Genomic DNA, 44,102 nt, shown 5'->3' on the forward strand with positions numbered 1-44,102 from the left:
AAAATAACATCTAAGAAATTATTCTATGCTTCAGTTCCAGTTTGCAGCGAATTATATCATCATCAAGTTTTCTCAAAAAAAGATTCAACATACATTCTGGAATTTGAATTCGAATCTTATGACAGTTGGATTAATTTTAAGTTGATAAACGATTCGACAATTACAGCAAACTATACGGGATTCTCTGAAACAGGTAATGAGAAATTTAATTTTAAGCATATATTTCAAAGCAAATAAAAATAAGGAACAACAAAAGTTAAAATGAAAGGGCTATATAGGCCCCGCAACTAGATAATGCAAAAAAAATAAATGCAAGCGGGTTGCTCACTCCGTATCGTAATCTCCTGTTGGTCGGTGGGTAAGACGGTGGTAGTAGTCCCTATAGCTATCGGGAGTCCTCAAATTGTAGCAAGACCATTGCGCAATATGTGTAGAACCGACAAGACTCATTAATACGATATAAGAAAATGCTTATAATTACAATAAGCGTATTGACTGGTTTGAAGATTCTTTGCTAGGGCGGTGCGTTTGAGGGGAATTTATTTTGTCTGCTCCCCTGCGCAAAGATAAATGAACTCCCGCCACCCAAACCAGTAAATTACACACCCTTCGAGTCGCCCCTCAAACCAAGGTTTGCCAAAGAGCTTTTTTTATCCATACAACTTCGTCAACTTTAAATAAATAACTTATTTTGTATTTATGAATCGTTTTATGCGAATATTTATACTTTATAAAACCAATAAGGAAAAAGAGAGCATTGGCTTTATGATGTTAGGCAAAAGCTTAACGAGTTTTTTAAACTTCAAACTAAACCAATATGCCTATTTCGATAGTCGACCATTTTAGAAAATTTGTGACAATTAGTGATGACGATATCGAAATCATTAATAAATACATTAAACGAAATGCGTTCAAGAAGAAGGAAGAATTACTTAGGAATGGACAAATCTGCAAGTCATTATATTTTGTAGAGCAGGGTTGCCTGAGGATGTTTTACATTAATTCTAAATCAACAGAGCAAATAACCCAGTTTGCCATTGATGGATGGTGGTTAGCCGATTTTTTCAGTTTTATGGATAAGAAGGAGTCAGACTATTTCATCCAAACAATTGAGGCTTCAATTGTCGTTTCAATAGATTATCAATCTTTTGAAAGCTTACTTGTCGAAATTCCTCAACTTGAAAGATACTTCAGAATAATCATGCAAAAGAATTTGGCAGCCTCTCAACTACGCACAAAATATTTGTATGAGATGTCAAAAGAAGAATTTTATTACCACTTTACGAACTCATTTCCTGATTTTGTACAACGTGTTCCACAGTATATGATTGCATCCTACCTTGGGTTAAGCCCGGAATATGTTAGTGAATTAAGAAAGAAAAATAAATAATCGATTTTCTTAATCCAGCTTAATTTTTTTCGTTTACTCAGACTATACTTTTGTATTGATGATTTATTAAAACAATTAGTTATCAATACAAATAAAGGGTGGGCGATGAGAATAGAGGAACATATTAAGCGATAGATCTCCTTAAATAATGCAGAATTTATAGTTCTGGAAAAGTTTACTCGTAAGGAATCTTATAAGAAGAATGTTTTTATCTCAAAGAGGGGAGAAATATGCCAATCTCTACTTTTTGTTGAAAAGGATGTTTACGAATGCACTCTACACTCAATAAATCACAAGATATTACGCCCCAATTTGCGATTGAGGGAATGATGGCTTTCAGATTTCTTTAGTAAAGAGAGTACCCCTTAGTATGATACAATCATATTTGGGGATAATTCAGGATGAAGAAACATAAACCATGAACCATACATTGTTATTTGATTTCTTAAACCAGCTTAATTTTTGAGACATTGGTCTACCATAACTTTGTAGCATCGAATTATTAATAAAAAACAAAAATAATGGAAGCAAAAGAACAAGTATTAGAGGCAATGAGAAAAGATGGAACTCCTTTAAATGCAGGGAAAATTGTTGAATTGACAGGATTAGACAGAAAGGTAGTAGATAAAGCCATGGCACAACTTAAAAAGGAAGAGGCCATTGTTTCTCCAAAACGCTGTTATTGGCAGGCAAAATAAGAATTGGTAAAGAAAATTAACAGATAAAGTTTAATTATGAATAAAATGATTTTTTTAGCAGGAGCAACAGGGGCAATTGGTCAAGTACTTTCACGCATATTAGTTGCTGAAGGACACAAAGTTTATGGGACAACCCGTTCCCTGGAAAAGACTCCAATCTTAAAAGAACTGGGCGTTGAGCCTGTTGTTGTTGATGTTTACGAAGCCCAAAAATTAAAAGATATTTTGGCTGAAATAAAACCTGAAATAGTAATTCATCAACTCACCGATTTGCCTTATGCTTTAGATGCTGATAAAATGTCGGAAGCTTTGGTTAGTAATGCTCGATTAAGAAGCGAGGGTACAAAAAATCTTGTTGAGGCAGCGGTAAATGCAGGGTGTAAACGAATTATTGCGCAAAGTATTTCATTTGTTTATGATGATGGACCAGTGCCCCATGTAGAAGAAGATGCATTACTGCCATTATCGCATCCGGTTTATGGCGAAACCGCTGAAGGTGTTCGGATTTTAGAAAAACAGGTTATAGAATCCGGAGTAGAAGGTATTGTATTGCGATACGGACTTCTATACGGTCCTAAAACAGGATTTGATGCACCTATTGCACCTGCTTCGGTTCATGTTGAGGCAGCAGCAAGAGCAGCAGCAGTGCTTGTAAAAGGTGGTGCTCCCGGAATCTATAATGTAGCAGAAGCAGACGAATCCTTGTCGTGTGAAAAGGCTATAAAAGCTTTTGAATGGAATCCGTCGTGGAGAGAAGTAAAGTAACTTTTTAATAGCACTTCTATTTCTGGTTGTAAATCCTAAAAGGCTTTACAACCAGATTATTTTTAAGTGTATTGGCCCGTGAGGCTACTTTCAGCACAGAACTTGCCAAAGAGTTAATACATGTCGTACACTCTTACAATCTGTAATAGCAGTTTGGGGTTTACCAACAGACGAAAATTAAATAAATCCGTACTCGATATCAAGATAATTACTGATTCGACACACATGTACCACAAAGAATAAAAACACTATTAAATATGAATAATAAAGTAATCAAACTCTATTTGCGACTCGCAATTTCATTCGGATTTCTATCAGCAGTAGGAGACAGATTTGGTTTATGGAGCAAAGAAATTTCCACTTGGGGAAATTGGGACAATTTTTTGCAATACACAAAATTAATTAATCCTTGGTTTCCAGATTCTATGCTTACAACAATCGGTATTTTAGCAACTATTGCGGAAATTCTTTTTGCTGTGTTCCTTATCGTTGGATTCAAGACAGAACTTTTTGCCAGGTTAAGTGGAATTTTACTGCTGATTTTTGCCTTATCAATGACTTTTTCAACCGGAATAAAAGGAGCATTCGATTATTCTGTATTCATTGCTTCTGCTGGTGCCTTTGCCTTGAGTATAATGAAAGAAAAACATTGGGAACTGGACAATCTGATTAACAGATCAAAAGCGAAGTGATAATAAAAAACATGATATACAACAATGGTTATTCTTAATACGGTGAGATGCCAATTTAAAAGTCAGTACATTTATAAACTAAGCGGCAGATGGACAGTAAAGAGCTTTGGAATACTGCACTAAATATATCCCAATTAGTTGTTTTTCATGTAATTGAATGATGAAGAAGTTAATTTATGTCCTGTTACTGACAATATTTAAACCTCAGCTAATGCTAACTTGCTGCTCGTGCTTTGCAAAAACAATCCTATGTTGCTGCATGACCAATTTATTGATGATATAGAAAAATGTTCCAGGAAGAATTCTTTTTGGAACATTTTTTTTGAATAGCCTTAATACCAGTACAGGAAAAAAAATAAATAATTCTCTTAAAATTTATTACTGTAAAATGTTTCGATTGAAAATGATTGTTATACATTTAGCGGAGTATTATTTGAAAGGAGTATGATACTGAATTGAGAATTTCTAAGACAGAACTCTGAAATAATAAACTTGAGGAATTGACGGTACCATGTAATACCTTGTAAAATATTCTAACACATTAAAGAAAACCTATGAAACTCTATTTAAAAGTAGCTTTAGTATTATTCGTGATGGTGTCTTGTAAAATAGACCCAAACAAACAAATTGACGAAGGGAAAATTAATGAAAACACCTATTATAGTAAGGAAATAGGTTGGACTATGGAAATACCTAAAGGTTGGAAAATAACTCACAGAAGTGAATTGGAGAGAAGAAGTAAAAAAGGAATTGAAGCATTAAGTGAAACAGCAGGGATTGAGTATGATGCAAGTGGATTAAAACAACTTTTAAATTTACAAAAAGATAGGTTCCACATTTTTCAATCAACTTCAGACCCATTCAAACTTGAATATGAAGGCGAGTGGGAAGAAAATAACAAAGCAGTACAGGAGTTATTATATGAAACCTATTCAAGTCGAGGAATTAAAGTAGACACTTCATCTTCAAAGGAAATTATTGATAATCTGGAGTTTCAGGTTATTCATGTCACACTGTATGGACCAGATGGAAAGATAATCCTTTATCAGGATATGTACGGAAGACATATAAATGGTTGCGACTTTGGAGTTAACCTGAATTATATCAACGACAAAGAGAAGAGTGAAATGCTGAATGCTTGGAAGAACTCAAAGTTTAAATGATAACCTGCCTTAGATTAAATCAAAAGGGAACAAAAGTTTAGCACGCCCCTTACAAATAATAGAAAATTCAGATGGATAACTTCGAACTCAATAGAGAGAGTTGGAATGAGTTGATATCTATTACTTGGTTTTATAAAATAAAAGTATACAATTAAGGAGAGAGGTATGTTTCATACAATGAATGACATAAGAAGAATAAATGCAATTGTGTTCATTTATAAATTAGCTGCAAAGCTGAAAAATCTGAATTAAATAAAGCTTGATTCAAAAATGATATTACTTTTGCAATTGAAAATTTAAAAAAATTCAATGACAATGGACGAAGGCCCTTATCATAGTAAATTAAAGTATTAACATTCTGTAGGGCTTTGTGTTTCCTTACAGAATAAAATTGTTGTAAGGAGACATCATCATGATTAAAATCTTCAAAACTTTTGGCGGGTATGTTGAAATTAACAGCCCACAACATGATTGCTGGATTAATGTTACAAATCCAAGCGCAGATGAACTTAAACGTTTAGATGATGAGTTCCATTTGCCCAATGATTTGATAAATGATATATTAGATCAGGATGAACGACCTCGTATAGAGTTTGATGACAAGTGGACTTTGATAATTCTAAGAATACCTGTAGAAGTAAAAAACAATGGAGTTCCATTTTATACCATCCCGCTAGGTATTTTTATTGCAGAAAATTTTACATTGACCTTGTGTGTGCAAGACAATGAAATATTGCCCATCGGACAACCTTCTCCGTTTCGAGATCAATACAAAGAAATTTCTGATAGTTTTAATTTTATACTTCGACTGTTTCTTCGATCAGGAAATTTGTACCTGAAATACTTGAAGCAAATCAACCAAATGACTTCATTGATTGAACAAGACATTGAAAAATCAATTAAGAATAAGGAGTTGAACAAGTTGTTGAAGATGGAAAAGTGTTTGGTTTATTTTATTACCTCAATAAAAGCTAATGAAATTGTTCTGGCAAAACTTCGTAATTCAAAAAAGATAACGAATTTAATCAACGAAGAATTATTGGAAGATGCCTTTATTGAAAATAAACAAGCCCTTGAGATGGCGCAGATTTATTCAGATATTCAAAGCGGAATGATGGACGCTTTTGCTTCTGTAATTTCCAATAACCTGAATATTGTAATGAAACAGTTGACACTAATCTCAATTGTTTTAATGATTCCTACTTTGGCAGCAAGTATTTTTGGAATGAATGTTCCTAACTTTATGGAGAATTCAGCATGGGCTATGCCATCAATCATTTTTGGTTCGTTAATTTTATCATTTTTTGGCGTAGTTTTATTTCGAAAAAGACAGTGGTTTTAATAAAATCCGATTCGAGCAGGTAATTAACTGTATCTAAACAAATAGGCTTGATCGTTTTAATTTAAATGGCTGTAATTTCCAATCAACTGGTTTGAAAATAATCATGCTTGGTTCGTATGAATAAGCTATAAGCAAACCCAAAAACACAATTTACTATGGATTTATTAGTAAAGGCGAAGGAACAATTGGAACGAAATAATTTTGAAGTATACATTTCAGATAGTTCCGAATCTGCATATCATACATTTATTGAGGAAATATTGCCAACATTAAATGTACAAAGTGTTTCCTATGGTGATTCTAAAACAATGCATGAAACCGGAGTGATTGATTATATCAAAACTTGTACTTCATATCAGTTTATAGATACTTTTAATCCTGAGAATAGTTGGCGCGAACAAATTTTACAAAGGAAAAGGGCCTTAACGGCAGATCTCTTTTTAACTGGAAGTAATGCCATAACAGAAACTGGATGTTTGGTGAATCTGGATATGATTGGTAATCGAATTGCAGCACTCACTTTTGGACCGAGGTATGTGGTTTTGTTTGTTGGGAAAAATAAGATTGTAAAAGATCTGGAATCAGCTATGAAGCGGGTGAAAGAGGTTGCTGCAATAAAGAATGCAAAAAGCCATAAAAACTTAAATATACCATGTCAAAAAACGTGTAAATGTGTGGATTGTAGTAGTCCTCATAGGATTTGTAATTCGTGGACTATTACGGAAAAGTCCTACCCAAAAAATAGAATTAAAATTGTACTGATCAATGAAGATTTGGGATATTAAATCAGTGCACAGTAAAAAGGAAAAGTTTTTGGGTAAAGAATGATTTGGCATAAAATATGTATATTGATTTTGCTGTGTTTTAAAGATCATTAACGAACAAGAATCAAAAAAATATAAAACAATGAAGAGAACAATATTAGGCTTACTATTGATAGGATTAATTTCTCTTGGAGCCTGTAAAGAAAGTAAAAATACAGGGGAGAAGAACATCAAAAAAGAAGGAGTAGCGACTTCTGCTGCACCTATCAATAAACAATTATTAATAGGCTCTTGGTTGGATACATCTGCATCTCAACTTCATTTTTCTTTGCTTGAAGATGGAACGGCACGTTCAGATAATATGGCAACACTTTTGTATCAGAAGTGGAGATTAGAGGGGGGCAAATTAGTTTTAACTGTTAAAAGCATCGGGAATGGCAGTTCATCCATTGATGAAGAAAGCTATGAGATTAAAACATTGACGGAAGAAAAGTTGGTTCTACAAAATGGAGATTATGCCATGGAATATACAAGGGAAAAATAAAGTCAATGACACAAGAAATTTATCAGAGAGCATTGAAGTTTGCTGGTGAAAAGCATAAAAATCAGAAAGTGCCAGGAACCAACTCAAATTATTTATTGCACCTTTCCAATGTAGCAATGGAGATATTGATGGCTTTTGCAGCTGAAAAGAATTTTGATGTAGATTTTGCCATTCAACTTGCCATATTACATGATACCATTGAAGATACGGATACCGAGTTTGCAGAACTAAAGGAAAGATTTGGAGAGAGGGTTGCCCAAGGAGTTTTGGCTTTAACTAAAAATGTAGATCTACCTTCTAAAAAAGAGCAAATGTTGGATAGTTTGTCGCGCATTAATCAATTGGAAAAAGAGGTAGGAATGGTGAAATTGGCCGACAGAATCACGAACCTTCAGGAGCCTCCACATTATTGGGACAATGATAAAATTGAGAAATATCGTAAAGAGGCTGAATTGATTAGTCAAACACTTGTCAATAAAAATGACTACTTAAATATAAGATTGGAAAGTAAGATTGAAGAACACAAACAGTACCTCAATGGATGATCATTTGATTGAAATTGACGTGAATCAATAAACTCTAGCTCAATAATTTTAGAAAGAGGCCTCTCCTGTTTTAAAGGAAGCCTCTTGAATTTTTAAATTTTATATTCTTACAATTTGTAAAATTCGTGGTTTCAGATATTCTAGAAATTCACTTCTTCTGCAATATTCAAGAAGTTCTCCAACAGGGGATTTGTATTCACCGAATTCCATACCAATTTCAGGGTGGTACGTTGTGGAATTTTATCCAATTCGATGAATTTGATTTTCATATCGAATCCCAACTTCAATGAGGTTGGAACAATTGAGACTCCAAAATTATTTTCGATTAACCTGAAAATGGAACTTGCATTTACCGTATTGTGAGAGATGATGGGAGCAAAGCCGGCATCATCGAAAATCTGCATTACCTTTTCGTAATAGGATTGACTATAAGAGGAATCAAACAGAATAAATGGTTCATCTTTAAATTGTGATAAACCTATAAATGTGCTTTCATCCACCTTGTGATCAGCAGGTAAAACCAATGAAAAAGTATCCTCGAAAAGAGGCAGGATATTCAGACCTCTTGGCACACGTTCCATTCTAACAAAACCAACATCTATTTCTTGTTTCAGTAGTGCTGTTATCTGTTTGTTGTTATCCATCTCGTTGATATCGAATAACACATTTTTATGCTCTTCTTTAAATTTCAATAATAAATCAGGAATTACCCTTTGCATGGCCGATCCCACATAACCCAACTTTAAGTTTCCATCTACACCATCGTTCAGCAATTTGGCATGCGAAATGATATCAGCCAAGCGCTGAAAGTTATTGATTAACTCTCTTTGCATGTACTCACCGGCTTTGGTAAGCTTTACTTTTCGGTTGTGTCTTTCAAACAGGTTAACTCCCAAAGCTTCCTCCATTTGCTTAATTTGTCGGCTTAAACCGGGTTGAGAGATGAACAATCTTTCCGAAGCTTTTCTAAAATGCAAGTCCTCGGCCAATGCTAAAAAATACTTGAAATGTCTAAATTCAGTTTGATAACTCATAGTTATGAATCCCTAAATAAAATAGTATTGTTACGTATCAAACTTAGTGATAACTTTACACAATTAGAAATTCTATTACGATTACTCGGGTAAAGTAATGAGAAAATTTAAGCAACAAATTTAGATCTAAATCAATATGAAGCAATTAATCGAATGTGTTCCTAATTTTTCTGAAGGGAACGACATGAATATTATTAAGCAGATTACAAACGAAATTGAATCTGTGGAAGGCGTAAGCCTAATTGACGTTGATCCGGGAAAAGCAACTAACCGTACTGTTGTAACTATGGTTGGAACTCCTGATGAGGTTTGTGAAGCAGCTTTTCGTGCGGTAAAAAAAGCGGCTGAATTAATTGACATGAGCAAGCACACTGGTGCTCACCCACGTTTTGGTGCTACTGATGTTTGTCCATTGGTTCCTGTAGCGAATATTACAATGGAAGAAACTGTTGAGTATGCGCACAAATTGGCTCAACGTATTGGTGAAGAGGCTGGTGTACCAGTTTACTGTTATGAGCATGCAGCTCGTAAGGCAGATCGTAAAAACCTGGCGGTTTGTCGTGAAGGTGAATATGAAGCTGTAAAAGAAAGAATCGGAACAGAAGAGTGGAAGCCAGATTTTGGTCCAGCTGAGTTTACTCCTGCTGTAGCAAAGAGTGGTGTTACTGCTGTTGGTGCTCGTAATTTCCTAATCGCATACAACTTTAACTTGAACACTACTTCTACTCGTCGTGCCAATGCAATTGCTTTCGACGTTCGTGAGCGTGGTCGTACCTTGCGTGAAGGAAACCCTATCACAGGTAAAATTGTAAATGATGAAAACGGTAAGCCAGTTATGATTCCTGGTACTTTGAAAGCTACAAAGGCAATCGGTTGGTTTATTGAAGAATTCGGAGTGGCTCAGATTTCAATGAACATGACTGATATCTCTGTAACTTCTATTCACGAAGCATTTGATGAAGTATGTGCTAAGGCTCAGGCTCGCGGTATTCGTGTAACTGGTTCTGAATTGGTGGGTGTTGTGCCATTGAAAGCAATGTTGGATGCTGGTAAACATTACCTACGCATGCAAGATCGTTCTACTGGTATTTCTGATCGTGAGATTATCAAGATTGCTGTTAAATCTCTAGGATTAGATGAATTGTATCCATTCGATCCAGATAAAAAGATCATTGAGTACATTTTGGAGAACGAAGCGAAGAAAGGTCAAAAGAAATTGGTTGATATGACCCTTACTGCATTCGTTGAAGAAACAGCTTCAGAATCTATGGCTCCGGGTGGAGGATCGATCTCTGCTTATATGGGTGCTATGGGAGCTGCTCTTGGTTCAATGGTGGCTAACCTTTCGGCTCACAAGCCAGGTTGGGACGAGCGTTGGGAAGAGTTCTCTGATTGGGCTGAAAAAGGAAAAGAATATCACACCAAACTAACTTGGTTGGTTGATGAAGATACAAATGCATTCAACAAAATTATGGATGCGGTTCGTATGCCAAAAGGAAGCGAAGAAGAAAAAGCTGCTCGTGCTGAAGCAATGGAAGAGGCTACCAAGTTTGCAACTATGGTTCCTTTCCAAACCATGGAACTTTGTTTAGGTTGTATGGATGTTTGCAAAGCAATGGCTGAAATCGGAAACCCTAATTCGGTTACTGATGCTGGCGTAGGTGCATTGGCTGCTCGTTCAGGTGTAATTGGTGCATTCATGAACGTGAAAATCAATGCTGCTGACCTTACTGATAAGGCTTGGGCAGAAGGTATCATTGCTAAAGGACAAGCGATTGTAGACAAAGCAGTGGCTTACGAAAAAGAAATTGTTGATATAGTGAATGCTAAGATTTAATAATTAGTGAATTACTATGTTGTTGTTGAACCTGCCAGTTTTCTGGCAGGTTTTTTTGTTTCAAAATTACAGACTTTTGATGCTCTCACTTGAGTGAGGGTATCAATTGATAAAATGATATTGAGGGCCTCACTTTGAGTGAAACCCTCAAAACACAAAGGAAATAATCCTTTAGGGATTACATATTTATAGCAGAATGTATTTTTGTAATTGGAGGGTGTCCAAAAAGTAAGTTCAATCGAATACAATGTCATGTTGAATGAAGTGAAACATCTGTTAATCAAAGGGACAGATTCTTCTCCCGAGGCTTCGGGATCAGAATGACAATAATATTGAACTTTTTGGACACCCTCTTTTTTACATCATTGTATCTATAAACATTTGAATCATACAGATTCAAAATCACAAAATATTCGATATTTCTTCAAATCCAGAGGAAAACTTCAATACTACTGCCTTATTTTCTTCCTCCCATGGGCAGCAAGCTAATAACACAGCATTATTTTCTTCCTCCCATGGGGAGGAGAGAAATAACGCTGCTTTATTCTCTAATGTTTGCTCAATTCTTAAGGATATATAGTTGGGCAATACACCGGGCAAATGGAATGGTGAAAACACAGATGAGTTTTTAGCCTTTTCCTTATTGGTAGAATGTCGATAGATGATGAAATTCTAAGCACTTGAGGCACTTTAAGTATTTTAGGCATTGATCATACTTTCCAATTAAAATTTCAACTCTCAATTCACATTTTCTATTACTCATTATTAATTGCTCATTGTTAATTGATAACTCAGGGTTATTATATCTTGATAAAACTAGTCTTGTTGGGTATTAAAATACCATTTACATTTGCAATAAATAAAACTGAGTGGTTTAAAATAAACGATATAAAATACTTAAACAATGTTTAAATACGGGATAGATCGACTAACAGTTGATAAAACAATACAGATTGCTCGTGGAGAGCTGAAAGCTGTCTTAACTGAAGAAGCTATTGCTAAAGTAAATGAGTGCAGAGCCAAGGTGGAGACTATGGCGAATTCTGACAAAGCGGTTTACGGTGTAAACACTGGATTCGGGCCACTTTGTGATACTCAGATTTCACCGGAAGAAACCAGCAAGCTTCAGGAAAACTTACTGATTACTCATGCCGTGGGTGTAGGTAATCCAATTGGCAAGGAGTTATCTAAAATCATGATGATTTGTAAGGTTCAAGCTTTATCTCAAGGATTTTCAGGTGTTCGTTTAGAAGTGATTGAACGTATTTTATTCTTCATTGAAAATGATATTTTGCCAGTTGTTCCTGAGCAGGGATCTGTAGGTGCATCAGGTGACTTGGCGCCATTGTCACACCTATTCTTACCTCTATTGGGTGAAGGTGAATTCTGGGTTGGAAAAGATATTGTTCCTGCGAAAGAAGTATTGGCTCAGCATGGATTGCAGCCTATTACCCTTGCTGCTAAAGAAGGTTTAGGATTGATTAATGGTACTCAGTTTATTTTGGCGCATACCATTAAAGGTCTGCACAGAATGGAATATTTGCTTGACCTGGCAGATGTTGCAGGAGCAATGAGCTTGGAAGGATTCATGGGAAGTGCAGCTCCTTACAAATCAGCATTGCACGAAATTCGTCCATTCCCGGGAAATATGAAAGTAGCAGAACGCATGCGTATGTTGCTTGATGAATCAGAAAACTTGGCATTACACAGCAATTGTGAGCGTGTTCAGGATCCTTATTCATTGCGTTGTATTCCTCAGGTTCACGGAGCATCGAGAAATGCATTTGCTCACGTGAAGGAAATGGCAGAAATCGAAATGAATTCGGTAACTGATAATCCAATCGTATTAAGTGAAACAGAAGCAATCTCTGGAGGTAACTTCCACGGACAACCATTGGCAATGGCAATTGACTATTGTGCTTTGGCAGCATCAGAACTAGGTAATATTTCTGATAGAAGATGTTATTTGTTATTGGAAGGAAAATATGGATTGCCTCGTTTGTTGACTTCAAGCGGAGGATTGAACTCTGGTTTCATGATTCCACAGTATACAACAGCAGCATTGGTAACCGAAAACAAATCATTGTGTTTCCCTCCATCTGCTGATAGTGTTCCAACTTCACTAGGACAGGAAGATCATGTTTCTATGGGAAGTATCTCTGGACGTAAGTTCAACCAGATTTTGGGTAATCTTGAGAAAATTTTTGCAATTGAGTTGATGTATGCTGCTCAGGCAATCGAATTCAGAAGACCAAACAGATTGTCGGATATCATTGAAAAGAACTTTGATATTATCAGATCTAAGGTTGACAAATTGGAAGATGACCGTGTGTTGAAAGATGATATCAACGCAATGGTTGAATTTGTGAAAAACAGAGCCTTCATCGTAAAATAGGAGAAAAAAGATGACATTTCAAGAACTAATATTACAGGGAATTCCATCAGAATTGCCTGCAAAAAGAGAATATCCAAAGGATGCCAACAGAGCTCCTAAAAGAAAAGACATTTTATCGGTAGAAGAAAAGCAATTGGCCATTCGCAATGCACTTCGCTATTTTCCAGTAGAGTGGCATGCTGAATTGGCTCCTGAATTTGCACAGGAACTATTGGATTTCGGTCGCATTTACATGTATCGCTTCAAGCCAGAATACAAAATGTATGCTCGTCCAATCGAAGAGTATCCTGCAAAATCAAAGCAAGCTGCAGGTATCATGTTAATGATGCAAAACAATTTGGACCCAGCTGTAGCACAGCATCCAGAGGAATTGATTACTTACGGTGGTAACGGAGCAGTATTCCAAAACTGGGCGCAGTACTTGCTTACTATGAAATATTTGGCGACCATGACTGATGAGCAAACTTTGCACATGTATTCAGGTCATCCAATGGGATTGTTTCCATCATCGAAAGGAGCTCCTCGTGTAATTGTTACCAACGGTATGGTAATTCCGAATTACTCGAAGCCTGATCATTGGGAAAAATTTAATGCACTAGGTGTATCACAATATGGCCAGATGACTGCAGGTTCATTCATGTACATCGGCCCACAGGGAATCGTTCACGGTACTACAATCACTGTAATGAACGCTTTCCGTAAAATGTTGAAAAAAGGAGAGACTCCATCAGGAAAGATTTTCTTGACAGCAGGTTTAGGTGGAATGAGTGGTGCTCAGCCAAAAGCTGGTAACATCTCTGGATGTATCACTATTGCAGCCGAAGTAAATCCAAAAGCAGCAACAAAGCGTCACGAACAAGGTTGGGTTGATGTTTTGGTTGACAATATGGACGACTTGGTTAGCCGTGTAAAAGAAGCTCAGGCTAATAACGAAGTAGTTTCAATTGCTTACATTGGTAATGTTGTTGAGGTTTGGGAACGTTTCGATAAGGAAGATATCTTCATTCATGTAGGATCTGACCAAACTTCTCTTCATATTCCATGGACTGGAGGTTACTATCCTGTTGACGTTACTTTCGAGGAATCGAACCGATTGATTCGTGAAGAACCAGAAGTATTCAAGGAAAAAGTACAAGCGTCCTTGCGTCGTCATGCTGCTGCAATCAATAATCACACTGCCAAAGGAACTTATTTCTTCGATTACGGAAATGCATTCCTTTTGGAAGCTTCAAGAGCTGGTGCTGATATCATGGCTGAAAATGGCATCGACTTTAGATACAAATCATACGTTCAGGATATTTTAGGTCCTATGTGTTTCGATTACGGATTTGGTCCTTTCCGTTGGGTATGTACTTCGGGTAAGCCAGAAGATTTGGATATGACTGACGAGATTGCAATGAATGTATTGCAGGAAATCATGGAATCATCTCCAGAAGAAATCCAATTGCAAATGCAGGATAACATTACCTGGATTAAGGATGCGAAGAAAAATAAAATGGTTGTTGGCTCTCAGGCTCGTATTCTTTATGCCGATGCGGAAGGTAGAGCAAAAATTGCTGAAGCATTCAACAATGCCATTGCAGAAGGCAAGATTGGCCCTGTAGTATTAGGTCGAGATCACCATGATGTAAGTGGTACGGATTCTCCATTTAGAGAAACTTCGAACATTTACGATGGAAGTAAGTTTACTGCTGATATGGCCATCCATAATGTAATTGGAGATAGCTTTAGAGGAGCAACCTGGGTATCGATCCACAATGGAGGTGGTGTAGGTTGGGGAGAAGTAATCAATGGTGGTTTTGGTATGCTGCTTGATGGAACTCCGGAAGCTGATGCTCGCTTGAAGAACATGTTGTTCTACGATGTGAACAATGGTATTGCAAGAAGAAGCTGGGCAAGAAACGATGAGGCCATGTTCGCTATCAAACGGGAAATGGAACGTCGTCCAGACTTAAAAGTTACCCTTCCAAACTTGGTTGAAGATTCATTATTGGAAGACTTGTTTTAATACAAGGATTTCAATTTAAGATATAAAGGCTCAGGAAACCCTGAGCCTTTTTTACGTTTGTAATTTTAATGCTGGGTTGTTTTTAAGATTAGTTTTTAGCCCAAACAAAGGTCGTAGTATAATACTTCGCTTGATAACCAACTCATACAATGCAAAGCATCCTATAAATGTGATTAAATTAATAATAACAAAATTCAGAAATGCAGGCATTTGTAATGGCAATATCAGGTAAGATGCTCCATACAGCATCACCATGTGAATGATATAAACAGGATAAGCAGCCTCGCTTAAGTATGTCAATAATTTGTTTGCTTTATTCAGGTATTGGAAGGCAAAACCGAATACAGTAAAAACCCATATGTTCGACTCTATTGCCATCAGGTAGTTTGGCGATTGCAACTGGAAAACTACCAAACGGACTGTATACAAGCCTAAAGCAAGAATTAGGAAGTGCCATTTCCATTTGATCAATGTTCTTCGAAGAGTTTCTCCAGCCAGAATGAAAACAAAGCCAAAGAAAAAGGCCAGGAATCCCAATATAAATCCATGTAGAGTCATGGCATACATTTCAAAAGGATTCGGATTGATTAGAACAGATTCAAATACAAACGGTATCATCACAATGAATAATCCAAAGGGTGTTTTGAACAGTTTATTTAGCCAGCTTTTTATCAGGAAATGATTCCTTTTCATATAAAGGAACAGAGGCAATAATATCAGTACATAGGCGAATATATTGCCTAAGAACCATAAATGACTTGGATTTACCTGGTAAGCAAGATCTTGATTGTAATAGTTCTTCCATATTAGAAAGTGTAGTGGTACAACACAAAACATCCCAAATACGAAAGGGAGCAGAATTCGAATACTGCGTTCCCGAAGCAGTTGTACAGCTGATCTTTTACGCATGGCAAAACAAACACCCATACCCGAAACGAAAAAGAGTAAAGGTATTCTCCAGACGTTCAGCATCGACATGGGAATCCAAATGCTTTCCAAGGATGTATCACTTTTGATAAAGCCAATAAATGGCGCCCATGGTTGAAATACAATGGCGATGTGGTAGATCAATAACAGTCCAATGGTAATCACTCTCAACCAGTCAATATCGTATCTTCTTTCTGTTGTTGTCATGATTTGTATCTTTTTAAGAGGCATTCGCCCTCTAATTCTCCAATTTAACTCTTTGTCTAACTCTGGTTTCTTAATAATTCGGCTACTTCAGGTCTTGTTTTTTCAATTCTGTCATAGTTCAATCTTAAACCAAGAGGTCCTAATTCCTTATTAAAGAATTCATAAATTCCTTTAACTTTTACAAATGGAGCAGAAACACTCTCTAAAGCGGTAGCACCTGCATTGTTTTTTATGCTTTGGTCAGCACCTTTTGCAATAAGGGCCTTCACAATTTCTGTTCTACAAAAGAATGCTGCAACATGAAGTGCAGTTGAGCCATCATTATTTTTAAGGTTTAAATCTGCTCCGGCATCAATAAGTGCCTCTGCAACTTCAGTTTTGCCAAATAAACATGCAGTAATTAAAGGTGTTGATCCTCCAATTGGCTCTTTGCTGTTTAAATCGGTACCTGCAGCAATGTGTTGTTCTACAATTTTTACATTTCCCATGAATGTGGCTGCATGAATATCAGTTTTAGGGGCTTTCACTTTTTGAGTGGTATTTGTTTTACTATTTCCTGTTTTTGAATTTTTGCTTTCGCATGAATAAACTGCCAATACAAATAGGATATACATTCCGAATGCTAATAATTTATGCGCTTTCATTTTTACTGATTTTTAGTTCAACATTTATCTGATGTAAAGGTCTGGGAATTTGTGATGCAGGTCATATCATTTAAAAATCGAAGAATATAAGCTTTTGAGACTCAGTGTAAATTATGACGCATCTGAATAAAATATGATGCAAAAAGTGAGTTCTCCCCACCGAATGTATTCAATTGAAGAAGAATATTTCCGTGAATAATGTTGATATTATTTGTATCTTTTTCTTGAATTATTGATGACAATTTTACCCCTATATAATGGCCAACCAATTATTTGAAGAGAATGAATTTCTGTTAAAGCTAAAATCAATTGTTGAAGAAAACCTATCCAACGAAAGTTTTGGTGTTTCAGACTTGGCAGATGCAATAGGAATGAGTCGATCCAATCTCCTGCGAAAAGTAAAAAAGCAATGCAATCTTTCCGTTAGCCAGTTTATCAGACAAATCAGACTCGAGAATGCCCGGGAAATATTAGTAAAGGGTGATGCTAATGTTTCCGAAGTTGCCTACCAGGTTGGTTTTAGCAGTACATCCTACTTTATAAAATGTTTCAGGGAATTTTATGGTTATCCCCCTGGAGAAACAGGAAAGCATGAGCTTGCTGAAGTGGAAAGTTTTCCTCAGGATTCAAAAGCACGAAAAAGACCAATAATCATTGTGATTATTGTGTTATTAAGTATTTTATCTGGTTATTTTATTCTGAATCCAGTTCTGTTTGGTAGTGAAGAGGCAGATAAATCAATCGCTGTCCTTCCATTTAAAAATGACAGCAAGGATTCATCTAATGTATACATTGTAAATGGATTGATGGAATCGGTTCTAAATCATTTACAGAAAATTAAAGATGTAAGAGTTATAAGCAGGACTTCGGTAGAGAAATATCGAAATTCAAATCTCACCATTCCTGAGATTGCCAAAGAGTTGAATGTAAGCTATTTTGTTGAAGGAAGTGGTCAGAAAATCGGAGAGCAAATTTTATTGAATATTCAGTTGATAAAAGCTAGTAATGATAAACACTTGTGGGCAGAACAGTACGACCGACAAGCCAGGGATATATTTGAGTTGCAAAAAGAAGTGGCTAAGAAAATAGCCGCAAGTGTAGAGGCCATCATTACACCTGAAGAGGAGAAATTAATAGATAAAAAGCCCACAGATAACCTTGAGGCCTACGATGAACTCTTAAAAGGATTGGATTTGATGCGAAGGGGGAAGAGAGAGTATTTGCTGGAAGCAATTACTTATCTTGATAAGGCCATAGAATTGGATCATGAGTTTGCACGTGCTTATGCTTTTCGATCAATGGCTTACTACTATCTGGATATCTTTAAAGTAGAAAAGTTGTATACCGATCAGGTGATTGCGGATGCTGATAAGGCCATGTTGTTTGACTCAAAGGATTACCAGAGCTTAATTGCCAAAGCACTATCTTATGTAGCAAAGGATGAAAACCAAACTGCCGTTCCTTATTTTGAAAAAGCTTTGGAGTATAATCCAAACTCTGCTTATGTATTGAACTACTTATCTGATTTTTATGCCAATTACATGCCTGATACTCAAAAGTATCTTGAGTATGCATTAAAAGGCATACAAGTGAATATTGCAGCCAACGATTCTGTAACGACAAGTTTTATTTATCTGCACATTAGCAATGCGTTGATACAGGCTGGTTTTGTGGATGAATCAGAAAAGTTTGTAAACAAATCTTTGGAATATAATCCCAACAATTTGTATTCTGAATACCTGAGAGCATATGTATTGTACGCCAAGAATAATGATTTAAAAGAGACAAAGCAATTGATTATTGATGCCTGGAATAAAGACCAAACTCGTCTTGATATCTTGCAGGAAATTGGAAAAGTTTGCTACTGTCAGCGAGATTATGAAGAGGCTTACAGGTATTACAGCAAGTTTGTAAAAGCTAAGGAAGATGCCAATTTGGACATTTATCCAGGTGAAGATGCTAAAATTGCCCATGTGTATGCTAAAGTAGGCAAATACGAAGAGGCAAAAATGTTTTTTAAAAGATATAAGGAGTTTGCCCACACACATCAATCCATATACAAAGATTTGAGTTTGGCTGTGTGTGATTTACAGGAAGGGGATGTGGAGAAGACTTTCGAACATTTGTATCGTTTTGCTGAAGCGGATAAATATCCTTACTGGATTCTTTTATTTCTTGAAGATGATCCTTTGTTTGATGATATTAATAAAACAAAGAGGTTCAAGAATTTTATGAACTTATTAGAGAAAAGGTTTTACAAACGCCATAAAAACCTAAAGAAAGTACTAAAAGAGAAGAAATTGATCTAAAAGAAAAGGGTTCTCAATATATTGAGAACCCTTTTTATATCTGTAAGATAGATTATCCTGTTTCACAAATTCGTTCCAGCCTTTCCCTGTCAAGAATTTCAAGATGCCTGCCTTCCAAAGAAATGATTTTATCGTCCTTAAATTCCTTAATAACACGCGAAAGACTTTCTACCGACATTACAGTTATTTCAGCAAGATCTTTTCTCGACAAAGCCATCTCAAAGTTGTTGCTCTTGTACAAACGATCGGACAAACATAAGAGAATATCTGCTAATCTTCCGCTAGCCTGTTTTTGGGTCAAACAAAAGAGGCGTCCATAACCGCGAATGGTATTTTCGTTTAAGCGTGCAATTAATTTTGATGCGAACCCAGGGTTCTGTTCAATGATTTTACTAATGGTATTCATTTCGAAAAGACAAACGGTAGTATTCTCATAGGCAACAGCTGTGTAGTGAAAAACACTATTACCGAAAAGAGACTGTAATCCGATCATATAACCATCTTTTTCAATGGTCAAAATGATGTTTTTATTATGGCCTCCTTCGATATACAATTTCACAAATCCACTCTTAATATAAATCAAATGTGAGGCTAGCATTCCTTGCTTACAAATTATTTCTCCTTTCTTAAAAGTGACTTCAAAGCGTCCTTGATCGATTAAAACTAATTCTTTTTCAGATAGTTCTTTGAAGCATGCAGATTTACTAACGCATTCTTTGCAACATGTTGTTTTTACTGGCATTGCATAGTAAGGGAGATTTAGGTTGTTGTATCTAGTCCTGTAAATATATACAAATTTAGAGTATAAATACGTGTCAAATGTCAGCAAAAAACATGTAATAGATCAAGAAAACATCTTTCTGGAGTCAAATTATTTGTTTCAAATTACCAATTCTGGATTGAGGGATTGGGGTATGATTTTCTAAAATTCGATTAAGGAAACCAGTAATATTGTAATAGAGAAATAAATCTTTATTTGTGCTTGCTCAACTTGGATCAAAAGTAGTCCATTCATAGTCTACTTTTTTTGTCGGAAGGTTTGCAAACGTTGTAAGAGGGCGCAAAGGTAATAATTCTTACTAAAATGTTGCAGTTTTTAAACTTAAATATCGAATCTATGAAAACAATCAAGGCTTTTTTCTTTATCTGCCTTATTGCTTTAGTAGGATGTAGCAGTAATTCTAGCGGTCCTGTTAAATCCTATGAAAGTGTTGATGAAATGGTAGCTGATATCAGTAAAAATGTTACTGAGATATCTGTGAGTGATTTTTACGCATTAATGAATGGTGAAGATCCATATGTACTATTGGATGTTCGTCTTCCTAAGGAACACGATAAAGGTTTCATACCTGGTTCCGTTTCCATTCCACGCGGTGTTCTTGAATTCAGAATCGGAAGCGAAAAGGTATGGGATGAGGAGGGACTTTATGTGCCAGAAAAAGAGGAATTACTTATTCTTTATTGTAAGAAAAGTAACCGTAGTCCTTTGGCTGCATTGCGTTTACAGCAATTGGGATATAAAAATGTAAAGGTAATAAGTGGAGGTTGGCAAGGCTGGCACGAAGCTTATCCTGAAATCAGCGAAGATAATATCGAAGAAGGTGGGATGGAATATGCAGCCGCAGCGGAAGAAGATTCCGGTGGATGCTAAACTTGAACTATCTAACCTGAAATATAACCTAAACTATTACAAACCTAAACTATTGAGTCATGAAAAAATTAATGAAGTATTTCTTTATTTTTACATTGGTGCCGACATTATTTCTGACCTCTTGTAAGGAAGAAAATGATGTATACACCCCAGAACCAGGTCCTGATCTATCAGAAAATTTTTTAATATTAAAGGATTATATGGTTGCTAATGACCTTGATCTTCCAGATGTTTTAAATGGTTGGATCGTGGGTGCACCGGCACAGGCTGATTTAGCTACTTTCCTTAGTACTTATGATATTATCGATATTCGATCGGCAGATGCATATGCCGCTGGGCATATTGAAGGTGCAGTTAATTCTTCATTAGATAATATTCTAAACACTGCGGCTAATGCGACTAAACCTATTTTGGTTGCCTGTTATACAGGACAAACAGCTTCTCATGCAGTAGTTGCACTTCGTTTGAGTGGTTACACTGATGCGAAAGTTTTAAAATGGGGTATGAGCGGTTGGAACTCAAGTTTATCAGGACCTTGGGCAAGCAATTCAGGTGCTGAAAATGGTGCGGTTGCTGAAGGAAATGCAAATTGGGTTACTTCTCCAGTTGCAACTAACCAAGTTTTCAATTACCCTGGTTTTAACACAACAGCTGCAACTGGTGCTGCAATTCTTGAAGAAAGAGTAAATGCTATGATCATTGGAGGTTTTAAAGGAGTTAATGCCTCTGATGTTTTAACTACTCCATCTAATTATTTCATTAATAATTACTGGGCCGAAGCTGATGTTGATCATTACGGACATATTGCTGGAGCACACAGAATTTTACCTTTGAGTCTTGAAAATAACGAAATTGAAAGTCTCGATCCAGATGCAACAATATGTACTTACTGCTGGACAGGTCAAACTTCATCCATGGTTACTGCTTATTTAAATGTAATTGGGTATAATGCGGTTTCATTGAAATTTGGTACAAATGGTATGATTTATCCATCACTTGAGAGCCATCAATTTGTTGCTCCTACTGTTGATTTGCCTTTGGTTACTTCTGATGTTGTAGAAACCAATGCATTTGAAACACTATCAGATTACTTGGTTGCAAATGATCTTGATTTACCAGATGTTTTAACTGATTGGATTACAGGAGCTCCTGCTGAAGCAGATTTGAATACTTTCCTTTCAACTTACGATATTATTGATATTCGTTCTGCAGATTCATACAATGCGGGCCATATTGAAGGTGCAATTAATTCTACTTTAGCAAATATTGTATCAGATGCAGCCAGTACAACTAAACCAATCTTGGTTGCATGCTATACAGGTCAAACAGCTGCTCATGCAGTAGTTGCACTTCGTTTAAGCGGATACACTAATGCTAAGGTATTAAAATGGGGAATGAGTGGATGGAATTCAACATTATCCGGATCATGGGAAAGTAATTCAGGAGCTACCAATGGTGCAGCTGCCGAAGGACATTCCAATTGGGTTACTTCTGCTGTAGAGAGCAACCAAACTTTCGATTATCCAACTTTATCAACTTCAGCTACTACTGGTGCCGCAATTCTTCAGGAAAGAGTAACAGACATGACTACAAACGGTTTTAAAGGAGTAAATGCTTCGGATGTATTAACATCTCCATCAAACTATTTTATTAATAACTATTGGGCAGAAGCTGATGTTACCAAATATGGTCATATTGCTGGAGCACACAGAATTCTACCTTTAAGTTTGGAAAATGGTGAGATGGCAAATCTTGATTCAAGTGCTCAAATTTGTACCTATTGTTGGACCGGTCAAACTTCTTCGATGGTTACAGCTTACTTAAATGTACTTGGTTATGATGCTGTATCATTAAAGTTTGGTTCTAACGGTATGATTTATCCATCATTAGAGAGTCATCAATTTGTTACTCCAACAACCGATTTACCTCTGGTTAACTAGCACAGGAACAAGATATATTCATACAACTAACCGAATAGGGAATTGTATCGATGAATTATGAAATACAATTCCCAAAACCTAAAAAAAAGATAATCATGAAAAAATTATATGCATTACTATTTGCAGTTGCTTTTTGTATTCCTATGCTGGTAAATGCACAAGGATGTGACGAGCCGTCAGGTGAGGGAGTTAACGTTTTTGGTTTTATTCAGCCGAGATATCAATACAGCGAAAAGGCAGCTAACAATGATACCAACACTTTTGATTTTAATAGAGCTAGAATTGGTGTAATGGGCAAAATTCCTTACGATATCAGTTACTATGTAGTTCTGGAAGCAAGTCCTGATAATCAGAGACATGATGGGGATGCTTATTTGTTGGATGCGTTTGTAACTTATTCGCGTTATGATTTTGCTCGATTGACAATGGGATCATTCAAATCTCCAATCTCGCTTGAATTAAATACAGCTTGCCGTAAATTACATACAATTAACCGTTCTAGAGTGGTTGAGCAATTAGCATCTCCTGATCGTGATCGTGGTATTATGGTGATGGGTGGTGCTGATACTACTTTGTTTCAGTACAGTTTTGCTATAACTAACGGTACTGGCTTATTTGCGAAAGATGACAATAAAGAGAAGGATTATGCAGCTCGAGTTGTTTTAAATCCGCACAAAAACTTTAAGCTAGGGGCTAGTTACTTGTATGGAGAATCAGCATCGGCTACAGCAGGTATGCCTGATGATGAAAAAACAAGATGGGGAGCTGATCTTCAGTACAAGAACGGAGGATTTATGTTTCAGGCAGAATATCTATATGGTAAAGATGTAGGTTCTTATACAACTGGTGGTGGATGTGGTGAAGAATTGGAAGTTCACCAAGGCAGTATTAAACGTGATGGTGGTTTCATCATGGGTATGTATAAGTTCAAGAACAATCTTCAACCAGTGTTAAAAATTGAATACTACGATTCAGATAAAGATATGGGTAACAATACAGAGTTCTGTACTACTTATGGGTTGAATTATTGGTTAAATGATTGGACTAAGATTCAGGCAAACTACGTTTATCGTGCAGAAAGAGCTGATGAAATTGATAACGATATTTTCATATTACAGGTAACTGTGAATTTTTAATAATTAGTTTTCGGGAGTCGTTCTGACTCCCATAGTAATACTCCCAAAAAGACAAGATTATGAAAAAAATGATATTACTAGCATTTGTTTGTTTTTTAGGCATTCAAATGACATTTGCTCAGGATGTAATTTCTGTTAAAGAATTTCTTAAAATTAAGAATGATGATAATGTAGTACTTGTGAGTACACGTAAAGCTACTGATTACGCTAAAGTTCATATTGAAGGGGCAATTCATGTAAATCATAAGGATCTTTATAAAGCTGAACCAAAAAGTACATTAAAATCAACTGCTGAAATCGCTAAAATTTTAGGTGATAAAGGCATCAGTAATACCAATACAATTGTTTTGTATGATAACGGATCTGGGAAATATTCAGGACGTATATACTGGATTTTGAAATATTTAGGTGCAAAAGATGTAAAGATTCTTGATGGACATATGAAAGCCTGGAGAATGGCTCGTAAGCCTGTAACCAAGAATCCTGTTAAAAGAAAAGCAACAACTTTTAATGTTGCTGTGAATAAAGCGGCTATTGCGGATATTGTTCAGGTGAAAAAAGCATCAAATTCTCAAGCTGCTGTTATTATTGATGTTCGATCAGCTGACGAATATAAGGGAATTAAGGAATCAAAATTACCTCAAGGTCATATACCAAATGCTATTAACCTTGAATTTAAAAAGGTTATGGATACCAAAAGCATGCTAAAGTCTAAAGAAGAGTTACAAGCTTTATTTAATGCTGCGGGTGTTACTAAGGATAAAGAAGTTATTCTATACTGTGAGTCAAGTGTTCGTGCTGGTGTGGTTTACATGGCATTAAAATCGGCTTTGGGTTATCCAAATGTAAAAGTATATGACGGAGCTCTATTTGAGTGGACCGCTACTGAAACTGTTCAAAAGTAGTTTCTTTTCATAAATTTAATTCATGCCCTTCGAAGGCGGAGGGTGTGAGTTTAAGTTATTCTGCAACTACATACACATTGATCAAAATTGCAGAAGTTTTAAATCCTGTTGAAAGTTGAAAGACTCAACGAAATTAAAACAAACAGGTGTTTGTTCTAACAGCATCAGTTCAATTATAAAACAACAACCTGATGAACAAGTCGAGAAGAGAATTTATTAAGTTATCCGCAATTGGAGCAGGAGGATTGGTATTGGCTAATCCGCTTTTAAATGCCATGATTGGGCAGGTAAATGCAGCTGAACCAATGGATGCTTCGAAAATAAAGCGCTTCCCAACATACTGCGAAGTTTGTTTCTGGAAGTGTGCCGGTTGGGTTTACACCGACGAAAAAGGTGAAATCTGGAAAATTGAAGGAAATGAGGATGATCCGCATTCTAACGGAAGATTCTGTCCTCGTGGTACTGGCGGTATAGGAATGTATAATGATCCTGACCGTTTGAAAACTCCTTTAATGCGAGTTGAAGAAAATGGAAAACAAACTTTTAAAGAAGTTAGCTGGGACAAGGCTTTCCGTTTTATCGCAGAAAAAATGAATAAAATTAAGGAAGAGAGTGGACCAGAAAGTCTTGCCTTGTTCAAACATGGATCAGGTGGTGCACATTTTGGAAAACTTTTTAAAGCTTTTGGTTCCAAAAACATTACAGCTCCTTCCTATGCCCAATGTCGTGGTCCAAGAGAAGTTGGGTTCAATACAACATTCGGATCAAATATCAACTCCCCGGAACCAGTTGATTTGGAAAATACCAAGTGTTTGGTGTTGATCGGAAATCATATTGGAGAGAATATGCACAATTCCCACGTGCAGGAAATGTCGAAAGCCATCGACCGCGGTGCTACCATCATTACTGTAGATCCAAGATTATCGACAGCTGCAAGTAAATCGAAATATTGGTTGCCAATTAAACCTGCAACTGACATCGCATTACTGCTTGCATGGATGAATGTTATTGTAAGCGAAGAATTATACGATAAGAACTATATAGGGCAATATGCTTACGGTTTGGAAGATTTGCAAGCTCATGTTGCCGACAAAACGCCTGAGTGGGCAGAAAAAATTACAACCATAAGCGCAGATGTAATAAGACAAACAGCACGCGAAATGGCATTTCATGCTCCTGCAACTTTAATTCATCCGGGACGACACGTAACTTGGTACGGCGATGATACACAAAGATTAAGAGCAATGGCTATGCTGAATGCCTTGTTAGGATCATGGGGAAGAAAAGGAGGATTTTATTTCCCTGAAAAAGCAAAAGTACCTACCTATCCACATCCAGGATATCCACCTGTAAATTGGACTTGGAAAGATCATTTGGATGGCACATATGCATTGGCTGATTCATCTATAGCAAATGTATTTGTTGATATGTCTCATCCTGAGAATGAATCGGATTATAAGATTAAAGGTTGGTTTGTTGTGGGTACGAATTTAATCTCAACAATTCCTAATACCCAGAGAACCTTAGAGGCAATTCAGAACCTTGATTTATTGGTAGTCGTAGATACAATGCCTATGGAAATTACAGGTTATGCAGACATTATCTTGCCTGAATGTACATATTTGGAGCGTTACGATGATATGAGAGTATCGCCAAACAGATTCCCCAATGTGGCGGTAAGAGTACCAGCTGTTAAGCCAAAATATCTATCAAAACCATCGGATTGGATTGTTAGAAAACTAGCTAAGAAATTAAAACTATCAAAACATTTCAATTACGAAAGTTATAGCGAAGTAATCGACTGGCAACTAAAACAAATGGGGTCTTCACTAGCAGAAATGAAAGAAAAGGGTGTTCTGAAAATGGAACGCAAGACTCCAATGTTTATTGAAGAGGGCGATTATCACGAGTTTGGTACATCTACCGGAATGATTGAACTGTATTCTTTGGATTTGGAAATGGAAGGTTTTGATCCTATTCCAAACTATACACCACATCCCGAACCACCACAAGGATTTTACCGCTTGAATTATGGTAGAGCTCCAATGCATACCTTTGGAAGAACAGCTAATAATCCAAACTTGAATGAATTGATGAGTGAGAATTGTCTTTGGGTAAATCCATTTGTTGCAGCTGATAATAATTTGGAGAATGGGCAGGAAGTTTGGTTGAAAAATCAGGATGGTGTAGTTTCTGATTTTCCTATTAAAGTTCGAATTACGGAACGAATAGGAAAAGACAATGTCTATATGGTTCATGGATTTGGTAGAGCCAATAAGAAATTAAAGAGATCATTCGGGAGAGGAATTAGTGATACGCAATTGGTGACTAATGTGATGGTTGATCCAATCATGGGAGGAACTGGAATGCGTGGCAACTTTGTAAGTTTTGTAACCGATAAACCAGAAAGCGAGGTAATATCATGAGATATGCAATGGTAATTGATACAAAAAAATGTGTTGGCTGTAGCGATTGTGTTGTAGCATGCCAAAACGAAAATCGTGTGCCAATTGGGTATTGTCGCGACTGGGTGATTGAGAATGCAAAGGGTACATTTCCAAATGTAAGCATCGAATTAAGATCAGAGCGTTGTAACCACTGTGAAAACTCTCCTTGTGTAAGATGTTGTCCAACCGGAGCAAGTCATTACGAAGAGGGAGGGGTGGTAAAAGTAACTCGCCATGAATGTATTGGTTGTGGCGCCTGCGTTCAGTCTTGTCCATACGATGCTCGCTATTCTCATCCCGATGGGTTTGTTGATAAGTGTACTTTTTGCCATCACAGGTTACAAGAAGGAAAACTACCTTCTTGTGTATCCGTTTGTCCAACTGAATGCATGTACTTTGGCGATTTGGATGATAAGGAAAGCAAAGTATATCAATTGTTGCAAAACAGAGATTGGAAAGTATTGGCTCCCGAAGTGGGAACTAAGCCACATGTTTATTATCTCATTTAAAGATATTCAAGATAATGTTGATCAGCCCAATTAAGTTGGTTTTGTATGGTGGTTGGTTGGCAGGTTTTAACAAGTTCAAGTTTTATAACGGATTCCGTTTGTCAGGATTCTTTTGCGCTGGGGTAATTCTGATGAACGGAATCTAAAAACAATCAAATTATGAACGAAGAAATTATTTTAAGTGGAAGAATGAATCCTAAAATAGATCCTACTTTGGGAATTTGGGGATGGGAAATTCCATTGTATTTGTTTTTAGGTGGTTTGGCCGCAGGAATCTTATTCTTTGCAGCACTTTACACCATTTTAGGTAGAGAAAAAGAACTTCCAACTGCCGTTAGGAAAGCTACCTTTATAGTACCAGCAATTTTAGTAATTGGTTTATTCGCCCTATTCCTCGATTTAAAGAACAAATTGTATTTCTGGCAATTGTATACCACTATCCGATTAGAATCTCCAATGTCATGGGGAGCTTGGGTATTGATGTTGGTTACACCATTATCAATTGTTTGGAGTGTTGCCTATTGGAGAGATTTGGTGCCAAATTGGAAATTTAAAGTGGAATGGCTCGAGTTTGTTGAAAAGCAGGTAAATAAATATCGTAAGCCATTGGCTTGGATGATGATTGTATCATCTGTAATTCTTGGGATTTACACGGGTATTTTATTGTCTGCATTTAATGCAAGACCATTATGGAATACCTCTATTTTGGGGCCTTTGTTTTTGGTTTCAGGTTTATCCACAGGAGCAGCAGTTATCATGTGGATGTCAAAGAATCATTTGGAGAGAACATGGTTTAGTAAAATTGATTTAATATTGATTGGGATAGAAATCTTTTTTATCATTCACTTGTTTATGGGATTTTTAGCGAGTAATGCTGCTCAAATCGAAGCTGCACAATTGTTTCTTGGTGGTGTCTACACTTTGCCTTTTTGGGGTGGAGTAGTAGTGCTGGGCCTGTTGGTTCCTGCTATTCTTGAAATTTTAGAGCTAAGAGGGAAGAAAGTTCCTGTAGCACTACCTGCATTCTTAATTCTTTTGGGAGGAATGATTTTCCGATTTATTATGGTTGATGCAGGTCAATTAAGTAAATATCTATATTAAAGTTAGAATTTAAATTAAGTTTTAGGAAACTAGAACGGTTTAATCAAGTTAATGACAATGGGTGCATGTATATGTATCCATTGTTTTTTTTGAAAAAAGCACATTTCTGTCGTAACTTAGGTAAAAACCGATTTTTTTCATCTAAATGATTGTTGTTATGGCTTCTAAAAATAAATTACCAAAGGATGTTGAGAAAAGGAGGGAGATATTAAACACCGCCTTAGGGATTTTTGTGCAGGAGGGGTATTTTGCTGCAAAAGGAGCAAAAAATTGCAAAGGCTGCAGGGATTTCAGAAGAACAACTATTCTCTTACTTTAAGACCAAGGAAGATTTACTTCATACCATTGTTGATGAAGCTGTTCATATATTATACGATGGTTTAGACCCAAATGAGGATGGAGACCTTCAGGAAGTGGAATTGCTATTCTTTATCGACGATTACTTTGATTCTATTGAGAAGAATTTAAAATTTTTTAAGCTGTTTTATGCTTTACGTTGCAACCAGGAGTTTTGCCTTTATATCAGCAAGAGTTAGATGAAATTGTAAGTTTGAAATTTGATGTGTTGATTGAATATTTCGACAAGAGTGGAGCTGCCGATCCGGATATGGAAACAGAATTCTTGACTTCTATGTTGGATGGCATTGCTATGAATTTTGTATTGGAACCCGAAGGATATCCGATTGATGCCATGCAGCAGAAGGTCTTGAATATGTATATCACCAAAGCAGAATTCGAGGAATGAATCAATTAAGAATTATCATTAATGGATATAAAAAAAACCGATTCACATTGTGAATCGGTTTTTATATTGAATATCGCTAAATGCGATTTTTATTTTAATCCTCTCTTGATTAAAAGAGCATCTTCATTTGGTTCAGCACCTCTGAATCGCTTGTACAATTCCATTGGATCTTCAGTACCACCTCTGGATAATACATTATCGCGGAATAATTTAGCTGTTTGCTTATCGAATAAGCTAGTTTCTTTAAATGCCTGGAAAGCATCAGAATCAAGAACGCCAGCCCAAATGTAAGCGTAATAACCAGCTGAGTAACCACCCGCAAAAATATGGTTAAAGTAAGTTGAACGATATCTTGAATAGATTTCAGGAATCAAACCTAAACCTTCCAAGTAGTTCTTTTCGAAAGTCATTACATCTTCAGTTAATGGTTCTGTTAAAGTATGATATTTCATATCTAACATTGATGCAGCCAAATATTCAACAGTAGCAAATCCTTGGTTGAATTTACCAGCGTTTTGAATTTTCTTAACCAATTCAGCAGGAATTACTTCACCAGTTTGGTAATGCTTCGCATAGATTGCTAACATTTCAGGCTCAAAGCACCAGTTTTCCATTACTTGAGAAGGAAGCTCTACGAAATCACGAGATACAGAAGTACCTGACAAGTAGTTGTATTTACACTTAGAAAGGAATCCGTGAAGAGCGTGACCAAACTCGTGGAATAAAGTTTCAACTTCGTCTGGAGTTAACAATGCAGGAGTATCACCTACAGGTTTAGTGAAGTTACAAATGTTCATGATGATTGGAGTAACTTCCTTATCAGTACCGAAACCTGATTGCTTACGGAATGAGCTCATCCAAGCACCACCACGCTTAGATGCACGTGGGTGATAATCTAAATAGAAAATACCAATGTGAGATCCATCAGCTTCCTGTAATTCGAATACTTGGTTTTCAGGGTTGAATTTAGCAATATCGTTTCGAGGAATGAATTTGATTCCATACAATTTATTCGCTAAAGCAAACGCACCATCACGAACGTTATTAATTTCGAAATATGGCTTTAATTCTTCTTCATCCAAGTTGTATTTAGCTTTCTTCACTTTATCAGCATAGTACCACCAGTCCCATGAAGCTAGCTTGAACTTACCACCTTCTTTGTTGATGATTTTTTGCATTTCCTTCACTTCTTTCTTAGCGTTAGGAAGAGCAGCTTTCCATAGTTTGTTCAACAATTCGAATGCTTTTTCAGGAGTTTTGGCCATGTTCTTTTCAAGAACATACTCTGCATAATTGTTGTATCCGAACAGTTTTGCACGTTCAATACGTAGATTAACCAATTTTTTTGCAATCTCTTTGTTGTCATACTCGTTGTTGTTGTTACCACGGTTTACATATCCCATGTACAATTCCTTACGAAGATCACGATTATCAGCATACTGCAAGAAAGGTAACATGCTTGGTTTTTGAGTTGTGAAAACCCATTTTCCTTCCTTACCAGCAGCTTTGCAGTTTCAGCAGCAGCAGCAACAACACCAGCAGGAAGACCAGCAAGATCTTTTTCGTTGTCGATAACTAGTTCGAAATTATTTGTTTCGTTCAATACATTTTCGCCAAACTGAAGAGTCAAAGAAGAAAGTTCTTCATCGATCTTACGCAATTGATCTTTCTTGTCAGCTGGAAGATTAGCTCCACCTCGAACAAATCCTTTGTAGATTTTATCCAACATGGTTTGCTCTTCAACAGAAAGTTCTAACTGATCTTTTTGCTCATAAATAGCTTTAATTCTTTTGAATAAGTTTTCGTTTAAGCTGATATCACCATAGTATTTAGTTGTAATAGGTGATAATCTTTTAGCCAATGCAGCAATAGAATCGTTGTTTTCCGATCCTTTAATGTTGTAGAATACATTTCCTACTTTATCAAGTAAAGCACCCGATTTTTCGTATGCTAAAATTGTGTTTTCGAAAGTTGGAGCTTCTTTGCTGTTTGCAATTGCCTCAATTTCTGCACGACCTTCTTCCATACCTTTCATGAAAGCAGGCTCGAAATGTTCGAATTTAATTAAATCAAACGGAGGAGTTTGATAAGGAGTGTTGTACTCAGCAAAAAACGGATTGTCAGTCTTTTGCTCACTTTTTTTTCCATCGCAGGCTGTAAATGCCATACCTGCCACAAGTAAATAAAGGAACGTCTTTTTCACTTTGTTAGGTTTAGTGTTAATATTAAAATTGTTTGATCGCCAAAATAGTAAAAACTTACATTCTGGCGATGTATTTTTCACGATTTCGTAACATGTTTTATGCAATGATTAAAGATCAATTAGCAATGAATAATGTGTAATTAATAATTGATAGCCTAAAGGTTGTCTCTTTAGTAATTGTATTAAAACAGATTTTACAGGAAATCAATGTAATATTTATAATTAGATCCTAATGGTGTGAATAATAAATCGATTCTTATATAGTCTTGTTTATCATTCATTACTCATTGATAATTGCCAATTTTCTATTTCAGTCCTTTTTTCAAGTTAAAGCTGGTTGATGGCTGTACTTGTTTCGATTGCTGGAAGTTTTTCATCAGTCTTTTAAAAGTGTTTGATGATACTTTCTCATTGCTTAGGTCAATCAAAAATCTTCTGAATCCTTCTTTAGATAAATTGTTTTTCTGTTGCATCCAGGTAACAGGGTGTTTTGGATAAACAATGGTCATTCCGTCGCGCAATTCTTTGTGATATTCTCCTTGCATATCATCAATTAATTCGTCGTTTACCGTTTTTACCGGCATGCGAGAATAGAATAGCTGAGGGTAGAAGTATACAGGAACAATTCCAAAGCGATCATTGCTCTTCAGCAAGTTTTCCAGGTCATTCTCTTGTGGGTGACAGAACAGGTTGATTTTCTCATCACGTAAGTGAGCAATTGCAGCATCGTTAAACAGGTACACATTTTCGTTGCAAGAAATGCGAGCTTTGTTTGGAAGCAAGAGTTTTTGCGAAAGATGACTCAGCATAAAGTTTTGATAGCCACTTAGCATAGCCTTTTTACATATCTGTTTGTAGAAATCCAAGTCTTTTTCCTGAATGAACTTAGGCAATTCAATAATTAGCTTGTGTGCATTTTTTTGAAGAAATGGCACATCCCATTTTAACTCTTCCCATTCCGATTTTTTAAGGTTAAGAATTAAATAGTTGACCTCATTTAAGTTTACCTTACGCAACCAGGCTAAGGAATCAATTCGAACATAGATTTGTTCTTTTTGAGGAATATTCTTTTTTCCCAATGAGCTTAGGATTTTAGCCTTTTCGCTTCTGTGCATACTAGCTTTTAGAGGTTTTCCTTCTTCTTTGAACTTGTTAGGAAACTTCTCCTGCATCATTCCAGCCAAATACACCTGATCACCTTTATCAGCTACAACATTCCCGATTTCAATTTGATAAGTACCTTTGCTTAATTCCTTAAACTCTTTAACCTTAATGGCTTTTTGTGGCTCACCATTTTTTTGTTTGAATCTGATTCTGTTTCCAATTTGTATGTCATGAGAAGAGGTGAAAATTACCGTGTTTCTATTTCTCTTTTCAACAGAACCAATCAAAATTCCAGTATTTGTATTCTCCGTAATGGCTTTGTTTACATTTCCAGCAAGAAAATAACCAGTTTTTTCACGACCCATATCATAGGCCAAAATTTCTTTGGCTGTTTTCAAGTCGTTATTATCAATTACTTTTCTATAAGCTCTTGATACATTATATACAAACTCTGCTGGTTTTAATCGACCTTCAATTTTAATGGATTCTACACCCATTTTCATCAATTCAGGCAATACTTCAACAGCCTGATTGTCTTTTAGACTAAAGACATAACTCTTCTCATTTCCTGTTTCATAAAATCTGCGACAAGGTTGAGCGCACAAACCTCTATTGGCACCACTTCCACCAAGAAAACTACTAAATAAACACATGCCAGAGAAGGAATAGCATAATGCACCATGCATAAATATCTCTAATTCAATATCAGATTTCTTGCGAATTTCTTTCAATTCAGGAAGCGTTAATTCTCTTGCCATTACAACTCTTTCGAAATCCTTGCTTTTACAGTAAATTGCTCCCAAGGAATTGTGATGAGCCATTTGTGTACTTGCATGTATGGTAATTTTAGGAAAGTGTTTTTTTACCAAGTAGTAAACACCCCAATCTTGAATGATTATGGCATCAACTCCGGTTTTTTGGATTAGATTTAAGGTATCCAATAAGTCGGGTAATTCTTCATTCTTAATTACCGTATTCAAAGTAAGATAAACCTTGATGTCATTTTTCCTTGCAATTTTAATTAATGCCAGTAATTGTGAGCTTGTAAAGTTTGATGCTCTCCCGCGGGCATTAAATTGACGTAATCCCAGGTATACAGCATCAGCTCCACCTTTTACGGCAGCATGAAACATTTCAGGATTCCCAACAGGTAGTAATAATTCAGGTTTATTCATTCTTCAATAATTTGTTCTGCTTGCAAAGATAAAACTGATAATTGGGCTTAGCGAGTTTTAGGCATAAAAAATACCGCTCTTTTGAGAAAGAACGACTGTAAAAATGATAATAAACCTTATGGGGATTGAAATTAGTTGTTAAATAAAATGTGTGTGGTTTAGTTTAATTTGTGATGGGAGAATTTTCCATTACATTTAAACCATTCTCTTTCAGACTTTCTTTTATCACTTTTAGGGCTAAAACTTAAATAGAAAGCTACCCATAACACGAACAAAACAATTGCAACTGGGGTTGAACGATTAAAGTAAATGCCTTTGAAATTATATAGAATTGCTTTGTGAGGATTATCGGGATCAAACAGTATGATAAATTTTTTCCCAAGTGGATATTCAACATTTTCCAATCCTTTTATATGGTAGGTTTTAGCATTAACTTCATATTGAATGATGGAGTAAAAGGAATAGAGTTGTCCCATATTGTCCTTACTGGTTTTAATAACAATTCCTTCAGTTTTATTCCCATTCAATAGCAATCTCCAATTGCTGTGAATTGGAATGAGCAGTATTAATGCAGTAATAATAAAGAATCGAAAACCAGTAATTTTCATGAATTAACGTTGTTTCATTTTCCATAAATTTAATGAAAATTAGGAAATAAAAAAGGTCGTCAGAATATGACGACCTTAGTATCTTTATCTTCTTTATGAATTATTGTGGGTAATTCAAATTTTCTTCCGTAAGATTAGAAAGTACCTCTTTTCTGTATTTATCTGATTCCCATTTTGCAATGGTTAGATCGTGGCTAACGTAGTTGCCACATTCAATTTTGTTGGTTCCAGGAATTTCACCTTCGAAATCAGCCATAAAATCGAACATTTCTTTGGTAACATCAATAATATCTTCTGATTTTAAATCACCATGGAAAATAATGTAAAATCCCGTTCTACATCCCATAGGACCAAAATATACAGTCTTTTCTGACCATTTCTTATTGTTTCTTAAGAAAGTTGCACCAAGATGTTCCATGGTATGCATTGCAGGAATATCCATTGCAGGCTCCTGATTGGCCAATTTGGTTCTGATATCGAATGTTGTGATGGTTTCATCACCAAATCGATCTTTTCTTGATACGTAAATACCTCTTTTCAATTTATTGTGATCAACCGTAAAGCTATCTATCTTTTCCATATTTTTTTATTTATACTATTTTGCTAATTCTTTGGTCATTTCAACAACCATATTTGCTGAGTTTACAGCGGCTGTTTCAACAAATTCTTCATACTCGATTGCATTCTCTTGTCCTGCAATATCCGAAATTGATCGGATAACTACAAAAGGAATCTTAAATTGAAAGCAAGTTTGAGCGATTGCAGCTCCTTCCATTTCCACAGCTTCAGCAGAAGGGAAGGTATCTTTAATTTTTTTAGTGGCTTCAGGATTATTCATAAACTGATCGCCGGTAAGAATTGTTGCCTTCTTGGTTTTTACATCAATCAATTTGTGAATGCATTTATCAGCCAAATCGATTAGTTTTTCATCAGCAACAAAGCTCGCAGGCATCCCTGGAACCTGACCGGTTTTGTATCCAAAAACTGTACAGTCCATATCGTGATGAATCAATTCTTTTGAGATTACAATATCACCAACTTTTAAATCACCAGGAAATCCTCCTGCAGCACCGGTGTTTATTACAAAATCAGGAGAGTAGTTGTCGATCATGATGGCCGCACCAATTGCTGCATTTACCTTTCCAATGCCTGATTGTAACAGAACAATATCATTTCCGTTTAGCTTTCCGGTATAGAAAACAAAACCACCTTTTTTTTGTTCATTTTTATCCGACAATAGTGCTCGAAGTCTTACAACCTCAATTTCCATTGCCCCAATAATACCTATTTTCATGGATACAGTATAAAGTTCAAAGTTTGAATAATAAAGTTCTAATGCCTTTATAGTTCGATTTATTCATAGCTTACAAAGTTATAAACAATTCGTGTTTTTTTATCTTTCGATATTTAATAAAAGTAGATATTACCTGAAATTATGACCATTGCTCATGATAGCTTAGTAGTATTAGATAATTTAATTAAATTTAGGCTATTAATTAAAAATAATTATTGGTGTATGACCTTAAAACAGCTGGAATATGCTTTGGCTTTGCAAAAATTAGGCGGATATGGTAAGGTTGCCAAGTTTATGGGGGTGTCGCAACCTGCTGTTAGCTTGCAAATACAAGCATTGGAAGAAGAACTGGGCATAAAGCTCTTCGATAGAAGTAAGAAACAGGTGGAACCTACTACAAATGGGAATCTTTTTCTGGAAAAAGCACAATTGTTGATTACAGAATCGAAGCACCTAGAAGATTTTGCCGTGAATTTATCTGAAGATATTCAGGGAGAGCTTTGCTTGGGAATCATACCAACCCTTTCGCCATATTTGGTGCCTTTGTTTGTGGATGAACTCAATCAGCGATATCCGAAATTGAAACTTACGGTTAAGGAAATGATAACAGAGGAGGTTTTACAAGGCGTGAAGGATGGTAGTTTGCATGGAGGAATCATTTCAACCCCAATTCAATTGAAGAGCAATCTGGAAGTTTGCCCGGTTTTCTATGAAAAGTTCTATTTGTATGTATCCGATAAGCATGATTTGTTCGCTAAAGATGAAATTGGCATTGATGAGTTAGATCATGAAAGCATTTGGATGCTTAAGGAAGGGAATTGTTTTATGGATCAGGTTACCAATATCTGTTCATTAAACAGAAAAGAGGAAAATGAACTGGTTTATGAAAGCAATAATATTGATGCCTTACGAAGAATTGTGGAATATAAAGGAGGAATTACTTTTGTTCCTGAGTTGGCAACTTTAATGATTCCATCCGATCAGGAGGACTTGCTCAAAGATATCAAGGGAAGCGATAAGGTAAGAGAAATCAGTTTGATTCAACTGAAAAGTGAGGTACGAAAGAACCTTTTGAACTCGGTAATAGGTACCATTAAGGATTGTATCCCAAAGCAGATGCTAAATAAAGAGAATAAGGAGGTGGTAAAAACAAATTTTATAGAACAATGATTGCCAAGACATTTAAAACACCATATTATGCTGTAATTTTCTCATCAGTGAGGGAAGAAGGAGACAAGGGCTATTCTGAAATGGCCGATACAATGATAGAGTTGGCTCATACGCAAGCAGGATTTCTGGGGGTAGAATCCGCCAGGAATGAATTGGGCATAACGGTCTCTTATTGGGAGAGTTTAGATGCAATTCAAAAATGGCAAGAACATCCGGCGCATAAAATTGCCCAGAAAAGAGGTAAAGAAGAGTGGTATAAGAAATATGCCGTTCGTATCTGTAGAGTGGATTCTGATTACTTTTTTGAGAAATAAGGCTTACCTTCGAATTAATCCAATTAACCAGATTAACAGAACGGCTCCTAGTGTTGAGGCGACAAGTAAACCAAAAAAGCCAGGCATATGGATGTGGAGATGATCCAAAATGCTTCCTCCAATGAAGGCTCCAATGATTCCCACGATCATGTTGACTAGAAGTCCCTGGCCTTTTCCTTTAACGATGATGCTGCCCAGCCAGCCGGCAATGATTCCAATGATAATAAAGAGAATGTAGTTCATAATGTTGCGTATTGGTTTTTATTAAGATACGAAAAAATATGTAAGTTCATTTATTCAGGTAGGAATTGACATGCTTTGTCTTCAAGCCAGAAGGCTTGTTTTTTATCCTCAAGCCGGTTTGGCTTTTCATTTTTGGGTTATTCGCTATCATTCATGAGATCCAATTTGTTACGGTAGACTCGAAGCAAAAAGGTCAAGCCAATCAGATACAGCTTGCCATTCCATGGTTATGGTGTGTGCCGATTTGCTCCCGATCAAAATGTCTCTTTTAGATGGAATTGGATTTCTCCCATTCAGGGGAGATCCCGATAGGGAGAGGGGTGTTGTAATAGTGTTGTTTTGTCTTTAAGCCAGACAGGCTGTTCTTATCCTCAAGCCGAATGGGCTCAAACTTTTCTCCTTAGATGAGAAAAGTGTGCAAAAGAATCAAGCCAATCGGATACTGCTCGCCATTCCATGGTTACGGTGTGCCTCGACTCGCGTCCGATTGGCGGCTCCCGATCGAGATGATATCAGTATTGTAAGCTGAAACTTTCAGTGTTCTACATTTATGGATCAAACTGTTAATTTTCTCTTAAATGAGTAGGGTTTTGTGTGTTTGATTTGTGATGCTTTGTTTTTTCATTAACTTCAAATGAGTATTAAGCTTAATGAAATTTGCAATGGAAGATAAAAAAGATATCCTATTGGATAATGACATACTTGTAAACAAATCTCCAATTTTAAATCAGGGCACACCTGAGGAAAAGAGGGCGGAGATTTTAAGATACTTTCAGCTTACCTGGGAGCTGGATAATAGATTGTACGACAGCTTAAAGAGTGAAGAGGCATTCTATATGAGGGCTGATCCGCTTCGCCATCCTTTGATATTTTACATTGGACATACGGCTACCTTTTTCATCAATAAATTGATTCTGGCGGGAGTTCTAAATGAGAGATTGAACCCCAAGTTTGAATCGATGTTTGCGGTTGGTGTCGATGAAATGTCATGGGACGATTTGAATGAACAACATTACGACTGGCCTAAGTTGGAGGATGTAAGGCAATATCGCAGGCAAGTGAAGCAAGTCATCGAAAACCTGATTCTTGAACTTCCCCTGCAAATGCCCATCAATTGGGAGTCTCAATTTTGGGTGATCTTGATGGGGATTGAACATCAGCGAATTCACATTGAGACCTCGTCGGTATTGATCAGGCAACTACCTATTGATGAAGTTCAGAAAATTGATCTGTTTGAAAGCTGTACAGAGAGAGGTTTGGCTCCTGAAAATGTACTGCAAAAAGTAGAGGCAGGAAAGGTGAGCATAGGAAAGGGTCGCGATGATGCTCTTTATGGCTGGGACAATGAATTTGGAAGCTTTAAATCTGAAATTAAATCTTTTAATGCTTCGAAGTATTTGGTTTCGAATCAGGAGTTTAAAGAATTTGTGGATGATGATGGCTATGGAAACGAAAAATGGTGGACCGAAGAGGGTTGGGCCTGGGTGCAATACAAGAAATGTAGCTTCCCATTCTTTTGGTTAAAGGATGGAGAGCAGTGGAAGCTTCGTTTGATGAGCGAGGAGATTGAAATGCCCTGGAATTGGCCAGTGGAAGTAAATTATTTGGAGGCCAAGGCTTTTTGCAACTGGAAATCGGCGCAAGAGGGAAAGAAACTGAGAATGCGACCGAAACGGAGTATTACCGTCTTTACGATAGTGTGCAAATTCAGGATCAACCGGAATGGAAGCAAGCGCCTGGAAATATCAATCTGGAACATTATGCGTCACCTTGTCCGGTAGACCAATTCGAATCGGCTGGTTTTTACGATGTGATTGGGAATGTGTGGCAATGGACCGAAATGCCGATTTCAGGATTGGATGGTTTTGAAGTGCATCCTTTCTATGATGATTTTTCGACTCCTACTTTTGATGCCAAGCACAACCTGATAAAAGGAGGATCGTGGATCTCGACAGGAAATCTTGCGATACGAGATTCGCGTTACGCTTTTCGTCGTCATTTCTTTCAGCATGCAGGGTTCCGATATATCGAATCGGAAGAGGAGGTGGAAATCAAATCGGATTATTATGAAACCGATGAGCTGGTTTCGCAATATTGTGAGTTTCAGTACGGACAAAAGTACTTTGGAGTAGAAAATTATGCGCTTTCATGTATCGGCTTAATAAAAAGCCACATAAAGGATGTGAAGAGAAGTAATGCTTTGGATTTGGGATGTGCAACCGGACGCATGACTTTCGAACTGGCAAAGTATTTCGATCATGTTACGGGGCTTGATTTTTCGGCTCGCTTCATTCGAATTGGTACACAGCTTAAAGAGAGTGGGAAATTGAATTACATCCGACAAGAGGAGGGGCAACTGAATTCATACCAGGAATTTAAATTGAGCGACTTTGGTTTGGATCAATATCGTGATAAGGTAGAATTTTACCAGGCTGATGCTTGTAACTTGAAGACCTTGTACACGGGTTGCGATTTGGTTTTTGCAGGGAACTTGCTAGACAGACTGTACGACCCGAAGAAATTCCTGAAAGAGATTGCCAATAGAATCAACAAGGATGGTTTGTTGGTGTTGACTTCTCCTTATACCTGGTTGGAGGAGTTTACCGAAGTGGAAAACTGGATCGGTGGCTTTAGAAAGGATGGTGAGCCTTATTCTACTCTTCAAGGTTTAAAGGATCTCTTGTCTGATCAGTTTGATATGATGGAAGAACCCCAGGATGTGCCTTTTGTGATTCGGGAAACATCGCGCAAGTTTCAGCATACGGTAGCGGAAATGACGGTTTGGAGAAAGAAGTGATTAGCGATGAGTAATGAATGATTGGGATAAGGGGTGTAATGTTTTGTCTTATCCTCTAGCTGGATGGGCTATTCTGTTTAATCATCATTTTCGCCTATGAGTACCCCACCTGCGTTGCTCATGCCGAACTGGTTTGAATCGGGATTGTGATAAATTGGTGACAGTTCTTAATTGAAGGGATTGTTATTTGGTGGGTTTGCCTGAAGGGCAATGATCATATAGCCCAGGGGAAGGGAGTGATAATGACCGCACCCTGGGTTAATGAGTTTGATTTGGAATCGTCGCAAGTGGGAGTGTTGTTTGATGTGGGTTGCTTATTGCGACGGATAGAATGGCTTGTTATTGTCTTCTTGCCAGACGGGATGTTTTTTTTCCTCAAGCCGGATGGGCTATTCTTTTGTCATTACCACAAAAGAATCAAAAGTCTAGGTGTAAGCACTCGGTGACCCATTACGGCTCAATGATGAAAAGAAATAATAGTTGCGTTCGTACCTCACTCCACAGAATTTCTTTTTAGTCATCATCTTCGCCTATGGGTGCCCCACCTGCGTTGCTCATACCAAGCTGGCTTGAATTGGGGGTAGTTTCCGATCAAAGTGTCTCTTTTAGATGGAATTGGATTTCTCCCATTCAGGGGAGATCCCTACAGGGAGAGGGGTGTGATAAGTTCGCTTTATCTTCAAGCCGGATGGGCTCATACTTTTTATTCATTTATAATTTTCGCGGGCATTCATGAGCTCCCTTCGGTCGGTTCCATTGAAGAGAAAGTAAGCAAAGAATCTACGGCGCATTTACTCAGTGACCCATACGGCTCCAAAGCGAATAGAAATAGATAGTCTCACTCATACTTCGTTCGACAGCATTTCTATTTGTCGCTTTCTCTGCCTATGGGGCCCTACTTGCGTAGCTGATGCCGGTCCCCACAAAAATTGAGGGGTTAACTTTTATTCGAGTTATTGTATTAGTTTGTCTGACCTTGATTCCAATTGCATTATTTCAAATCATGGTTTGCCTGAAGGGCAAATATCATATAGCCCAGGGTAAGGGAGTGATAACGACTGCCGCCCTGGGTTAGTGTGTTCTAAATGTAATCGTCGCAAGTGGGAGTGTTGTTTGATGTGGGGTGTTTATTGCGACGGATAATGGATTGGTTTGTTTTGTCTTCAAGCCAGACGGGCTCTTACTTTTTTATTCATTCATAATTTTAACGGGTATTCATGAGCTCGCAAAGCTCGGTTCCTTAGATGAGAAAAGTAAGCAAAAGAATCAAGCCAATCGGATACTGTTCGCCATTCCATGGTTACGGCGTGCCCCGACTCGCGTCCGATTGGCGGCTCCCGATCAATGTGTCTCTTTTGAAATGTTTTATTGAATAGAAAGAAATGTAGGGTACTTTATTCTACTTTCTCTATTATGACTTCTTCAGCTTCGCCGGACCAATAATGAACAGGAGCTTCTAATTTTTTAGATATTAATTCTTGTATGTCTGGTCTAACAGTCATTTGCCCTTTCATAATAGCTTGGAAGACTGGTTTTGTTAGAGGAAGGGATTCAGTCAGATCATGAAATAAAAGACCTAGCTTTCTTAGTCGTGTTTTTAGGATATCAGGATAAACCAACCTGTGTTGATCTATTGAAGTTTCGAAGACTTGATTGGCATTACAAAAGCGTACTTGCTCAGGGAGTTGATTCCCACAGTTGGGGCAGTAGTTTAGCGCTTCTAATATTAGATGGTTACATGAAGTGCACTTGTGTTGTGTTAGGTAATGCTTTTCAGCTGATTTAAGTTTGTAATCTTTTGTGAAATCAGGTTCAGTGATAAAAGGAAGTGACTTTTCTTCATCCTTATGGTTTTGCTCCCATTTATTTTTGAATGAGTAGTGAGGATCTTGTGTTTTCTCAATGATTTTATGAAAATCGAACTCGAATATTTCTGTTAGTACTAAAATGCTGTATTCATCTATTCTTTTTACCCCGGAAAAAATGGAGTGAGCTCTTAATTCGCTTACTCTTAATTTTTCGAAAATTTGTTCAAAACTAAGGTTTTTTGCCTTCATGGCTTCTTCGAAGACTTCAGGAATAATGTAATATTTTGTCATTGTATTTGTTGAATATTTTGATTAAAAATAACAATAATAATTCGAAATAGAATGAGAATTAGGATAAATTGTTGTTTGTGGTAATAATGTTTTGTTAATATTGGTTTTGATGAAAAAGCTAAGATAAATACCCGAGGGCGAAGTTAAAGCTTGTAAATACGGTGTAAATGCCATGTCAACTATTTATCGAATTTAGGTTTGTCTTACACAAATCATTTTACAGATAAAGCCAAGGGTTTTCCTTGGCTTTGTAATCATTAAATAAATATCGGTAAGGATATTTGTTTTATGCCGGGTGAGGAACCGGGAGTGGCTGCATCTCTACTTTAATACTGAGGTATTCGTTGATGTAACGGTAAACGTCTATAGTTTGGGTTTCGAACCTGATGTTTTCTACCTTTAGGGTGAACTTACCTTCAGGGAAATTCTTGAATGAGAAGTATCCTTTTTCAGTGATTTTGGTTTCCAGATCAGTGTCGAGTACGCTAACAATACCATTTGCAATTGGTTCGCCGGTTTGTTTGTTCACAACAAAACCTCGTATGGCGATGTGCTGATTGATGACCTTCTTTAGTTTACGAGCAGTAAAGTAGGCTTCTACTATTTTAGGGTTTGCCTCGCGATAGCTTTCGATGGACCAATCGAGTTTGTCCTTCAAAAAGGAATCGGTGGTTCGAATCAAGTCCTCAAACTTCTTTTTGTTTTTCTTGTTCTCCTCCAGAATCAAGTCTTTCTCTGCATTTTGGATTTCGATATCGTCGATGCATTTCTTGTAGGCGGTAATAGATTCACCGGTAATGGAATAGTTGGCCAATTCGCTGGTATAATCAACGCTTAGCTCATACAGTATGAATGCGGCTGCCAGGCGCACGATTTGTGATCTGCGTGCCAACTGGTCCTGTACTTTTTCCAGCTTAACGCGTAGTGTTCCATTATCCGTGTCGTTTGCCAAACGAATCAAGCTATCACCATCAATTTGGACTTGAGGCTAAGCTCTTTGTACAATTCATTTTTTGCTTTGATTACCGCTTTTGTTGGCTTGTTCTGTTCTACTTGAAGGTTGCGCAATTTGGTATGGTAACCTGTGAAAGTTGTGATTTGAGCCTTTGTAGATTCATCGGTTTCGAATGCCGATTGGTTTTCTTCCAGCGCATCTTCGATGTGATGATAACTCTGTAGCTTGCTTAAATATCTTGCTATCATATGAGTGTTGTTTGTTCGGTAAATAACTTGTTGTTTATGCATCAACCGAAATTTCAATAGTAAATTACGTATTCGACTCACCCAGTGTAGGTGAGAGGTAGGTAGTAGTTTGATACAGTGGTTTGTATCTTAGGGTGTCAATTCACGGAGTCGTGTTTTAAAGCCTCGAACATTGGTTTTAATGGACGAAACGC

Annotated in this window: 40 protein-coding genes and 1 pseudogene; 27 read left to right on the forward strand and 14 right to left on the reverse strand. The window is 36.8% G+C overall.

Annotation, left to right across the window (positions count from 1 at the left end; genetic code table 11):
* The 10 genes from JCM15579_RS20960 to JCM15579_RS17345 form a co-directional block, all read left to right on the forward strand.
* A partial coding sequence (locus JCM15579_RS20960) for a hypothetical protein (RefSeq protein ID WP_218186218.1) occupies positions 1-237 on the forward strand: 237 nt, incomplete at its 5' end.
* Positions 238-817: 580 nt separating this feature from the next.
* Positions 818-1,390 carry a Crp/Fnr family transcriptional regulator gene (locus tag JCM15579_RS17305; RefSeq protein ID WP_054722117.1) on the forward strand — a complete coding sequence of 191 codons (573 nt, stop codon included), beginning with the start codon at positions 818-820 and terminating at the stop codon, positions 1,388-1,390.
* 521 nt (positions 1,391-1,911) lie between these two features.
* Positions 1,912-2,088, forward strand: coding sequence for a hypothetical protein (locus JCM15579_RS17310; protein WP_054722120.1), 177 nt, complete (start codon positions 1,912-1,914; stop codon positions 2,086-2,088).
* Positions 2,089-2,133: 45 nt separating this feature from the next.
* The gene (locus JCM15579_RS17315) at positions 2,134-2,853 is read left to right on the forward strand and encodes an NAD-dependent epimerase/dehydratase family protein (protein WP_218186219.1); all 720 of its coding nucleotides are present in this window, start codon (positions 2,134-2,136) and stop codon (positions 2,851-2,853) included.
* A 257-nt stretch (positions 2,854-3,110) separates the two neighbouring features.
* Positions 3,111-3,545, forward strand: coding sequence for a hypothetical protein (locus JCM15579_RS17320; protein WP_054722124.1), 435 nt, complete (start codon positions 3,111-3,113; stop codon positions 3,543-3,545).
* Positions 3,546-4,099: 554 nt separating this feature from the next.
* Positions 4,100-4,708, forward strand: coding sequence for a hypothetical protein (locus tag JCM15579_RS17325; RefSeq protein WP_157471539.1), 609 nt, complete (start codon positions 4,100-4,102; stop codon positions 4,706-4,708).
* Between the two features lie 412 nt (positions 4,709-5,120).
* A complete protein-coding gene (locus JCM15579_RS17330) occupies positions 5,121-6,050 on the forward strand; it encodes a magnesium transporter CorA family protein (RefSeq protein ID WP_054722128.1) in 930 nt (309 codons plus the stop codon).
* 155 nt (positions 6,051-6,205) lie between these two features.
* Complete coding sequence (locus JCM15579_RS17335; RefSeq protein WP_054722130.1) at positions 6,206-6,835, forward strand: lactate utilization protein; 630 nt, start codon at positions 6,206-6,208, stop codon at positions 6,833-6,835.
* 121 nt (positions 6,836-6,956) lie between these two features.
* Complete coding sequence (locus JCM15579_RS17340; RefSeq protein ID WP_054722132.1) at positions 6,957-7,358, forward strand: lipocalin-like domain-containing protein; 402 nt, start codon at positions 6,957-6,959, stop codon at positions 7,356-7,358.
* Between the two features lie 5 nt (positions 7,359-7,363).
* Complete coding sequence (locus JCM15579_RS17345) at positions 7,364-7,903, forward strand: HD domain-containing protein (protein WP_054722134.1); 540 nt, start codon at positions 7,364-7,366, stop codon at positions 7,901-7,903.
* Between the two features lie 140 nt (positions 7,904-8,043).
* Here the strand turns inward: JCM15579_RS17345 and JCM15579_RS17350 are convergent, their stop codons facing one another.
* A complete protein-coding gene (locus JCM15579_RS17350) occupies positions 8,044-8,937 on the reverse strand; it encodes a LysR family transcriptional regulator (RefSeq protein WP_054722136.1) in 894 nt (297 codons plus the stop codon).
* Positions 8,938-9,073: 136 nt separating this feature from the next.
* On the opposite strand from JCM15579_RS17350, the gene ftcD reads away from it, so the two are divergent.
* The 3 genes from ftcD (at position 9,074) to hutU (ending at position 15,177) form a co-directional block, all read left to right on the forward strand.
* Positions 9,074-10,774, forward strand: coding sequence for a glutamate formimidoyltransferase (gene ftcD / locus JCM15579_RS17355; RefSeq protein WP_054722138.1), 1,701 nt, complete (start codon positions 9,074-9,076; stop codon positions 10,772-10,774).
* Positions 10,775-11,678: 904 nt separating this feature from the next.
* The gene (hutH, locus tag JCM15579_RS17370; protein WP_054722144.1) at positions 11,679-13,169 is read left to right on the forward strand and encodes a histidine ammonia-lyase; all 1,491 of its coding nucleotides are present in this window, start codon (positions 11,679-11,681) and stop codon (positions 13,167-13,169) included.
* A gap of 10 nt (positions 13,170-13,179) precedes the next feature.
* Positions 13,180-15,177: a urocanate hydratase gene (gene hutU, locus JCM15579_RS17375; RefSeq protein WP_054722146.1), complete on the forward strand. Its 1,998-nt coding sequence runs from the start codon at positions 13,180-13,182 to the stop codon at positions 15,175-15,177.
* A 51-nt stretch (positions 15,178-15,228) separates the two neighbouring features.
* On the opposite strand, the gene JCM15579_RS17380 is transcribed toward hutU, so the two are convergent.
* Together JCM15579_RS17380 and JCM15579_RS17385 are read right to left on the reverse strand one after the other, a co-directional pair.
* Positions 15,229-16,311: an acyltransferase family protein gene (locus JCM15579_RS17380; protein WP_054722148.1), complete on the reverse strand. Its 1,083-nt coding sequence runs from the start codon at positions 16,309-16,311 to the stop codon at positions 15,229-15,231.
* Between the two features lie 56 nt (positions 16,312-16,367).
* Positions 16,368-16,955 carry an ankyrin repeat domain-containing protein gene (locus JCM15579_RS17385; RefSeq protein ID WP_218186220.1) on the reverse strand — a complete coding sequence of 196 codons (588 nt, stop codon included), beginning with the start codon at positions 16,953-16,955 and terminating at the stop codon, positions 16,368-16,370.
* A gap of 257 nt (positions 16,956-17,212) precedes the next feature.
* On the opposite strand from JCM15579_RS17385, the gene JCM15579_RS17390 reads away from it, so the two are divergent.
* The gene (locus JCM15579_RS17390) at positions 17,213-19,264 is read left to right on the forward strand and encodes a helix-turn-helix domain-containing protein (RefSeq protein ID WP_054722150.1); all 2,052 of its coding nucleotides are present in this window, start codon (positions 17,213-17,215) and stop codon (positions 19,262-19,264) included.
* 52 nt (positions 19,265-19,316) lie between these two features.
* On the opposite strand, the gene JCM15579_RS17395 is transcribed toward JCM15579_RS17390, so the two are convergent.
* Positions 19,317-20,006 (reverse strand): Crp/Fnr family transcriptional regulator, encoded by a 690-nt coding sequence (locus JCM15579_RS17395; RefSeq protein WP_054722152.1) that lies wholly within the window; start codon positions 20,004-20,006, stop codon positions 19,317-19,319.
* 375 nt (positions 20,007-20,381) lie between these two features.
* On the opposite strand from JCM15579_RS17395, the gene JCM15579_RS17400 reads away from it, so the two are divergent.
* From JCM15579_RS17400 to JCM15579_RS17440, 9 genes are all read left to right on the forward strand, one after another.
* A complete protein-coding gene (locus tag JCM15579_RS17400; RefSeq protein WP_054722154.1) occupies positions 20,382-20,915 on the forward strand; it encodes a rhodanese-like domain-containing protein in 534 nt (177 codons plus the stop codon).
* A 59-nt stretch (positions 20,916-20,974) separates the two neighbouring features.
* Positions 20,975-22,855 carry a rhodanese-like domain-containing protein gene (locus JCM15579_RS17405; protein ID WP_054722156.1) on the forward strand — a complete coding sequence of 627 codons (1,881 nt, stop codon included), beginning with the start codon at positions 20,975-20,977 and terminating at the stop codon, positions 22,853-22,855.
* 95 nt (positions 22,856-22,950) lie between these two features.
* A complete protein-coding gene (locus JCM15579_RS17410; RefSeq protein ID WP_054722158.1) occupies positions 22,951-23,991 on the forward strand; it encodes a porin in 1,041 nt (346 codons plus the stop codon).
* Positions 23,992-24,050: 59 nt separating this feature from the next.
* Positions 24,051-24,896 carry a sulfurtransferase gene (locus JCM15579_RS17415; RefSeq protein WP_054722160.1) on the forward strand — a complete coding sequence of 282 codons (846 nt, stop codon included), beginning with the start codon at positions 24,051-24,053 and terminating at the stop codon, positions 24,894-24,896.
* Positions 24,897-25,087: 191 nt separating this feature from the next.
* A complete protein-coding gene (locus JCM15579_RS17420) occupies positions 25,088-27,322 on the forward strand; it encodes a molybdopterin-containing oxidoreductase family protein (protein ID WP_054722162.1) in 2,235 nt (744 codons plus the stop codon).
* On the forward strand, positions 27,319-27,852 hold the full coding sequence (locus tag JCM15579_RS17425; protein ID WP_054722164.1) for a 4Fe-4S dicluster domain-containing protein: 534 nt from the start codon (positions 27,319-27,321) through the stop codon (positions 27,850-27,852). The genes JCM15579_RS17420 and JCM15579_RS17425 overlap by 4 nt, the downstream gene beginning before the upstream one ends.
* A gap of 159 nt (positions 27,853-28,011) precedes the next feature.
* Positions 28,012-28,953 carry an NrfD/PsrC family molybdoenzyme membrane anchor subunit gene (gene nrfD, locus JCM15579_RS17430; protein WP_054722165.1) on the forward strand — a complete coding sequence of 314 codons (942 nt, stop codon included), beginning with the start codon at positions 28,012-28,014 and terminating at the stop codon, positions 28,951-28,953.
* Positions 28,954-29,201: 248 nt separating this feature from the next.
* The gene (locus tag JCM15579_RS17435; RefSeq protein ID WP_054722167.1) at positions 29,202-29,489 is read left to right on the forward strand and encodes a TetR/AcrR family transcriptional regulator; all 288 of its coding nucleotides are present in this window, start codon (positions 29,202-29,204) and stop codon (positions 29,487-29,489) included.
* On the forward strand, positions 29,465-29,698 hold the full coding sequence (locus JCM15579_RS17440; protein WP_054722169.1) for a TetR family transcriptional regulator C-terminal domain-containing protein: 234 nt from the start codon (positions 29,465-29,467) through the stop codon (positions 29,696-29,698). The genes JCM15579_RS17435 and JCM15579_RS17440 overlap by 25 nt, the downstream gene beginning before the upstream one ends.
* 89 nt (positions 29,699-29,787) lie before the next feature.
* Here the strand turns inward: JCM15579_RS17440 and JCM15579_RS17445 are convergent, their stop codons facing one another.
* The 6 genes from JCM15579_RS17445 to JCM15579_RS17465 form a co-directional block, all read right to left on the reverse strand.
* Positions 29,788-31,155: a M3 family metallopeptidase gene (locus JCM15579_RS17445; RefSeq protein WP_245625966.1), complete on the reverse strand. Its 1,368-nt coding sequence runs from the start codon at positions 31,153-31,155 to the stop codon at positions 29,788-29,790.
* The gene (locus JCM15579_RS21645) at positions 31,089-31,901 is read right to left on the reverse strand and encodes a gluzincin family metallopeptidase (protein ID WP_245625968.1); all 813 of its coding nucleotides are present in this window, start codon (positions 31,899-31,901) and stop codon (positions 31,089-31,091) included. The genes JCM15579_RS17445 and JCM15579_RS21645 overlap by 67 nt, the downstream gene beginning before the upstream one ends.
* 305 nt (positions 31,902-32,206) lie before the next feature.
* The gene (locus tag JCM15579_RS17450; protein WP_054722170.1) at positions 32,207-34,180 is read right to left on the reverse strand and encodes a peptidase U32 family protein; all 1,974 of its coding nucleotides are present in this window, start codon (positions 34,178-34,180) and stop codon (positions 32,207-32,209) included.
* Positions 34,181-34,338: 158 nt separating this feature from the next.
* Positions 34,339-34,788 (reverse strand): DUF3592 domain-containing protein, encoded by a 450-nt coding sequence (locus JCM15579_RS17455; RefSeq protein ID WP_054722172.1) that lies wholly within the window; start codon positions 34,786-34,788, stop codon positions 34,339-34,341.
* A gap of 100 nt (positions 34,789-34,888) precedes the next feature.
* Positions 34,889-35,368 (reverse strand): S-ribosylhomocysteine lyase, encoded by a 480-nt coding sequence (locus tag JCM15579_RS17460; RefSeq protein WP_054722174.1) that lies wholly within the window; start codon positions 35,366-35,368, stop codon positions 34,889-34,891.
* A gap of 15 nt (positions 35,369-35,383) precedes the next feature.
* A complete protein-coding gene (locus tag JCM15579_RS17465; RefSeq protein ID WP_054722176.1) occupies positions 35,384-36,082 on the reverse strand; it encodes a 5'-methylthioadenosine/adenosylhomocysteine nucleosidase in 699 nt (232 codons plus the stop codon).
* Between the two features lie 222 nt (positions 36,083-36,304).
* Between JCM15579_RS17465 and JCM15579_RS17470 the strand changes: the two genes are divergently transcribed.
* Both JCM15579_RS17470 and JCM15579_RS17475 read left to right on the forward strand, forming a co-directional pair.
* Positions 36,305-37,252, forward strand: coding sequence for a hydrogen peroxide-inducible genes activator (locus JCM15579_RS17470; RefSeq protein WP_054722178.1), 948 nt, complete (start codon positions 36,305-36,307; stop codon positions 37,250-37,252).
* The gene (locus JCM15579_RS17475; RefSeq protein WP_054722180.1) at positions 37,249-37,566 is read left to right on the forward strand and encodes an antibiotic biosynthesis monooxygenase family protein; all 318 of its coding nucleotides are present in this window, start codon (positions 37,249-37,251) and stop codon (positions 37,564-37,566) included. Before JCM15579_RS17470 ends, JCM15579_RS17475 begins: the two co-directional genes overlap by 4 nt.
* Positions 37,567-37,569: 3 nt before the next feature.
* On the opposite strand, the gene JCM15579_RS17480 is transcribed toward JCM15579_RS17475, so the two are convergent.
* Entirely contained in the window at positions 37,570-37,809 is a 240-nt protein-coding gene (locus JCM15579_RS17480; protein ID WP_054722182.1) for a GlsB/YeaQ/YmgE family stress response membrane protein, read from the reverse strand.
* Positions 37,810-38,471: 662 nt separating this feature from the next.
* Here JCM15579_RS17480 and ovoA point away from each other — a divergent pair.
* Positions 38,472-39,778 (forward strand): annotated as a pseudogene (gene ovoA / locus JCM15579_RS21650) (5-histidylcysteine sulfoxide synthase); the annotation flags it as partial.
* A 75-nt stretch (positions 39,779-39,853) separates the two neighbouring features.
* Positions 39,854-40,606: a putative 4-mercaptohistidine N1-methyltransferase gene (locus tag JCM15579_RS20965; protein WP_373280244.1), complete on the forward strand. Its 753-nt coding sequence runs from the start codon at positions 39,854-39,856 to the stop codon at positions 40,604-40,606.
* Between the two features lie 1,394 nt (positions 40,607-42,000).
* Here the strand turns inward: JCM15579_RS20965 and JCM15579_RS17490 are convergent.
* The 3 genes from JCM15579_RS17490 to JCM15579_RS17500 all read right to left on the reverse strand — a co-directional run bounded on the left by JCM15579_RS17490 (position 42,001) and on the right by JCM15579_RS17500 (position 43,908).
* Entirely contained in the window at positions 42,001-42,705 is a 705-nt protein-coding gene (locus JCM15579_RS17490) for a zinc ribbon domain-containing protein (protein ID WP_054722184.1), read from the reverse strand.
* Between the two features lie 286 nt (positions 42,706-42,991).
* Entirely contained in the window at positions 42,992-43,666 is a 675-nt protein-coding gene (locus tag JCM15579_RS17495) for a carboxypeptidase regulatory-like domain-containing protein (protein ID WP_054722186.1), read from the reverse strand.
* Positions 43,663-43,908, reverse strand: coding sequence for a hypothetical protein (locus tag JCM15579_RS17500; protein WP_157471540.1), 246 nt, complete (start codon positions 43,906-43,908; stop codon positions 43,663-43,665). The genes JCM15579_RS17495 and JCM15579_RS17500 overlap by 4 nt, the downstream gene beginning before the upstream one ends.
* Positions 43,909-44,102 lie beyond the last annotated feature (194 nt).

Source organism: Marinifilum fragile JCM 15579 (assembly GCF_001310955.1).
Taxonomy (GTDB): Bacteria; Bacteroidota; Bacteroidia; order Bacteroidales; family Marinifilaceae; genus Marinifilum; species Marinifilum fragile.

Bases quoted from the DNA above. Each gene is read 5' to 3' on its own strand.
- JCM15579_RS17305 (WP_054722117.1), top strand. From the start codon at position 818: ATGCCTATTTCGATAGTCGACCATTTTAGAAAATTTGTGACAATTAGT.
- JCM15579_RS17310 (WP_054722120.1), top strand. From the start codon at position 1,912: ATGGAAGCAAAAGAACAAGTATTAGAGGCAATGAGAAAAGATGGAACT.
- JCM15579_RS17315 (WP_218186219.1), top strand. From the start codon at position 2,134: ATGATTTTTTTAGCAGGAGCAACAGGGGCAATTGGTCAAGTACTTTCA.
- JCM15579_RS17320 (WP_054722124.1), top strand. From the start codon at position 3,111: ATGAATAATAAAGTAATCAAACTCTATTTGCGACTCGCAATTTCATTC.
- JCM15579_RS17325 (WP_157471539.1), top strand. From the start codon at position 4,100: ATGAAACTCTATTTAAAAGTAGCTTTAGTATTATTCGTGATGGTGTCT.
- JCM15579_RS17330 (WP_054722128.1), top strand. From the start codon at position 5,121: ATGATTAAAATCTTCAAAACTTTTGGCGGGTATGTTGAAATTAACAGC.
- JCM15579_RS17335 (WP_054722130.1), top strand. From the start codon at position 6,206: ATGGATTTATTAGTAAAGGCGAAGGAACAATTGGAACGAAATAATTTT.
- JCM15579_RS17340 (WP_054722132.1), top strand. From the start codon at position 6,957: ATGAAGAGAACAATATTAGGCTTACTATTGATAGGATTAATTTCTCTT.
- JCM15579_RS17345 (WP_054722134.1), top strand. From the start codon at position 7,364: ATGACACAAGAAATTTATCAGAGAGCATTGAAGTTTGCTGGTGAAAAG.
- JCM15579_RS17350 (WP_054722136.1), bottom strand. From the start codon at position 8,937: ATGAGTTATCAAACTGAATTTAGACATTTCAAGTATTTTTTAGCATTG.
- ftcD (WP_054722138.1), top strand. From the start codon at position 9,074: ATGAAGCAATTAATCGAATGTGTTCCTAATTTTTCTGAAGGGAACGAC.
- hutH (WP_054722144.1), top strand. From the start codon at position 11,679: ATGTTTAAATACGGGATAGATCGACTAACAGTTGATAAAACAATACAG.
- hutU (WP_054722146.1), top strand. From the start codon at position 13,180: ATGACATTTCAAGAACTAATATTACAGGGAATTCCATCAGAATTGCCT.
- JCM15579_RS17380 (WP_054722148.1), bottom strand. From the start codon at position 16,311: ATGACAACAACAGAAAGAAGATACGATATTGACTGGTTGAGAGTGATT.
- JCM15579_RS17385 (WP_218186220.1), bottom strand. From the start codon at position 16,955: ATGAAAGCGCATAAATTATTAGCATTCGGAATGTATATCCTATTTGTA.
- JCM15579_RS17390 (WP_054722150.1), top strand. From the start codon at position 17,213: ATGGCCAACCAATTATTTGAAGAGAATGAATTTCTGTTAAAGCTAAAA.
- JCM15579_RS17395 (WP_054722152.1), bottom strand. From the start codon at position 20,006: ATGCCAGTAAAAACAACATGTTGCAAAGAATGCGTTAGTAAATCTGCA.
- JCM15579_RS17400 (WP_054722154.1), top strand. From the start codon at position 20,382: ATGAAAACAATCAAGGCTTTTTTCTTTATCTGCCTTATTGCTTTAGTA.
- JCM15579_RS17405 (WP_054722156.1), top strand. From the start codon at position 20,975: ATGAAAAAATTAATGAAGTATTTCTTTATTTTTACATTGGTGCCGACA.
- JCM15579_RS17410 (WP_054722158.1), top strand. From the start codon at position 22,951: ATGAAAAAATTATATGCATTACTATTTGCAGTTGCTTTTTGTATTCCT.
- JCM15579_RS17415 (WP_054722160.1), top strand. From the start codon at position 24,051: ATGAAAAAAATGATATTACTAGCATTTGTTTGTTTTTTAGGCATTCAA.
- JCM15579_RS17420 (WP_054722162.1), top strand. From the start codon at position 25,088: ATGAACAAGTCGAGAAGAGAATTTATTAAGTTATCCGCAATTGGAGCA.
- JCM15579_RS17425 (WP_054722164.1), top strand. From the start codon at position 27,319: ATGAGATATGCAATGGTAATTGATACAAAAAAATGTGTTGGCTGTAGC.
- nrfD (WP_054722165.1), top strand. From the start codon at position 28,012: ATGAACGAAGAAATTATTTTAAGTGGAAGAATGAATCCTAAAATAGAT.
- JCM15579_RS17445 (WP_245625966.1), bottom strand. From the start codon at position 31,155: ATGTTACCTTTCTTGCAGTATGCTGATAATCGTGATCTTCGTAAGGAA.
- JCM15579_RS17450 (WP_054722170.1), bottom strand. From the start codon at position 34,180: ATGAATAAACCTGAATTATTACTACCTGTTGGGAATCCTGAAATGTTT.
- JCM15579_RS17455 (WP_054722172.1), bottom strand. From the start codon at position 34,788: ATGAAAATTACTGGTTTTCGATTCTTTATTATTACTGCATTAATACTG.
- JCM15579_RS17460 (WP_054722174.1), bottom strand. From the start codon at position 35,368: ATGGAAAAGATAGATAGCTTTACGGTTGATCACAATAAATTGAAAAGA.
- JCM15579_RS17465 (WP_054722176.1), bottom strand. From the start codon at position 36,082: ATGAAAATAGGTATTATTGGGGCAATGGAAATTGAGGTTGTAAGACTT.
- JCM15579_RS17470 (WP_054722178.1), top strand. From the start codon at position 36,305: ATGACCTTAAAACAGCTGGAATATGCTTTGGCTTTGCAAAAATTAGGC.
- JCM15579_RS17475 (WP_054722180.1), top strand. From the start codon at position 37,249: ATGATTGCCAAGACATTTAAAACACCATATTATGCTGTAATTTTCTCA.
- JCM15579_RS17480 (WP_054722182.1), bottom strand. From the start codon at position 37,809: ATGAACTACATTCTCTTTATTATCATTGGAATCATTGCCGGCTGGCTG.
- JCM15579_RS17490 (WP_054722184.1), bottom strand. From the start codon at position 42,705: ATGACAAAATATTACATTATTCCTGAAGTCTTCGAAGAAGCCATGAAG.
- JCM15579_RS17500 (WP_157471540.1), bottom strand. From the start codon at position 43,908: ATGATAGCAAGATATTTAAGCAAGCTACAGAGTTATCATCACATCGAA.